This is a genomic window from Actinacidiphila sp. bgisy144, assembly GCF_057708105.1.
In genome coordinates this window covers 1-56,167 of record NZ_JBYIRM010000040.1, presented here as the reverse complement: position 1 = coordinate 56,167, position 56,167 = coordinate 1, and the positions used below count along the sequence as shown (strand labels likewise).

The following is a 56,167-nucleotide window of genomic DNA, read 5'->3' as shown; positions in this document are numbered from 1 at the left end:
GTTTACCAAAGCACTGCTTGGCTGAGGCGAGTGCATTTGACATCTATCAGCGATAGCAGGGAAGCGGTACCTGCGTGAGCAGCCAACCCCCCATCCACACGCGGCAGCACAGCGGTCGACGAGAGGCGGTACCAGCAGGACGGGAGGCCGAGGCGTTCCCCTCGGCGGTCCGGGCACCCGGCAAGCGGGTCGACGGCATCGACGGGCTGCGCACCCTGGCCGTGATGCTCGTGATCATCTACCACTTCCACCCCGACAAGGTGCCCGGCGGTTCCATCGGGGTGGACATCTTCTACACGATCAGCGGGTTCGTGATCACCCGGCTGCTGCTCGCGGAGTTCGCCAGAACCGGCGGCATCGGGCTGTGGCAGTTCTACCGGCGCCGCTGGTGGCGGCTGGTGCCCGCGCTGCTGGTGGTCTGCGTCATGACCGCACTGCTCAGCTTCGCGCCCCTCCAGTCCTTCCGGCACGGCGTCTCGGCGGCGCTGCTGTCCGCCTTCTCCCTGGTCAACCTGGTCCGCGCGGCCCAGGCCGGCGCCTACTCCGGCGTCACCGCGCCGCTCGGCCACACCTGGTCGCTCGGCGTCGAGGAGCAGTTCTACCTGCTGTGGCCGCCGGTGCTGCTCCTGCTGCTGCGCCGGCTGCGGGCCCGTACGGTGCTGATCGCCGCGGCGGTGCTGACCCTGCTGCCCCTGCTGTGGCGCTTCCACCTGTGGGACGCGCAGGCCGCGCACCGCATCTACAACGGCCCCGACACCCGGGCCGACCAGCTGCTGGCGGGCGCGGTACTGGCGATCCTGCTGGCCCGGCTGGCCCCGGACGACCCCTGGCGGGAGAAGCTGCGGACCTGGGCGGCACGACTGTGGGTGCCCGCGTTCGTGCTGCTGGGCCTGATCGTCTGGCAGGTCCAGATCACCGGGCACAGCGCCTGGATCGCGCCGGAGTACACCGTCGGGTTCCTCGTCACCGCCCTGCTCACGGTGGTGCTGCTCACCGCGCTGGAACTGCTGCCCGGCTCACCGCTGGCGAAGGTGCTCTCGATCGCGCCGCTCGCCTGGATCGGCCGCAACCTCAGCTACGGCCTCTACCTGTGGCACTACCCGCTGATGCACCTGCTCAGCGACCTGGGGGTGCGGCGGATGCTCTTCCCGTCGACCCTGCTCGCCACCTTCATCATGGCGCTGGCGTCGTATTTCCTCGTCGAGGAGCCGTGCCGCCGCTTCAAGCAGCGCGGCGGCAAGGGCCGGCGCGGCACCCCCGCCACCGCGGCGGCCCGGGAGCCGGCCGCGACGGCCGCCGCGGGCGGCTGACACCGCAACGCACCGCGCACCCGCACCGCACCCGCACCCGTCACGGGGGTGCGGGTGCGGTGCGTCCGGCAGGGGTGTTCCGCCGGCTCCGGACGCGCTTCCCGCGGCGACCTCCCGTGGCAACCTCCTGCGGCCGGCCCGCGCAAGAGCGCCTTGCGCGGGGGCGGGGGAATTCGGTCAGCTTTGATAGGAGGGAGCGCGGCGGAAGGAGCGGGGATGGCGGAGGGGTTCAAGCGGCGCACGCCCAGCCAGTGGGGGGAAGGCGGTGCGCTGAAGGCGGAGATCCTGGCGGCGGCCGGACGGCTGCTGGCGGCGGCCGGCCGCGAGGACGCGGTGTCGCTGCGCGCGGTCGCCCGGGAGGTCGGGATCTCCGCACCCAGCATCTACCTGCACTTCAAGGACCGCTCCGACCTGGTGGCGGCGGTGACCCAGGAGGCGTACGAGACGCTCGTCGCCGACCTGCGCGCGACCTGGGACCGGGCGGAGGCGGCCGGGCCGCCGGCCGCGCTGCGGGCGATGGCCCAGCGCTACTGCGGCTTCGCGCTGGAGAACCAGACCCGCTACCGGCTGATGTTCGGTCTGGAGCGGGTGGCGGCGCCGCGCGAGCACTCCCCGCAGCACCCGGTGTGGCTGCTGTCCGGGGTGTGGCAGGACGCGGTCGCCGCCTGTCGGAGCGCCGACCCGTGCGGCGAGCGGGACCGCAAGGACGCGCTGCTGCTGTGGTCGGCGCTGCACGGGATCGTCGCCATCTCCATGGCGCTGCCCTTCGAGGCGGACCGGGAGGTCATCGCGCGCCGGGCGGACGACCTGCTCGACCGGGTGATGGCCGGATAGCGACGGTGGTCACTTCGTGGTGTTGATGTGACACACGGGGTCGATATCGTTGCCCATGGCACCTAACGCCGTTAGGGATGTTGGGTGGCCGCTCTGCCGAGGAGGAACCCATGGCCGAGACCTCGACCGCCGTACCGTCGGAACACCTCGCCTACCCCGCGCCCCGCGCGAGCGGGTGCCCGTTCGACCCGCCGCCCTCCCTGCTCGCCCTGCAAGAGGAGGACGCCCCGCTGGCCCGGGCCCGGATATGGGACGGCACCAGCCCCTGGATCGTCACCCGCTACGACCAGCTGCGGGCCCTGCTCGGCGATCCCCGCCTCAGCTCCGACACCACCCACGACGGCTTCCCGTTCCGCAACGCAGCCGGCCAGGTCAGCGACCGGGTCCGCCGCACCTTCATCACCATGGACGACCCGGAGCACGCACGGCTGCGCCGCATGGTCACCGGGCCGTTCGCCATCCGGAACGTCGAGGCGCTCCGCCCGTCGGTGCAGGCCATCGTCGACGACCTCATCGACCGCCTGCTGGCCGGCCCGAAGCCCGCCGACCTGGTCGAGGCGTTCGCCACCCCGGTCCCGAGCCTGGTCATCTGCGAACTGCTCGGCGTGCCCTACACCGACCACGACTTCTTCCAGCGCAACACCCGGGTCGTGGTGCGCCGCACCTCCACCCCGGACGAGGTGGTCGCCGCGCAGACCGCCCTCATCGACTACCTCGACGACCTGCTGGGCGACAAGCTGACCCGCCCCGGCGACGACCTGCTCTCCAAGCTCGCCGGGCAGCGCGTGGACACCGGGCAGATGACGCGGCGCGAGGCCGCGCAGATGGGCGTGCTGCTGCTCAGCGCCGGACACGAGACGACCGCGAACATGATCGCGCTCGGCACCGTCGCGCTGCTGCGCCACCCCGAGCAGCTCGCCCTGCTGCGTGGGACCGACGACCCGAAGGTGGTCGCCGGCGCCGTCGAGGAACTGCTGCGCTACCTCACCATCACCCACTCCGGGCGGCGCAGGGTGGCACTGGAGGACATCGAGCTCGACGGCCAGGTGATCCGCGCCGGGGAGGGCGTCATCCTCGCCGGGGACGTCGCCAACCGCGACCCGCGCGCCTTCCCCGACCCGCACCGCCTGGACCTCACCCGCGACGCCCGGCACCACGTCGCCTTCGGCTTCGGCGTCCACCAGTGCCTCGGCCAGCCGCTGGCCCGCGTCGAGCTCCAGGTCGTCTACAGCACCCTGTACTCCCGCATCCCCACGCTGCGGTTGGCGGTGGACCCCGACCAACTGGAGTACAAGCACGACGGGTTGGTCTACGGCGTCTACGAACTCCCCGTCACCTGGTAGCGGCTGCCCCGCCCGAAAATCCGCCGGCGACCGGCCGGCGACCCGCCGGCAACCCGGCCGCAAGCCCGTCGAGAGCCCTTCCAGAGCCCTTCGAAAGCGAGGTTCCCCATGAGCGCCGACACCAGTGCAGACCTGCGGGTCGAGGTGGACCAGCCCAAGTGCGTCGCGTCCGGCCAGTGCGTCCTGGCCGCGCCCGACGTCTTCGACCAGGACGACGACGGCATCGTCGAGATCCTGACCGACCGGCCCGCCGCCGACCGGTACGGGGACGTCAAGGAGGCGGCCGCGCTGTGCCCGGCCGCCGTGATCCGGCTGGTGAGTGAGTGACGGGCGCCGCCCCGCGCCGCGTGGTGGTCGTCGGGGCGTCGGCCGCCGGTCTGGCGGCGGTCGAGGCCCTGCGCCGCGACGGGTACGACGGCGCCCTGACCCTGGTCGGGGCGGAGCCCCACCTGCCCTACGACCGGCCGCCGCTGTCCAAGCAGGTGCTGGCCGGCGCGTGGCCGGCCGAGCGCACCGCCCTGCGCGCACAGAACGAACTGGACGCGCTGGACGTGGAGTTGCGGCTCGGCGTGGCGGCCGCGGCGCTGTCGGTGGTCGGCCGCACGGTGACCCTGGCGGACGGCGGCGAACTCGGCTATGACGGCCTGGTCATCGCCACCGGGGTGCGTCCGCGGCGGCTGGGCCCGGGCGGGGCCGAGGGCCTGCACGTGCTGCGCTCCCTGGAGGACGCGCTCGCCCTGCGCGAGCGGCTGGCCGCCGGAGGGCGCCTGGTCGTGGTGGGCGGCGGCTTCCTCGGCACCGAAGTGGCCGCAGCCGCCCGCACCCTGGGCGCGGCCGTCACCCTCGTCGAACCGGCCGACGTACCGCTGGCCCACCTGCTCGGGCCGCAGGTGGGAGGGCGCCTGGCGCAGCTGCACCGCGACCGCGGGGTGGACCTGCGCACCGGCGTCGCGGTCACGGCCGTCGAGGAGGCCCGCGGCCGGGTGACGGGGGTGCGGCTGGCCGACGGCGCCCTCCTCCCGGCCGACGACGTGCTGGTGGCGATCGGCTCGCTGCCCAACACCGAGTGGCTGCGCGGCAGCGGGCTGCGCGTGGCCGACGGGATCGAGTGCGACGAGTACAGCGCCGCCGCCCCCGGGGTGTACGCGGCTGGGGACGTCGCGCGCTGGTTCAACCCGCTGTTCGGCACCCCCATGCGCGTCGAGCACCGCACCAACGCCGCCGAGCAGGGCGTGGCCGCCGCCCGGAACCTGCTGCGCCCGCAGGAGCCCAGGCCCTTCGCCCCGGTCCCGTACTTCTGGTCCGACCAGTACGACCTGAAGGTCCAGGCGTACGGCCTGCCGCGCGGCAGCAGCCGGGCCCGGGTGGTCGACGGCGACCTCGCGGCCGGGCGGTTCCTCGTCGCCTACGGCAGCGGGGGCCGGGTCACCGGGGTGCTCGGGGTCGGCATGCCGCCGCGGACCCTGCGGCAGTGGCGGACCGCGGTGGCCGCCCGTACGGCGTGGGAGGAGGCGCTGCCCGTGCCGTGACAGGCGCCCGGGGCGTGCGGCGCCGGTATGTGCCGCCGGCGGCACGGCGGATGCGAACGGCCCTGCCCAGCACGTCAGTCGGTGCCGGGCAGGGCCGTGGGATCGGCGGGGGTTCAGGCGCGGGCTGCTCGCTCAGGCGCCTTCCTGCTCGCGCTCGATCTCCGCGTTCCACTCGCGCTTGGAGGACTGCCAGCCGTCCTCGTCCTTGCCGCGGCGCCAGTACCCGGAGACGGACAGGCCCTCGCGGGGGACACCGCGCTCCAGCCGCAGGTGGCGGCGCAGCTCGCGGACGAAGGTCGCCTCGCCGTGCACGAAGACCTGCACGCTCCCGGCGGGGAACTCCAGCCCGGTGACGGCCTCGACCAGCGCCGCGCCGACGGGCGCGTCCCCGCGGTGCAGCCAGACCACGTCCACGCCCGGCCCGGCGGTGAGCTTCTGCTGCTCCTCGGGCCCGGAGACCTCGACGAAGACCTTCGCGTCCGCGTCGGCCGGCAGCCGCTCCAGCGCGGCGCCGATGGCGGGCAGCGCGCTCTCGTCGCCGGCGAGCAGGTGCCAGTCGGCGGCCGGGTCGGGGGCGTACCCGCCGCCCGGGCCCATGAAGTACAGCACGTCGCCGGGCCGGGCCGAGGCCGCCCACGGTCCGGCGAGGCCCTCGTCGCCGTGGACCACGAAGTCCACGGCCAGCTCGCGGGTCGCCGCGTCATAGGAGCGCACGGTGTACGTACGGGTGCGCGGCCAGCGCTCGCGCGGCAGGTCGCGGCGGAGCGCCTCCATGTCCAGCGGTTCGGGCAGCGTCTCGCCCTCGGCCGGGAAGAGCAGCTTGACGTAGTGGTCGGTGTACTCCCCGACCTCCAGGGGGGCGGCCGGGTCCACGCCGAGCACCACCCGGACCATGTGCGGGGTGATCCGCTCGGCGCGCAGCACGGTCGCGCGCTTCGGGGTGGGGGTCCTGCGTTGCGGTCGGTCCGCCATCGATGCGCCCGCTTCCTCGCGCTGTCGCGCGTTCGGCATGCTCAAGTTACTTAGGCAAGCCTAACTGATGGATCTGCGGGTGCTCCGGGCCCGGTGCGGCTCAGCCTGGCAGGCCCGTGGTGCGCAGGGTGAGGTTGAGGCGGCCGGCGGTCAGACCGGTGGCCGGGTCGCCGGTGCCGGGGTGGACCTTGGGGACGCCGTGGTAGGCGTAGCGGGACGGGCCGCCGAAGACGAAGAGGTCGCCGGACTCCAGCAGGACGTCGGTGTAGGGCCTGGTGCGGGTGTCGGGGTTGCCGAAGCGGAAGACGCAGGTGTCGCCGATGCTCAGGGAGACCACGGGTGCGTTCGCCCGCTCGTCCTTGTCCTGGTGCATGCCCATCGCGGCGGCCCCGTCGTAGAAGTTGACCAGCGCCGTGTCGGGTGCGTACGAGGCGCCGGCCGCCGGGTCCTGGTAGGCGTCGGCGACCGCGGCGCGGCCCAACTCGGCCAGCCAGGACGGGAAGGCGGCGACCCGGGCGCCGTTCACGTCGGGCGCGGTGCGCGAGTAGGCATACGGGCGCCAGTGCCAGCCCACGCAAACCGTGAGAACTGACATCACGCCGCCGCGCGGCAGCCGGGTGTGCCGCATCGGCACCGGGCCGCGCGCCCATTCCCGGCAGGCGGCGACCAGTTCGCGCTGCCGGTCCAGGTCGAGCCAGCCGGGTACGTGGACCGCGCCGGGTGCCGGGCTGCTGCGCGGGCGGGGGAGCAGCGCGTTCACGACGGGGCGTCCGCGCGCTGCTGGTCGCGCAGGTGGGCCTGGGTGAGGGACAGTTCGCCGTGCAGCACGCGCGCGGCGAGGTCGGCGTCGCCCGCGGCGATCGCCTCCACCAGGGCCGCGTGCGCGGCCTCGCCGTGCTCCTCGTCATGGGCGCGGACGTCCATCAGGCCGAGCAGCGCGAGCATGTTCTCCCTGAGCACCGGCGCGAACTCGGCGAACAGGTCGGTCAGGACGGGGTTGTGGGCGGCGGCGACCACCTCGCGGTGCAGGGCGATGTCGGCGTCGATGAAGGCCGCACCCGGACCGTCGGGCGGCGCGCTCCCGCCGGGGCCGGGGTCCGCGCCATGGTCCGCCGAGCCGCGGTGCGCGCCATGGTGTGTCGAGCCGTCGTCGTCCGCCGGCCCGGCTCCCGCCCCGCGCAGGCCCGCCGCCGCGGCCGCCACCGTCCGCGCCGCGAGCGCGGCCCGCAGGGCCGCCACGTCCTCGGGCGTCCGCCGGGCCGCCGCGATCCGGGCCGCCTGGACCTCCAGCAGCACCCGCACCTCGTACACGTCCGACAGGGCCGCGCGCCGCAGCCGGGCCGGCCAGTCCTGGACCGGGCGGTCGGCGATCACGAACACCCCCGCGCCCTGCCGGGTCCGTACCATCCCCGCGCCGGCCAGCGCCCGCAGCGCCTCGCGCACGGTCGAGCGGCCCACGCCCAGCAGGGCGGCGAGCGTGGTCTCGCCGGGCAGCTTCGTGCCCACCGGCCACTGGCCGCCGGTGATCTGCTCCCGCAGCCGCTCCGCCGCCTGCTCCACCAGCGGGCTGGGCCGCAGTGAACCGAGCGTCATCGCCGTCTCCCACCTCTCCGTCCGCCCCTCGTGGCGCCGACTCTATCGGCCGCGCCCACCTCTCAGCTTGTCTGAGGACCTGAGAAGTGGTTACAGTGGCCGCCATGACGCAGCGGAGCCTTCTCCTCGGCCGCCGCGGCGGGGCCTGAGGGACCGGCACCCCGCCGCGGGGTTTCGTGCTGCCGGTCGACCACCGGCGACCACGAAGAGGAACAGCCCCACCATGACCACGTACCCCGCGAACCACCCGCGCGGCGGCGCCCGCCCGGGCGACCCGCACCCCGCGGCCGAGGCCGCCGGCGCCCCCGCGCCCACCCTGCGCACCCCGGCCGGCCCGGTGCCTGCCGGCGCCCCCTGGTGGAACCCGCAGCGCGGCAGCGCCATGCCCTACCACCGCTACCGCCCCGCCCGGGAGCGCGTCGAGGTGCGCACCTCCGGTGGGCGGCACTGGCCCTCCCGCCGGATCGACCGGGCACCGCTGTGGGTGCCGGTGGACCTGCGCGACGGCAACCAGGCGCTCGCCGAACCGATGGACCCCGCCCGCAAGCGCCGGATGTTCGACGTCCAGGTCGCGATGGGCTTCAAGGAGATCGAGGTCGGCTACCCCTCGGCCAGCCGCACCGACTTCGACTTCGTCCGCCACCTCGCCGAGTCCGGCGCGGTGCCGCAGGACGTGACCCCGGTGGTGTTCACCGCCGCCCGCGCCGACCTGATCGAGCGGACCTTCGCCTCGATCGCGGGCCTGCCGCGCGCCGTGGTGCACCTGTACACCGCGACCGCGCCGGTCTGGCGCGAGGTGGTGATCGGCCGGGAGCGGGCCGCGCTGCGGGCGCTGATCGAGCAGGCGGCCGGCCTGATGGCCCGGCTCGCCGACCGGCGGCCCGGCGTGCGCTTCCAGTTCTCACCCGAGGTCTTCAACCTCACCGAGCCCGACTTCGTCCTGGAGGTGTGCGACGGCCTGACCGAGCTGTGGGACGCCTCCCCGGACCGCCCGGTGATCCACAACCTGCCGGCCACCGTGGAGATCGCCACCCCCAACGTCTACGCCGACCAGATCGAGTACATGCACCGCCACCTCGCCCGCCGGGACGCGGTGATCCTGTCGGTGCACCCGCACAACGACCGCGGCACCGGCGTGGCCTGCGCCGAACTCGCCCTGCTGGCAGGCGCGCAGCGCGTCGAGGGCTGCCTGTTCGGCAACGGCGAGCGCACCGGCAACGTGGACCTGGTCACGCTCGCGCTGAACCTGCACACCCAGGGCGTCGACCCGATGCTGGACTTCTCCGACATCGACGCGATCCGCGCCACCGTCGAGCACTGTAACCGCCTGCCGGTGCCCGGCCGCCACCCCTACGTCGGCGACCTGGTGCACACCGCCTACTCCGGCACCCACCAGGACGCGATCAAGAAGGGCCTGGAGCACCACGCCCGCCGCGCCGCCGAGGCCGGCCGGCCCGCCGCGCAGATGCCCTGGGACGTGCCCTACCTGCCGATCGACCCCGCCGACCTCGGCCGGGACTACGAAGCGGTGATCCGCGTCAACAGCCAGTCGGGCAAGGGCGGCATCGCCTACCTGCTCAAGGACCGCCACGGCCTGGACCTGCCGCCCGCGCTGCGCGCCGACTTCTCCCGGATCGTGCAGGCCGCGGCCGACGACAGCGGCGAGGAGATCACCGCGCAGGCGCTGGGGGAGCTGTTCGCGGCCGCCTACCTCGAGCCCGCCGACACCGGGCCGCTCACCCTGACCGGCTGGCACGCCGCCGAAACCACCCCGGGCCGCCACGAGTTCACCGCCGTCCTGCACGACGGGAGCGCGTCGCCCACCGGCTCCGCCGGCCGTACGGTCACCGGCGCCGGCAACGGCCCGCTGTCCGCGCTCACCGACGCGCTCGCCACCGCGGGCGTCCCCGTGCACATCGAGCACTACGCCGAACACGCCACCGGCCCCGGCCCGGACAGCGCCGCGGTCGCCTACGTCCGGATCGGCGCGGGCGGGGAGAGCTGCTGGGGCGCGGGCCGGGACACCTCGGTGCTCACTGCCTCGGTCCGCGCGGTGCTTTCGGCCGTCAACCGCTCCCGCCGCGCCGGCGCGGTGGCGTAAGGCGCCAGGACCGCAGGCCGCTCCCGGGCCGCCGAAGCCCTCGGGCCGCTCAGGTCCAGCCCAGTGCCGCGGACAGCCGGGACAGCGGGGAGCCCAGGCCCCAGCGGTCGGCCAGCGCGCCGAACGCGGCCGGGTCGGCGGGATCGGCGGGGAGCGCCGGGTCGAAGGCGGGCAGCGGGATGTCGGTGGCGACCCGCACCACCTTCGGCGCGACGTCCAGATAGGGCGCGGCCGCCAGGATGTTGCGGCGGCGGGCCGGCGTCAGCTTCGAGAACGGCTCGCCGGCCGCCGCCCGCACCCCCGCCAGGTCGCCGTAGAGGGTGACCAGTTCGGCCGCGGTCTTCTCGCCGATGCCCTTCACCCCGGGCAGCCCGTCACTCGGGTCGCCGCGCAGCGCGGCGAAGTCCGCGTACTGCTCCGCGCGGACGCCGTACCGCTCCTCGATCGCCCCGCCGTCGATCACGTCGCAGTCGCCGACGCCCTTGCGCGGGTAGAGCACGCGCACCCCGCGCGCGTCGTCGACGAGCTGGAACAGGTCGCGGTCGCCGGTGACGATGGCCACCGGCGCCGCCGAGGCGGTGGCTAGGGTGCCGATCACGTCGTCCGCCTCGTAGCCGGGCACGCCGACCCGGGCGATGCCGACCGCGTCGAGCACTGCCTCGATCACCGGGACCTGCGGAGAGAGGGTGTCCGGGACCTCCTCGGTGCCCGCCTCGGGGTCGGCCACGCGGTGCGCCTTGTACGAGGGGATGAGGTCCACCCGCCACTGCGGCCGCCAGTCCGCGTCCATGCACGCCACCAGCGCGGCCGGCGCGTGGTCGGCCACCAGCCGGGCGATGAAGTCGATCAGCCCGCGCACCGCGTTGACCGGGGTGCCGTCGGGCGCCCGCACCGACTCCGGCACCCCGAAGTACGCGCGGAAGTACAGGCTCGCGGTGTCGAGCAGCAGCAGTTCCCCACCGGTACGGCCGCCGCCGCCGGGCTTCACGTTCGTCACGCGGCCAGCATCGCACGCACCACCGACACCCGGCCGTACCCCGGCCCCGGGACCGGACACGAGCCCCCGCGGGGCCGGGCCGAGGGGCGTGACCTGGATGTGACCCCTGTCCTTACAGGATTCTCATCCTGGGGCCATAAGGTGACGCCGTGACGACGACGACCCCGCCCGGCTGGTACCAGGAGCCCGGGCACACAGGCAACGGCCCGGCCATGGAACGCTGGTGGGACGGGACCGCGTGGACGGAGTACACCCGCACGGCACCAGTGGCCCCGACCGCCGGGCAGCAGCCCTACGGCGGCCCGCCCGGATACGCGCCGTACCCCTCGGGCGACGTCATAGGCTCGCCCGGCGGCGGCAACCGGCGCCCGCGGACCGTGGCCATCGCCATCGGGGTCGCGCTCGTCGTCATCGGCGGCATCGTGGCCGCGGTCGTCGCGGTGGGCAACAACAACGGCAGCGACAACAGCGCGAGCAGCAGCAACCGCGGGCCGAACGCGACGATGCCGCAGCGCTCCGGCGGGCCGGGGAACCCCGAGCAGAACCCGCAGTCGCAGAACCCGTCGGACCCGAGCCAGCCGACCGACCCGACCAACCCCTCCGGCGGCGACACCGCCGTCGACGTGCTGGACGGCATCAGCCTGCCGGTGCTCGACGGCTGGACCGGCGGCACCACGCAGGACGGCCTCGCCAGCATCTCCACCGGCAGCTACACCTGCCCGGGCGACACCAGCGGCCAGCAGCAGTGCTCGCTGGGCGGCGCCTACTCCGAGCCGGCCGAGGCGCTGAAGGTCACCGCGACCACCGCCGAGGCCGCCGCCAAGGCGGACATCACCGGCAACGCGGCCGAGGCGTACAGCTCCGACACCTACGGCGCGACGACCTCGCACCAGCAGCTCCAGTCCAAGGCGGTCACGGTCGCCGGGCAGAAGGGCTACCTGGTCCGCTGGAAGGTCAGCACCAAGTCCGGCACCGAGGGCTACGTCGAGTCGCTGGCGTTCCCCGCGCCGAGCAAGAGCAGCCAGATCGTCATCGTCCGCTTCGGCTTCGACGTCAGCAGCAAGGCGCCCGGCCAGGACGTCATGGACGAGATCGCCGCGGGCATCAAGGCCGACAGCAGCGGCGCGTCCAGCGGCAGCACCGGCGGCACCGGCGTCTGACGCCCCGCCCCGCCCCAGCGCCGGCGGCCTCCCACCGCCCGGGAGGCCGCCGGCCCCTCACAGGAACGTCTTGCCCTCGCCCCGGTACGTCGGCACCTCCGCCACCACCCGGTCGCCCTCGACCAGCCGCAACCGGTCGAAGCGCTCGCACAGTTCGCCCGCCTTGGCGTGCCGGAACCACACCGTGTCGCCCACCAGCAGGTCGTCGGCGGCCGAGCCGAGCAGCGGCGTCTGCACCTCGCCCGGCCCCTCCTGCGGGTCGTAGCGCAGCCCCTCCGGCAGATACGGCACCGGCAGCCGGTCCGCGCCCGGCGCGCCCGAGGCCGGATAGCCGCCGCCGAGCACCGTGACCACGCCGACCCCCGGCCGCCGCACCACGGGCATCCCGAACAGCGCCGCCGGACGGCCGTGGAAGGACGTGTAGTTGTCGAACAGCCGCGGCACGTACAGGCCCGAGCCGGCCGCGATCTCGGTGACCGCGCCCTCCGCCGCGGTGGACTGCACACTGCCGGTGCCGCCGCCGTTGACGAACTCCAGGCCCGGCACCACCGCGCGCACCGCCCGCACCGCCTCCGCCCGCCGCGCCGCCAGCTCCCGGCGCGCGGCGGACTGCATCAGCCGCACCGCGAGCGACCGCCCCGGCCGCCCCTTGATCGCGTCGCCGACGCCGGCTATGTGCCCTTCGTACGCCATGATCCCGACCACCCGGAACCCCGGGCGGGCGCCGATCGCCCGCGCGGTGTCGGCGAGCCGCTCGGGCGAGTGCAGCGGCGAGCGCAGCGCGCCGATCCGCAGCCGGCCGCCCAACTTCCGCAGGCTCGTGTCGAGTTCGAGGCAGACCCGGACCGTCTCGATGCCGCCAGCGCCGCGCGCCGCGTCGATCAGGTCGAGTTGGGCGAGGTCGTCGACCATCACCGTGACCGTACGGGCCAGCTTCGGGTCGGACGTCAGCTCCGCGAAGCCGTCCCGGTCCGCGGACGGGTAGGCCAGCAGCACGTCGGTGAAACCGGTGCGCGCCAGCCACAGCGACTCGGCCAGGGTGAAGGACATGACACCCTCGAACCCCTCCCGGGCCAGCACCCGTTCGAGCAGAGCGCGGCAGCGCACCGACTTCGACGCGACCCGGATCGGCTTGCCGCCCGCACGCCGGACCAGGTCCGCGGCGTTCGCGTCGAAGGCGTCCAGGTCGACGATCGCCAGCGGCGCGTCGAGGTGTGCGGTGGCCCGGTCGTAGCGGGCGCGGTCGGCTGAGCGCTGGGGCATGACCGCAGCCTGCCAGAACCCTGCTACCGAGCGGTAGACCCGGCGCCCGTGCTCCGAGTGGCAACTCACCCCGCGGCAACCCCGTAGAGTGACGCGCACAATCGACGGGAACGGTCACGAGGGAGTGCCGGGTGAGCACCGGAGTGGACAGCGGGAGCACCCCGCCGGCTTCCTTCCCCACCCTCCATCCGACATCGGGACGGCCGGTGGGCGGTCCGCAGGCGGGGCCGCCCGCGGCAGCCTCGGCTGGAGGTCCGCCGCCCGCCTCCCCGCCCGAACCGCCGAACCCGCCGCCGCCCCCCGGTCCGCCGCTGCACGGGGGTTCGACTCCCGTGCCCCCGCCGCCTGTTGCACCGCCCGCGGCGCCGCCGACCTCCCCGCCCGCGGCGCCGCCCCTCGCACCGCCCCGGCCCGCCGCGCGGCCGTCCGTGCCGCCGCCTTCGATGCCGCCGACCGCCGCGCAGCCCGTGCGGTCCGTGCCGCAGCCGGCGCCGCAGGCGCCCCCGATGCCGCAGGCCGCACCGCCGACGCCCGCCCCGCGGCCGCCGGTCGACCCGCCGTCGGCGCCCGCGCCCGCGTTCACACCGCCGCCGGTGCCGCCTGCGCCCGCCTACCCGGCCGCTCCCACGTACGCGCCCGAGCCGCCCGCACCGCGCACCTCCACCCGCGGCCGCCGGCTGCTGGCCGCGGCCAGCCTGGTCGTCGGCCTCGGCCTGGTCGGCGGCGCCGTCGCGGGCGCCGCCATCACCCACACCCCGGACCGGCCCGCGCCCGTCGCCGACGGCAGCCCGCAGGCGTTCGCGCAGGCCCGCGACGTGTGGCGCGACACCCCCGTGGACACGCTGTTCCCGCCCACCGTCGACGGCAAGGGCGGCGGGCCCGGCGGCGCCGACCGCTCCTGGACCCGGATCGGCGTGGCCGCCCCCGCCGGCTGCACCGGCGCCTTCGACCCGCTGCTCACGGAAGTGCTGGCCCCGGCCGGCTGCGTCCGCCTGCTGCGCGCCACCTACGTCGACAGCACCTCGACCACCGTCACCACCGTCGGGCTGCTCGTCGGCTCCGGCCAGGCCGCGGCCATGAGCGCGCTGGCCGAGCGGTGGAGCAGCCAGCACCTCGGCGAACGCGCCGACCTGCTGCCCCGCCCCGTCGCCTTCCCCGGCACCCCCGCCGCCGCCTTCGGCGACCGCCAGCGCGGCAGTTGGGACGTCCGGATCGCCGCGGACCTGCCGTTCGTGGTCTACGCCGTCAGCGGCTTCGCCGACGGCCGCACCGTCGCCCAGCCGGACCCGGCGGACAAGGCCGACGCGCAGGGCGCCACCACGCCCCCCGCGCAGGCCGGCCTCGGCTTCGACGCCACCGGGCTCGCCGCCGCCGTCGACGCGCGGGTCCACACCGCCGTCGACGCCCTCCGCCACCCGCAGACCACCACCGGCTCGGAGCACCACGGATGACCCCCGCCGCCGCACCCTGGCAGCGCCCCGCCGCCCGCCGTGCCGCCGACCGCCGGGACCGCCGCCGCCCGCGCGCCCTCGCGCGCGCCCTGGCCGCCCTCGCCGCGGCCGGCACCACCGTCGCGCTGACCGCCGCACCCGCGGCCGCCGACAGCGCGCGGGCCTCCGACTGGGCGCTGTCCGCACTGCACGCGCAGCAGGCGTGGCAGACCACCAAGGGCGCGGGCGTCACCGTGGCCGTGCTCGACACCGGGGTCGACTCCACCCACCCGGACCTGACCGGCCAGGTCCTGGCGGGCAAGGACGAGGTCGGCTTCGGCGCGAAGCCCGGCGACAAGGCGTGGGCCAAGCACGGCACCGGCATGGCGGCGATCATCGCCGGGCACGGCCACGGGCCCGGCGACGGCGACGGCGTGCTCGGCATCGCCCCCCAGGCCCGCATCCTGCCGGTGCGGGTGATCCTGGAGGACAAGGACCCGCAGCGGCAGAAGGCCAGGACCGACCGCGGTGACGCGCTGCCCGCGGGCATCCGCTGGGCCGTCGACCACGGCGCCGACGTCATCAACCTCTCGCTCGGCGACGACAGCGCCACCGCCGCCCCGGTCGCCGCCGAGGACGACGCGATCCGCTACGCGCTCGGCAAGGGCGTCGTGGTCGTCGCGTCCGCGGGCAACGGCGGCGACGCCGCCGACCGCTCCTCCTACCCGGCCGCCTACCCCGGGGTGATCTCCGTGGCGGCCGTCGACCGGCACGGCGAGCACGCCTCCTTCTCCACCCACCGCTGGTACACGTCGGTGTCCGCCCCCGGCGTCGAGGTCGTCATCGCCGACCCGGACCGCACGTACTACAACGGCTGGGGGACGAGCGCGGCCTCCGCGTACGCCTCGGGCGCCGTGGCGCTGATCCGCTCGGCCTACCCCAAGCTCAGCCCGGCGCAGGTCAAGCAGGTCCTGGAGGACACCACCCGGGACAAGCCCGCCGACGGCCGCAACGACGAGGTCGGCACCGGGCTGATCGACCCCGCCGCCGCGCTCGCCGCGGCGAAGAAGCTCCGGCCGGCGCCGGTGCTGCCCACCCCCGCGGCCTACCCGCACGCCTACTTCGCCCCCGGCCCGACCACCCCGGCCAAGGCGGCGTCCTCCTCGCAGCTGCTCGCCAACGGTGCGGCCACCGCCTTCGCGGCGGTCGGCGCCGCGCTGATCGCCCTGGCGGCCCTGCTGTACTTCCGGCTGCGCCGCAGCAGCTGACCGCCCTTTCCGTACCCCCGGAGCACCTTGCCCGCCGAGCGGCCCACCCGGTGACCGCGCACCCGCCGACCGCCCCGCGTCCGGCCGCGGGAGCGGCGGATAGGGTGCCGGGGTGGCGTTGAAGAATATTCCGGACCCAGGGTTCGCGACGGACGACGGCTCGGCGGACCCGGCCCTGGCCCAGGCGCTCGCCGGCTACGCGGCCGACCGCGCGACCGACGCGGACGTGGTCGCCGCGCTGCACGGCGCCCGGCTGCTCGTCCCGGTGGTGGCGGTGCTCGGCGAGGCCGAGACCGGGCCCGACGGGCTGGCCCGGGAGAAGAGCAGCGACATGGCGGTGCCGACCATCCAGGCACCCGACGGGCGCCGGGCTCTGCCCGCCTTCACCTCCACCGCCGCCCTGGCCCGCTGGCGCGCCGACGCCCGGCCGGTCGCGGTGCCCCTGCACCAGGCCCTCCAGGCGCTCGCGCACGAGAAGGCGGACACCCTCCTCATCGACATGGCCGGGCCGGTGGCCTACGAGCTGACCGGTGCCCCCTTGCGCGCCGCCGCGGCCGGTCCGGCCAGGACCGACCCGCTGGCCGACCCCGAGGTCCGCTCGGCGCTGCGCGCCGCGATCGCCGCCGTACCCGGCATCGCCCGCGCCCACCTCACCCCCGGCGGGGCGGCCTCCGACGGCACCCTGGGCCTGGTGCTCGCTCCGGACGCCGACGTGGCCGCCGCCGCCCGCCGCGTGGCGGAGGTCCTGGCCGCCGACGAGACCCTGCGCGCCGCCCTCGTCCAGGGCCTGGACCTCGCCGTCCTCCCGCCGACCGCGAACCCCCCGGGGGAGCCGCTCTTCACCCGCTGAGCGCGCCGAGCCCGCCGCTCGTCACCGGGCGCCGGAGACGCCTCGCCCGGATCTCGCCGCATATGCCCCGAGATGTGGGGTTCGCCCATTGCGGTGACAATGCAAAGGGCAGTGGTCCTCTCGTTCGAGGAGGCACGATGGACCGGCGACGTCTCACCGCGGCGGACGTGACGAACTACCGGCTCAGCGACCCCCGGGCCGTCGGCTGCGAGTTCGTCGGCACCCTCGCGCTCGTCTTCTTCGCGGTCGGCGCGGCGGTGGTGTCGGGGGCGTACATCGGCACCCTGGGCATCGCGCTGGCCTTCGGGTTCGTGCTGCTGGCCATCGCCTACGCGATCGGGCCGATCTCCGGCAGCCACGTCAACCCCGCGGTGACGCTCGGGATGCTGCTCGCCGGGCGGATCGAGCTGCGCCGGGCGGTCGAGTACTGGGTGGCGCAGTTCCTCGGCGCGATCGTCGGCGCCGCGCTCCTGCTGCTCGTCGCCGACCAGGTGCCCGGCTTCAGGCGGCACGGCGCCTTCGGCACCAACGGCTACGGCACGCGCTCGGCGGTCGGCATCAGCATCTTCGGCGCGTTCGTCGCCGAGGTGATCCTCACGTTCCTGCTGGTCTACGTGGTGCTCTCCGTGACGCACCGGATCGCGGTGGTCGGCTTCGACGGGCTGGCGATCGGCCTGGCCCTGGCCGTGGTGCACCTGGTGGGCATCCCGCTCACCGGCACCGGCGTCAACCCCGCCCGCAGCCTCGCGCCCGCGCTGTTCGCCGGCAGCCCGGCACTCACCCAGGTGTGGCTCTTCCTGGTCGCCCCGCTGGTCGGCGCGGCGATCGCGGCGCTCGTGCACCAGGCGACGCACCCGGCGATGGCCGCGGTGAAGGCCGCCCGCGCCGCCGCGGTGGAGGAGGAGGCCGCCGCCCGCACCACGGAGGAGGGTCCCTGAGGCGGCAGGCCGATCCCCGCCCGCGGTCAGCCGTAGACCGGACCGGTGAACTTCTCGCCGGGGCCCTGGCCGGGCTCGTCCGGCACCACGGACGCCTCGCGGAAGGCGAGCTGGAGGGACTTCAGGCCGTCCCGCAGCGGGGCGGCGTGGAAGGAGCTGATCTCCGTGGCGCTGGCGGTGACCAGCCCGGCCAGCGCCTGGATGAGCTTGCGGGCCTCGTCGAGGTCCTTGTGCTGCGCGCCCTCCTCGGCCAGCCCCAGGTTCACCGCGGCCGCGCTCATCAGGTGGACGGCCACCGTGGTGATCACCTCCACCGCGGGGACGTCCGCGATGTCGCGGGTCAGGTCGTCGAAGCCGGGCCCCGTGGCGGGGGTGTCGGCCGCGGGGGAGGCGGCCGGGCGGGAGGCTGGTGCGTCGCTCATGGCCGCCACGATATGCCCCGTCCGGCCGATTACGGCCCTCGGGCCCGCGCTGCTATGCTTGGACAACGACCGGTCGGACATCAGCGTGTCCGGCCACCAAGTGGAGGCTCCGAACTCCCACCTGCTCGGCCTGTCGGCCGAGGGGTCCCCGGTCAGACGGCTTCGGTCGGTGCGTCGCGCGCCCGGCCTTCGCCGTCCGATGCGCCCCGCGGAATAACGCGGCGGTGCTCCCGGTTGTGAGGAGCCCGCCTGTGTGCCGTACGGGGCGTTTCTGACGTTCGGGCACGGTGCACAGGGTAGAAGCAGAAGAAGACCCGAAGCGCGGCTGTCGGCCAGTCAGTCGCGTCGTGCAACCGAGGAGGCCCCATCAGCGCCGAGCCCCGCATCAACGACCGGATTCGCGTTCCCGAGGTGCGACTTGTCGGTCCCAGTGGCGAGCAGGTCGGCATTGTGCCGCTTGCCAAGGCCCTGGAGCTTGCGCAGGAGTACGACCTCGACCTGGTCGAGGTCGCGGCGAACGCCCGTCCGCCCGTGTGCAAGCTCATGGACTACGGGAAGTTCAAGTACGAGTCGGCCATGAAGGCCCGTGAGGCGCGCAAGAACCAGGCGCACACGGTCATCAAGGAGATGAAGCTCCGGCCGAAGATCGACCCGCACGACTATGACACCAAGAAGGGTCACGTCGTCCGGTTCCTCAAGCAGGGCGACAAGGTCAAGATCACGATCATGTTCCGCGGTCGTGAGCAGTCCCGCCCGGAGCTGGGCTACCGCCTGCTCCAGCGGCTCGCGGAGGACGTCCAGGACCTCGGGTTCATCGAGTCGAACCCGAAGCAGGACGGCCGCAACATGATCATGGTCCTCGGTCCGCACAAGAAGAAGACCGAGGCCATGGCCGAGGCCCGCGAGGCCCAGGCCGCCCGCAAGGCGGGCCGCCAGGGTGACGACGGCGACACCGCCGACGAGCAGTCGCAGGTCGAGGCTCCGGCCGACGCCGGCTGACACCGCGGTTCGAGAAGGACCCCGCAGGCCGCCCGCCCGGGCGGCTTCGGGTGGTAAGAGCAGAACTGACGCTCCCCGTACGCCCTCCACCGGGCGCCCGGGAGGGCCAGCGACGAGGAGACCACGGCGCCATGCCGAAGAACAAGACCCACAGTGGTGCGAGCAAGCGCTTCAAGATCACCGGCTCCGGCAAGGTGCTTCGCGAGCGTGCCGGCAAGCGCCACCTGCTCGAGCACAAGCCGTCCAGCAAGACGCGCGCCCTGACCGGCACCGTCGAGGTTGCCCCGGCCGACGCCAAGAAGATCAAGAAGCTTCTCGGCAAGTGAGCCGCGCGCCCCCGACCGGGGCGCGCGGTCCGATCCGGGACCCCCATCGCTTTCGGACCGCGTGACGAATACCGCGGTCCCGCAGAAGGAGTTATCAAGTGGCACGCGTCAAGCGGGCAGTCAACGCCCAGAAGAAGCGCCGGGCGATTCTTGAGCAGGCCAGCGGTTACCGCGGTCAGCGTTCGCGCCTGTACCGCAAGGCCAAGGAGCAGGTCACCCACTCCCTGGTCTACAACTACAACGACCGCAAGAAGCGCAAGGGCGACTTCCGGCAGCTGTGGATTCAGCGGATCAACGCCGCTGCCCGTGCGAACGGCATCACCTACAACCGCTTCATCCAGGGTCTGAAGGCCGCCAGCATCGAGGTGGACCGCAAGATCCTGGCCGAGCTGGCGGTCAACGACGCGCCCGCGTTCGCCGCGCTGGTCGAGGTCGCGCAGAAGGCGCTGCCGTCGGACGTCAACGCGCCGAAGGCCGCGTGACGCTGCGCTGGGCTCAGCCGGAGTGACGGTGCGCGGGCCCGCAGGCGGTTTGCCGTCTGCGGGCCCGCGGTGCGTTTCCCTCCGGGGTGGGTTGTGCTGTCGCTTGCGGGACCTTCCTTGGGTTGGTGGCCGGTCGCGCAGTTCCCCGCGCCCCCTGAGTACCGCCGCCCGTGGCTTCCCGCGCAGTTCCCCGCGCCCCCGGACAACCCCGCCCGTTGATGGAAAGAGAGCAGCCCGCGTGAGTACGCCCCCGACGGAGCTGAGTTCGTTGCGGTCCACGCGGGTGGTCGCGGCCCGCAGGCTCGGGAAGCGGTCGTTCCGGGCCAAGGAGCGGCGGTTCCTCGCGGAGGGGCCGCAGGCGGTTCGGGAGGCGGCCGCGCATCCGGGCGGGCCGGACGGCAGGACACTGGTCGAGCTGTACGCCACCGCGGAGGCGGCCGAGCGGCACCCCGACATCGTGGCGGCGGCCCGTGCCGCGGGAGCGCCCGTGCTGACCGCGACCCCCGAGGTGGTCGCCGACATCTCCGACACCGTCACCCCGCAGGGCCTGGTCGGGGTCTGCCGGTTCCTGGACACCCCGTTCGAGCAGGTGCTCGCCGCCCGCCCGCGGCTGGTCGCGGTGCTCGCGCACGTCCGCGACCCCGGCAACGCCGGCACCGTCCTGCGCTGCGCCGACGCCGCCGGCGCGGACGCCGTGGTGCTCACCGACGCCTCCGTGGACCTGTACAACCCGAAGGCCGTACGGGCCTCGGCGGGCAGCCTCTTCCACCTGCCGGTCGCGGTGGGCGTACCGGTGGAGACGGCCGTGGCGGGCCTGCGGGCCCAGGGCGTACGCGTGCTGGCCGCCGACGGCGCGGGGGAGCGGGACCTGGACACCGAGCTCGACGAGGGCCGGATGTTCGGGCCGACCGCCTGGGTCTTCGGCAACGAGGCGTGGGGGCTGCCCGAGGAGACCAGGGAGCTCACCGACGAGGTGGTGCGGGTGCCGATCCACGGCCGGGCCGAGAGCCTCAACCTGGCGACGGCCGCCGCGGTCTGCCTCTACGCCTCGGCGCGGTCACAGCGCACATCCGCGGGGTGCCGCGGCGTCACCTCCAGCTAGTAGGGTGGCCGGTCCGGGTCCGGAGAGGGGGGTGGCTGCGTTGGACGTGATGCCGCAGCACGGCGTACGCGGCGGATCGGCCGCGCTGCCCGACGGCGCGTCCCCGTACGCCCTGGGCATCGACCCCGACGACCTGCCCGACGGGCTGGTGGTCGCCGACGAGCACGGGCGGGTGGTCTGCTTCAACGCCGCCGCCGCCCGGATCACCGCGCTGAGCCCCGCCGACGTACTCGGCCGCCCGGTGGAGCAGGCGCTCCCGCTGGAGGACCTGGACGGGCGCCGCTGGTGGCAGCTGACCGACCCGTACGGCGGGCTCGCCATCCGCTCCGCGCAGCCCGAGCGGAACCTGCTGCTGCCCGGCGGCCGCGAGGTGCTGGTCTGCGCGCGGTACGTCCGGCAGGTGCCGGGCGGGCCGGTGCGGCGGCTGGTGGTGACGCTGCGCGGCACCGAGGCGCGGCGCCGTACCGAGCGTTCGCACGCCGAGCTGATCGCGACCGTCGCCCACGAGCTGCGCTCCCCGCTCACCTCGGTCAAGGGCTTCACCAAGACGCTGCTGGCGAAGTGGGAGCGGTTCACCGACGACCAGAAGAAGCTGATGCTGGAGACCGTCGACGCCGACGCCAACCGGGTCACCCGGCTGATCGCGGAGCTGCTCGACATCTCCCGGATCGACTCCGGCCGGCTGGAGGTGCGCCGCCAGCCGGTGGACATGGCCGCGGCCGTACGGCACCACGTGGACGCGCACGTCGCGGCCGGGCAGAGCGCGGAGCGGTTCGCGGTCAAGGTGCCCGGGCCGCTGCCGGCGCTGTGGGCCGACCCGGACAAGGTCGACCAGATCCTGGGCAACCTGCTGGAAAACGCGGTGCGGCACGGCGAGGGGACTGTCACCATCGAGGTGACCCGCGCCGCCGGCCCGACCGGCGACGAGCGTACGACGGAGGGCACGGCGGTCACGGTGAGCGACGAAGGCCCCGGCATCCCCGAGGAGTCGATGAGCCGCGTCTTCACCCGTTTCTGGCGGGGCAGCAAGCGCGGCGGCACCGGTCTGGGGCTGTACATCGTCAAGGGCATCGTCGAGGCGCACGGCGGCACCATCAGCGTCGGGCGGGCGCCCGGCGGCGGCGCCGAGTTCCGATTTACCCTGCCCGTCGGGGCCCCCGCCTACCTGGCCTGAGCGGCCGCCGGCACCAGCCGGCACCCAACGGACCGGGAACAGCGCGCGGAAGCCGCCCCGACGGGCGCCGCCGTCACCGCCCGCCGGCCGCCACCACCCGAGCGGCCCACGGCCGCCACCACGGCCGTAGCAGGGCGCGACCGCCACGGCCGATAGACTCGTCCTTCGGCACGGGTCCGGTCGGGCAAGATCCTCCCCCGGAGGCACCGCCTCGGGGTCACCGCCACAGCATCCGCATTCGGAACGGGAAGAGATGTCGGCACCGAACAAGTCGTACGACCCAGTCGAAGTCGAGGCGTTGCAGCCGGAGCAGATCGAGCGGATGCGCGACGAAGCGCTCGCCGCGATCGCGGCCGCCGCCGATCTGGACGCCCTCACCCATGTCAGGACCGCGCACGCGGGCGGCGGTTCGCCGCTCGCGCTGGCCAACCGCGAGATCGGCGCGCTGCCCCCGCAGGCCAAGGCCGAGGCCGGCAAGCGGGTCGGCCAGGCCCGCGGCCAGGTGAACAAGGCGCTCACCGCCCGCCAGGCCGAGCTGGAGGCCGAGCGCGACGCGCGGGTCCTGGTCGAGGAGGCGGTCGACGTCACGCTGCCCTACGGCCGGGTCCCGGCGGGCGCCCGCCACCCGCTGACCACCCTCAGCGACCGGATCGAGGACATCTTCGTCGCCATGGGCTACGAGGTCGCCGAGGGCCCCGAGGTCGAGGCCGAGTGGTTCAACTTCGACGCGCTGAACTTCCCGCCGGACCACCCGGCGCGCGACGCCCAGGACACCTTCTTCGTCGCCGGCCCCGACGGCTCCGAGGCGTCCGGGATGGTGCTGCGCACCCACACCTCCCCGGTGCAGATCCGCGCGCTGCTCGCCCGCGAGCTGCCGGTCTACGTGATCGCGCCCGGCCGCGTCTACCGCTCCGACGAGCTGGACGCCACCCACACCCCGGTGTTCGCCCAGGTCGAGCTGCTGGCCGTGGACGAGGGCCTGACCATGGCGGACCTGAAGGGCACCCTCGACCACATGGTGGTCGCGCTCTTCGGCGAGGGGATGACCACCCGGCTGCGGCCGAACTTCTTCCCCTTCACCGAGCCGTCCGCCGAGATGGACATGCTCTGCTACGTCTGCCGCGGCGCGTCCGTCGGCAACCCCGACCGCCCCTGCCGCACCTGCTCCTCCGAGGGCTGGATCGAGTTGGGCGGCTGCGGCATGGTCAACCCGAAGGTGCTCGTGGCCTGCGGTGTCGACCCCCAGAAGTACAGCGGCTTCGCTTTCGGCTTCGGCATCGAGCGGATGATGATGTTCCGCCACAACGTCGAGGACATGCGAGACATCGTCGAGGGTGACGTGCGCTTCACCCTTCCGTTCGGGATGGAGATCTGATGCGGGTCCCGCTTTCTTGGCTGCGGGAGTACGTCGACCTGCCGGCCGGCACCACCGGCCGCGACGTCCAGGCCAAGCTCATTTCCGCCGGTCTCGAGGTCGAGACCGTCGAGCGCGTGGGCGCCGGGCTGCAAGGGCCGCTCGTGGTCGGCCAGGTGCTGACCATCGAGGAACTGGAGGGCTTCAAGAAGCCGATCCGGTTCTGCACTGTGGACGTCGGCAAGGCCAACGGCACCGGCGAGCCGCAGGAGATCGTCTGCGGCGCCCGCAACTTCGCGGTCGGCGACAAGGTCGTGGTGATCCTGCCCGGCGGTGTGCTGCCCGGCGACTTCCACATCTCCGCCCGCAAGACCTACGGCAAGGTCTCGCACGGCATGATCTGCTCCGCCCGCGAGCTGGGCATGGGCGACGACCACGACGGCATCGTGGTGCTCCCGCCCGAGCACGAGGCCGGTACCGACGCGATCAGCCTGCTCGAACTCGTCGACGACGTGCTGGACATCGCGGTCACCCCCGACCGCGGCTACTGCCTGTCGCTGCGCGGGGTGGCCCGCGAGACCGCGACCGCGTTCGGGCTGCCGCTGAGCGACCCCGCGCTGATCGACGTGCCCGCGCCCAAGGAGGGCGGCTACCCGGTGCAGGTCGCCGATCCGGCCGGCTGCGACCGCTTCACCGCCCGCACCGTCACCGGCGTCAACCACGAGGCCCGCTCGCCGATCTGGCTCCAGCGCCGGCTGCAGAAGGTCGGCATGCGGCCGATCTCGCTCGCCGTGGACATCACCAACTACGTGATGTTCGAGGTCGGCCAGCCGCTGCACGCCTACGACCGGACCCGGCTGACCGGCCCGATCGGGGTGCGCCGCGCCGAGGCCGGCGAGAAGCTGACCACCCTCGACGGCGTCGAACGCGTCCTGGACGCCGAGGACCTGGTGATCACCGACGGGTCCGGGCCGATCGGCCTGGCCGGCGTCATGGGCGGCGCGCACACCGAGATCGCCGACTCCGGGATCGACTCCGGCACCAGCGAGATCGTCATCGAGGCCGCGCACTTCGACCCGGTGTCGATCGCCCGCACCGCCCGCCGCCACAAGCTCGGCTCCGAGGCGGCCCGCCGCTTCGAGCGCGGCACCGACCCGCAGGCCACCGCGGCCGCCGCACAGCGCGCCGTGGACCTGCTGGTGCTGCTCGCCGGCGGCACCGCGGAGCCCGGCGTCACCGACGTCGCCGTGCCGGTGCAGCCGCGCACCGTCGCGATGGCCGCCGACCACCCCGACCGGGTGGCCGGCACCGCGTACGGCCGCGAGACGGTGGTGCGCCGCCTCCAGCAGATCGGCTGCCACGTCACCGGCTCCGACGAACTGGTCGTCGCCGTGCCGAGCTGGCGCCCCGACCTCGCCTTCCCCAACGACCTCGCCGAGGAGGTCATCCGGCTGGAGGGCTACGAGAACCTGCCCTCCACCCTGCCCAAGGTGCCCTCGCAGCGCGGCCTGACCGACTCCCAGCTGCTGCGCCGCCGGATCGGCCGCGCCCTGGCCGGCACCGGCTACGTGGAGGCGCCGAACTACCCCTTCGTCGGCGCCGACGTCTTCGACGCGCTCGGCCTCGACGCGGACGACGCGCGCCGCCGCACCGTACTGCTGGCCAACCCGCTCTCCGACAACGAACCGGCGCTGCGCACCACCCTGCTGCCCGGGCTGCTCGGCGCACTGCGCCGCAACCACGGGCGCGGCAGCCACGACCTCGCGCTCTTCGAGACCGGGCTGGTCTTCCACCCCAAGGACGGCGCCGGCACCCCGCCGCGGCTGCCGGCCGACCGCCGGCCCACACCCGAGGAGATCGCCGCGCTGGAGGCCGCGCTGCCGGAGCAGCCGCGGCACGCCGCGGTGGTGCTCGCCGGGTCCCGTGAGCTCGCCGGCTGGTGGGGCCCGGGGCACCAGGCCGGCTGGGCCGACGCGATCGAGGCGGCCCGCACGGTCGCCCGCGAGGCAGGGGTCGAGCTGATCCTGCGGCAGGACCAGCACGCGCCCTACCACCCCGGGCGGTGCGCGGCCTTCTACGCCGTCGCCCCCGACGGCACGGAGGTCCTGGTCGGCCACGGCGGTGAGCTGCACCCGCGCGTCACCAAGGCGCTCGGCGTGCCCGAGCGCACCTCCGCGATGGAGGTCGACCTCGACCTGGTCGAGTTCGCCGGGGCCGGCCGCCGGCCGACCGGGCCGCGCGTGTCCACCTTCCCCGTCGCCACGCAGGACGTCGCGCTCGTCGTCGCCGCCGACGTGCCCGCCGCCGAGGTCGAGGCCGCCCTGCGCGAAGGCGCCGGTGAACTCCTGGAGTCGCTGCGGCTCTTCGACGTCTTCACCGGGCCGCAGATCGGGGAGGGGCGCAAGTCCCTGGCGTATGCGCTGCGCTTCCGTGCGGCTGATCGGACCCTCACCGCCGAGGAGGCGTCCGCCGCCCGCGAAGCGGCGGTCGCCCGCGCCGCGGAGCGTACGGAGGCGGTGCTGCGGGGCTAGCTAGCTGGACCCTCCGGGGTGGGTGGTTCTGCCGGTTGCGGGACCGCCCCCCGGTAGGGGGCTTGTCGCGCAGTTCCCCGCGCCCCTGGTTGGCTCGGCTCTTCCCGCGAAAGAAGCTCGCGCCCGAAAGCCCTTGGTGGACCCGCCCCGGTGGGTTTCGCGCGCAGTTCCCCGCGCCCCTTTGGGGCGCCCTCCTTCCGCGGGAGGACCCGCATCCACCGTCCACCCGGGTGGGATGGGGGCGGGGAGGGTGTGGAGGGGGGCGGTGGGGGACATGGTGGGGTGGTGGACGAGGGTGCGGAGAAGGGCCGGGCGGCGCCGACGGTCGTGGTGGACGACCTGCATGTGGTGTACCGCATCCATACGGCCTCCGCGGGGCGCGGCAGCGCGGCGACGGCGCTGGCCCGGATGCTGCTGCGCCGGGGTTCGCCGAACGTCCATCTGGTGCACGCGGTGCGGGGGGTGTCGTTCGTGGCGTACCGGGGGGAGGCCATCGGGATCATCGGCTCGAACGGGTCGGGGAAGTCCACCCTGCTCAAGGCGATCGCCGGGCTGCTCCCGGCCGAGCGCGGCCGGGTCTACACCGAGGGCCAGCCGTCGCTGCTGGGGGTGAACGCCGCGCTGATGAACGACCTGACCGGCGGCGTCAACGTGGTCCTGGGCGCGCTGGCGATGGGCATGGACCAGGAGGAGGTCGAGGCCCGCTACCAGGAGATCGTCGACTTCTCCGGGATCAACGACAAGGGCGACTTCATCTCGCTGCCGATGCGGACGTACTCCTCCGGGATGTCGGCCCGGCTGCGGTTCTCGATCGCGGCGGCGAAGAACCACGACGTGCTGATGATCGACGAGGCGCTGGCCACCGGCGACCGGGCGTTCCAGAAGCGCTCGGAGGAACGCATCCGGGAGCTGCGCGAGGAGGCCGGGACGGTCTTCCTGGTGTCGCACAACAACAGGTCCATCCGTGAGACGTGCGGCCGGACCCTGTGGATCGAGCAGGGCGAACTGCTCATGGACGGCCCCACGGACGAGGTCGTGGACGCGTACGAGAAGGGCTGAGACCCCCTCCGTCGACGTATTCGGACGGGCGTACGGCGGGTGAATTGCGCGGGATCGCGGTGTGTCGGGGCCCGGCCGGCGGGACCCTGCTGAGTGCCGGACCGCCGGTCGGCGGCGACTGCGCGACAGTGGGGGAGCACAGGTGACGCTCGACGGGCGGGACGTGCCGCGGCACGTCGCCTGCGTGATGGACGGCAACGGCCGGTGGGCCCAGCAGCGGTCCCTGCCGCGGACGTCGGGGCACCGGGCCGCGGAGGCACCGGTGATCGACGTGATCGAGGCGGCGCGCTCGGCGGGCGTGCGGTGGCTGAGCCTGTACGCGTTCTCCACGGAGAACTGGCGCCGCCCGGCCGGCGAGGTCGACTTCCTGATGGGGCTGGTGCGGCGGGTGGTCCGCAAGCACGCGGCGCTGCTGCACGTGCGCGGCATCCGCTGCCGCTTCCTCGGCGTCAGCGACCCGAGGATTCCCGCGCCGCTGGCCCGCGACCTCGCGGACCTGATGACGCTGACCGAGGCGAACCGGGGGATGACGCTGACCGTGGCGTTCGACCACGGCGGGCGCCGGGACATCGTGGAGGCGGCCCGCTCGCTGATCCGCAGCGCGGTGCCGGCCGACGCGGTCGACGAACGCCACTTCGCCGCGCACCTGCCCTTCCCCGACACCCCGGACGTGGACCTGGTCATCCGCACCTCCGGTGAGCAGCGCATCTCCAACTTCATGCTCTGGCAGGTCGCTTACGCCGAGTGGGTCTTCCCCCCGGTGCTGTGGCCCGACTTCCGCGCGCCGCACTTCCTGGAGTGCGTCCGCGCCTACCAGCAGCGCGACCGCCGCTTCGGCGGTGTCGCCCCGTCCCCGAACGGAGAGGTCCACCTGTGACCGAAGCAGGCAGCAGCGGCGCGGGGAGCACCGGCCCCCGCGCCCATCCGCAGGACGGCGGCGGCCGTTCGCTGTTCGGGCCGGACGCGCAGTTCCACCGGTTCTTCAACGACCCGCGCTGGGCGCTGGCCGTGGTCCGGGCCACGGTGCTGGAGGCGGCACACCCGCAGGTCGGCGCGGCCCTGATCGACAACTCGACGTTCGTGGCGCACCCGTGGCGGCGGCTGCGCAACACCCTCGTCAGCCTCCAGCGGATGTTCGGCGCCGACGACCGTACCCGGCAGCGGGAGGCGGCCCGCCTGAACCGGCTGCACGCCAGGCTGTCCGGCACCGACGCGCAGAACCGCGCGTACGACGCGATGGACCCGGCGGTCCGCGCGTGGGTGGTCGCGACGCTCTTCGAGAGCTCCGTGACCATGTGCCGGCTCAGCGGGCAGCCGCTCGACCAGGCCACGATGGAGCAGCTGTACGCGGAGTTCCGCGCGTACCTGGCCGCTCTGGGGGACCGGGCCGGGCACCTGCCGCCCACGCTGCCGGAGTTCTGGCGGTACTACGACCGCGTGGTCGAGGAGGAACTGGAGAACACGGACGCGGTGCGCCTGATCCTCTACAAGCTCTTCGACCACCTTCCGGCGCCGCCGCTGCTGGAGGGCCTGCCCACCGCGTGGGCCGCCGGACGGACGGTCGCCGGGCCGGTGATCGGCGCGATCACCGTGGCCTCGCTCCCCGAGGCGTTCCGCCGCCGCGCGGGGCTGCCGGAGACGCCGGGCGCGCAGACGCTGATGCAGGGCGCGTACCTCGCGGCGGGGCTGGCGCGGTTCCTGCCCGAGGGCTGGGTGCGGACCGAGGCCGTCACCGACCTGCTGTCGCTGACCCCGGGCGGCGACGACCCCCGGGCGGCGGCGCTGGACGCGCTGCGCGGCCAGGTGAAGCGGGCCGGCGCGCTGTTCCGGCTGGTCGCGCCGCTGCCCGCGCAGCGGACCGCGGAACAGGCCGGGCAGCGGCCCGGGACGCGCGGTGCGGAGCGGGCGCCGGACTCCCGGGAGGCGGCGGCCCGGGTGCGCGGCTCCGGCGAGTTCTTCACCGCGGTCCTCGACCAGACCGGCGACGGCTACCTCGACTGGCCCGACCTCGCCGCCATGGCCCGGGAGCTGTCCTTCCGCCTGGATCTGGACGAGCCGCAGGAGACCCGGCTCTACAACGCCTTCGCCGCCTGGTGGAAGGAGCTCCAGGCGGACCTCGACGTCAACGGCGACGGCCGGATCAGCGCGCAGGAGTACGCCGACGCTGTCCCCTCCCTGGCCGGTCCGGCGCTGATCAGGGTCGCCGAGGTGCTCTTCGACGTCACCGACGCCGACGGCAACCAGTACATCGACGCCGAGGAGTACCGGGCGCTGTTCCGCACCGGTTTCCACCGCAGCGTGGCGGGCGGCGAAGTCCGCTACTCCCGGGCGGCGTTCGTGAAGGACTTCCTGTCCTTCATGTCGGGCCGCGCGGCCTCCACCGCCTACGACCCGCTGTTCACGCAGGCGTAGGTGTCCGTCCGGGTTCCTCCGGCGCGGATGCCGGTACGGCGTCCGGTATCTCTTCCGGCACGGGCGGGCCGCCGCCGCGGGCAGCGATGAGTTTCCGCGGCGGCGGCGGTCTCATGTCCGTCACCGACCGCACAGGAGGAACCCGTGGCGCAGTTGCTGCGTGTACAGAACTTCACCGTGTCCAGCGACGGCGTCGGCGCCGGCGAGGAGCAGACGCTCGAGCGGCCGTTCGGGCATGTCGACCCCGGGCAGCTGTTCGCGTGGGCCGGGGCCACCGCGAGCTGGCCGATGCGCACCGACGGCGGCGGCAGCCGCGGGCTGGACGACTACATGACCCGCGACTTCGCGCACAACATCGGCGCCGAGATCATGGGCCGGCACAAGTTCGGGCCCCAGCGCGGTCCCTGGCAGGACGAGGAGTGGCGCGGATGGTGGGGCGACGAACCGCCCTTCCACACCCCGGTGTTCGTGCTCACCCACCACGAGCGGCCGTCCTTCACCCTGGGCGAGACCACCTTCCACTTCGTCGACGCGGGCCCGGCCGAGGCCCTCGCGCAGGCGCGGGAGGCGGCGCAGGGCAAGGACGTGCGGCTCGGCGGCGGGGTGAGCACCATCCGGGAGTTCCTGGACGCCGACCTGGTCGACACCCTCCACATCGTGGTCGCCCCGGTCCGGGTCGGCTCCGGGCTGCGGCTGTGGGACTCGCCGGACGACCTGCGCGACCGCTTCCACGTGGACGTCGTCCCCAGCCCGAGCGGGGTGACCCACCACCTGTTCTGGCGCAAGTAGCCGCGGTATCGGCAGGCGCGGGCCGCCGCCGGGTGGCCCGCGCCCGGCGCGGCGCGGAATGCGAGCCGGGCGCCGCGCGTTGGCGACGAGGAGATCATCACGAGGAGATCATGACGAGGAACGAGGAGCGATGAAGCACATCAAGCTGCGCGACCTGGACGTCTCCCGGATCGGGCTCGGCGCCATGGGCATGTCCCACGCGTACGCCGGGGCGGGGAGCGATGACGCGGAGTCGATCCGTACGATCCACCGCGCCCTGGAGCTGGGCCTCACGTTCGTCGACACCGCCGAGGTCTACGGGCCGTACGTCAACGAGGAGCTGGTCGGCCGCGCGCTCAAGGGCCGCTGGGACCAGGTGGTGCTGGCGACGAAGTTCGGGCTGATCTCGCACACCGGGCGGGAGGGCGGCGCCGACAGCAGCCCGGCCAGTATCCGCACCGCGGTCGAGGGTTCGCTGAAGCGGCTGGGTACGGACCGGATCGATCTGTACTACCAGCACCGCGTCGACCCGGGCACGCCGATCGAGGAGACCGTCGGCGCCCTCGCCGAGCTGGTCGCCGAGGGCAAGATCCGGTACATCGGGCTGTCCGAGGCCGGTCCCGACACCATCCGGCGCGCGCACGCGGTGCACCCGGTGACCGCGCTCCAGTCGGAGTACTCGCTGTTCACCCGTGATCCGGAGCAGCGGGTGCTGCCGGTGCTGCGCGAGCTGAACATCGGGTTCGTGCCCTTCTCGCCGCTGGGCCGCGGCTTCCTGACCGGGTCGATCCGTTCGGCCGACCAGATCGACCCGAAGGACTTCCGCGCCGACAACCCCCGCTTCACCCAGGAGAACTTCGCGCACAACCTCCGGCTGGCCGACGAGGTCGCGGCCGTCGCCGCGGAGATCGGCGCCACCCCGGCGCAGGTCGCGCTCGCCTGGCTGCTCGCGCAGGGCGACGACATCGCCCCGATCCCCGGCACCCGCCGGGTCGCCCGCGTCGAGGAGAACATCGGCGCCGACGCGGTCCGCCTGACGGACGCGCAGCTGGCGAAGCTCAGCAGCCTTCCCCCGGCCGCCGGCGAGACCCACAACGCGGCGCAGATGCGCCTGCTGGAGCGCTGACGCCCCACATCCTTCCGTCCAGTACCCCTACCCGCGGTCATGTCGCTTTACGATGGAATAAAAGTCACATTTTCTCCTGTAGTGGAATGAGGTGACCCGATCATGGCCGCACCGACGGAGACACCTGTCCTGGACACCCTTGCCGCCATGACGGTCGACTCCCTGGAGCGCTGCGGTCTGGACGACCGGACGCTGCTGCTGACCCGGGTCGCGGCTCTGGCTTCGATGGACGCTCCCGCGCTGTCCTATGCCGCGCACCTGGGTCCCGCCGCTGAGGCGGGCCTGACCGCCGAGCGGGTGCAGGACGTACTGGTGGCGATCGCCCCGGTCGTGGGCACCGCGCGGGTGATGGCCGCCGCGGCCAACATCACCAAGGCCCTGGGCATCGCGATCACGGTGGCCGAGGACGAAGGACCGGCCTGACGCGGAAGGGAGAAGACCATGGCAGGGACCGTGACCCTGGCCTACGACTATCCGATCCTCGGGGCGTTCTGGACGGTCTTCCTGCTCGCGCTGGCCGTTCTGTGGTTCGTCCTGCTCTTCCGGGTCATCGTGGACGTCTTCCGCGATGACGACCTGGGCGGGGCGGCAAAGACAGGATGGCTGCTGTTCGTGATCCTGCTGCCGTTCCTCGGCGTGTTCGTCTACGTCGTCGCCCGCGGCCGGCACATGGGCGCGCGCGAGCAGGCCCACGCCCGAGCAAGGCAGGAGGAGTTCGAGAGCTACGTCCGTACCACGGCCGGGGCGAACGCGCCCGAAGTCGAACAGCTCACCAAGCTCGCCGACATGCACGACAAGGGTGCCATTTCCGACCGCGAGTACGAACGGGCGAAAGAGAAGGTGCTGCACTGACGGAACTCACCGGCGTGTGCGCGCCACGGCGGGCAGGGTGCCGTAGCCGCGCAGGATGCGGGTCGGGCGGCGGCGCGCCCCGGCCCGCAGCTCAATGGTGGGGAAGCGTTCGAAGAGCGTGCGCAGCCCCACCTCGCCTTCCATCCGCGCCAGTGACGCCCCGAGGCAGTAGTGGCGTCCGGCGCCGAACGACAGGTGGTCGCGGGCGTTCTCCCGGGTGACGTCGAAGGTGTGCGGGTCGGCGAAGACCTCCGGGTCGCGGTTGGCCCCGGCCAGCACCACGCTGACCAGCCGCCCGGCCGGCACCGCGGTGCCCGCGATGGTGGTCGGCCGCACCGTCATGCGGCCGGTGAGCAGCACGGGCGGGTCGTAGCGGAGGATCTCGTTGACCGCGTTGCCCCAGGCGTCGGGCCGCTCGCGGAGCAGGGCGAGCTGGTCGCGGTCGGCCGAGAGCAGCGCGATGCCGTTGCCGAGCAGGTTGACGGTGGTTTCGAAGCCGGCCGCGAGCACCAGCCCGGCGGTGGACTTCAGCTCCTTGTCGGTCAGGCCCGTGCCGTCCTCCTGGGCGGTGACGAGCTGGCTGAGCAGGTCCTCGCCGGGGTCGGCGCGCAGCCGGTCCAGGTGGCCGCTGAGCCACTGGTCGAAGGTGCCGAGCGCGGACTCCACCCGGCGGAACTCGCCCCAGGGCAGGCCGACATCGAGGCTCGGCGCGGCCGCCTCGCCGAGTTCCAGCACGCGGTGCCGCTCGGCGGGCGGGATGCCCAGGATCTCGCAGATCACCGTGACGGGCAGTAGCGCGCAGTAGCGCGCGATCAGGTCGGCGGGCTCGTCGGCCGGTATGGTCCCGACCAGTTCGTCCGCTATCTGCTGGGTCCGCTCCTGGAGTTGGGCCACCGCTCGCGCGGTGAAGACCTTCGTGACGAGCTTGCGGTAGCGGGTGTGCTGCGGCGGCTCGACCGCGAGCAGCGACGGCGGCCGGACCGGGTGCAGCACCTCGATCTCCGACCAGGCACCGACCTTGGCGAGCAGGGTGTCCGCGGCCACGAAGCGGCCCGCCTCGACATCGGGGTTGGCCAGCGCCTCCCGGACGGCCTCGTGGGAGGTCACGACCCTCCCGAACCTGGAGGTGAGCACAGGTCCTTGGGCGCGGATGTCGTCGAGCAGGGCGAACAGTTCGGCGCTGGTGCCGCCGGCCATCGTCGCGACGAGCCGCCCTTGGAGGTCGCCGCGCCGCGCACCGAGGGCGACCGCGGTGCGGGGGAGGGCATGGTTGGCGCCCCAGCGCACCACCTGCTTGACCTGGCGGGTCGGAGGAAATTGCATCGGCGCTCCTCATCCTCATTACCCACACCGTGGGTAATCCGCGGGCCATTCAATACCCACGTTGTGGGTTTGTGCAAGGCAGGGCACAATGAGCTGCTATGACGCGACTCCCGGAGACCGGCACGACCTGCGCGGAGCCCGGCCCGGCGCGCCGCGGCCGACCGCCCAAGGGCACCGCCCAGCTCTCCCGGGACGGGATCGTCGAGGCCACGCTGAAGGTGATAGACGCCGACGGGACCGCCGCGGTCTCGATGCGCTCGGTCGCCCGCACCCTCGGGGTCGACGCCAAGAGCCTCTACAACCACGTCGACGGCAAGGACGGGCTGCTGGACGCCGTCGCCGAGCACCTCCTCGGCGGGATCGCGCTGCCCGAGCTGACCGGGGACTTCGCCACCGACCTGCGCGCGGTCGCCGACGCCTTCCGCGCGCGGGCGCTGCTGCACCCCGAGGCGGCCGCGCTGGTGCTGACCCGTCAGGTCACCTCGCTCGCGGCCCTCGCCCCCGTCGAGGCGATGCTCGCGGTGCTGCGCGGCGCCGGCTGCCCGGTCGGCGAGGCCGTCCAACTGCTGCGGCTGCTGGTGGCCGCCCTCGTCGGCATCCTGCTGCGCGAGGTCAGGACCGGGCCGACCTACGGCGTCGTCGAGGCGGGCGGCCTCGCCCAGCGCCGCGCCCTGCTGGCCGGCTCGGGCCTGCCCCACGTGGCGGAGGCGGTCGCCGAACTCGCGCACTTCGACCGTGAGGAGGGCTACGAGTACGCCATCGACGCGGCGATCGACGTCGTCGTCCGCCGCGTCGCCGCGGTCACCTCCGCCGCCGAAGGCCACTGAGCGTCAATCGGTGAGCGCGCACCGCTGAGCGCGGGTCCGTGGGGCCACATCCGCCCGGGCGTTCGTGGCACAGCCGTCCGGAAAAGCACACCGGGGGCGGGGTTTGAAAAGCCCGGGACCGTAAAGGCGGTGGCTATCACGATTTCGCGTCTCGGAGGGAAGAGCGGGTCATGGGAATTCTCGCGTGGATCATCATCGGACTGCTGGCGGGGGCCATCGCCAAGGCGCTCATGCCCGGCCGCGACCCGGGCGGAATCATCATCACCATGGTGATCGGAATTCTCGGCGGTCTGCTCGGCGGTTGGCTGGGGAAGGTCATCTTCCACGTCCACTCGATCAACGGGTTCTTCCACCTGTCGACCTGGATCGCGGCGATCGTCGGCTCGATGATCCTCCTGGCGCTCTACCGGGCGGTCACCCACGGCCGGCGCTCCTGACGCGGACATCCGCCCACCCTTCCGGCCGCGCCCGGGAGTTGTCCCACCGACCGGCCATGGGCAACGGCGCCAGGGTGGAGAAATTCCCAGAATTCCGTTTCCCGGAAATCGCCGTTCGATCCAGGAGATTCCCGGACCGACCGACAGAGAGGATCGACGACATGAGTGACCACGGCAAGACGCAGGCGAAGCTCGACGAAGCCAAGGGCAAGGTGAAGGAAAACGTCGGCCACGCCGTCGGCAACGAGCGCATGGAGGCGGAGGGCCGGACCGACCAGGCCGGGGCCGACATCCGCCAGGCCGGCCACAAGGCCAAGGACTCCGCCGAGGCCGTCTTCCACAGCGACGACTGACGCCCCTCGACGATCGACGTCGTGGCGGATCAGGGGTGTGCCCGCCCGGAGGACCAGGACCCTCCGGGCGGGCACACCCGTGTGCGCTGCGGTGTGGTGCGGCGCGTCGACGGCGCCGCCGTCCACGGTCCCGGCCCGGGGCCGGGCCGGCCGCCGAGGCGGCGTCAGGAACCGGGTGAGCGGCGCGCGACCGGGGCAGACGACGGGCATGGACACCGCCGACACGCCTCCGCAGCCCGACCGGCCGCCCGTACCCCCGACGTCTCCCGCGTCTCCCGCGTCTTCCGCGCGCCGCGCGGCTCCGTACGCCGGGAGCGGCGAGGCGCCGCCGGTGCCGGCCCAGCCGCCCGGGCAACCGCCCCGCGGCGACGCCGGCGGTTCCCGGGAACCGGGCCCGCGACGTCTCCGCGGGCCGGTGCTGCTCTCGATGCTCGCCGCCGCGGTGGCCGTCGTCCTCGTGCTGGTGCTGACCGGTAACGGCAGTCGCCACCAGGACGGTTCGCCCGCCGGCGGTGGGGGCGGACCGGTGGGGGCGGACGACTTCCATGCCGGCGACACCGCCCTGGTCGTCCTCGACGGTGTGTCCGGCCGTATCCAGCTGACCGCCGATCCGCACGCCCGCGCCGTCACCGGCAGCTTCCACCGCACCGACGGCACCGCCGACCGACTGCGCGGACGGACCGTCCACGACGCCTCCGCCGACCGTGACGCGCTTGAGGTCGGGTGCGAGGACCAGGCCGGGGTCCGCGTGCCGTGCGCCGGTGACCTGGTCCTGACCCTGCCCGCCCACACCGGGCTGCGCCTGCGCCAGACCTCGGGCCAGGCCGTGCTGAGCGGGCTGGGCGGCGACGTCACCGTCGACGCCTCCTCGATCCAGCTCACCACGGCCGGCCTGCGGTCCCGGCTGGCGCACTTCACCGTCACCTCGGGCAGCGCCGACCTGTCCTTCGCGGGCGTGCCCGACGACTTCGACCTGCACGAGACGTCCGCGTCCGTCACCGCGCACCTGCCGCACTCCCCGGACGGCTACGCCGTCGCCACCGCGGCGTCGTCCGCGAGCACCCAGGTGACGGTGCCGCGCAATCCCGCCTCCCCACACCGGCTCTCCCTGGCCGTCACCTCCGGCTCGCTGTCCGTCGCCTCCGCGGGATAAAGCGACCCCGCGCCGCACCCGGCGCGGCCGTTCACGCCCCCAGATCCGCCAGGACCTCCCTGGCGGCGCGGGCCCCCGACGCGAGGGCGCCCTGGACCGAGCCGGTCGCCCGGTGGTCCCCGCACAGGTAGCGGCGTGCGCCGCCCGCGTCGCTCATGGCCGACCCGTCGCCCGCGGGCCGGCGCGTGCTGCGGGTGAGCGGCCAGGGCGGCGGCATCGCGGGCAGCGCCTCCGGTACGCGGTACTCCGCCACCGGCTCCCACCCGTCGGTGTCCGTGTCGTACAACTCCGCCAGGGTGCGGCGCACTTCGGCCTCGTCCGGGGTGCCGGTCACGCCGAGGACGGAGGTGGAGACGAGGGCTCGACCCGGAGGAGCGTAGGTCGGTCCGATCGCGCTCAGCACCACCGTGTTCAGCACGCGCCGGGCGGAGTCGGTGACCAGCACCGGCTCGGTGAGCGGCGGTTCGGGGGCGGCGTGGTAGTACGTCGTGACCGCGCGGGTCGGCACCGGCGCGAGCCCGGGCAGCAGCCGGACCGCGGCGCCGGGCCCGGTCGCGACCACCACGGCGGTGGCGGTCGCCTCCCGCCCGTCGGTGAGCAGCACGCCGTCGTCCGTCAGCGCCTCGACCGGGGACTCCAGACGCACAGTGCCCGGCGGCAACGCCGCGGCGAGTTGCGCCGGGACCGCGCCGATCCCCTCGGCCGGCAGGCACAGGGTGCCGCGCAGCATGGACCGCCACACCAGGTGGAAGAAGCGGCTGGAGGTCTCCAGTTCGTCCTCCAGGAAGACCCCGGACAGGAACGGCCGCAGTACCCGGTCCACGAACTCCTCGGAGAGTCCGGCCGCCGACAGGGCAGTTCTCGTGGTGCGGTCGGCGCCGTGCTTCAGCACGTGCGGCGGTGCGAGCAGGTCGCGGCCGCTGAGCACGCCGAGCGCGGTGAGGTCGCGGGCGGAGCCGAGCCGCCCGGGCACGAGGTCGGCCAGCCGGCCGAGCCGGACGGGCCCGCGGGTGGGGTCCGCCACCCGCAGTCGCCCCTCGCCGGTGTGCACCAGCAGGTCCGGGGCGAACGACCGCAGCCGCAGCCTGCGCAGCTCAAGTCGCCGCTTAACCTGCGGATACGACGTGTTGAACACCTGGAAGCCGCGGTCGAGGCGGAACCCGCCCCGGACGTCGGTGCGCATCCGCCCGCCCACACCGTCGGAACCCTCGAACACCCGCACCGTCAGGCCCGCGGCGGCCAGATCGCCGGCGCACGCCAGCCCTGCCGCACCTGCGCCCACGACCAGCACGTCCACGGGTTCCACCCCAGCCGCCACGACCGCCACCACCCTCTCCTCAGCGGTGGACTACCCGGCCCGCCCCAAAATCCACGGCTCCGTCCGGGTGATTCGCGCTGCCGGGGGCCCGCAGTCCCGTCGTGAGGGGCGACGGCGTGACCGCCGCGGCACGGTCCGGAACGGTCCGGCCCGTCCGCCGGGAGCCGTCAGTAGGCGTAGAAGCCCGCGCCGGACTTGCGGCCCAGGCGGCCCGCGTCGACCATGCGCTGGAGGATGGGCGGGGCCGCGTAGAGGGGCTCCTTGTACTCGGAGTACATCGAGTCGGCGATGGCGGCCACCGTGTCCAGGCCGATCAGGTCGGAGAGCTTGAGCGGGCCCATCGGGTGGGCGCAGCCCAGCTCCATGCCGTTGTCGATGTCCTCGCGGGTGGCGATGCCGGACTCGAACATGCGGATCGCGGAGAGCAGGTAGGGCACCAGGAGGGCGTTGACGACGAAGCCGGAGCGGTCCTGGGCGCGGATGGGGTGCTTGCCGAGGACGTCGGTGACCAGGGCCTCGGCGCGCTTGACCGTCTCGCTGCCGGTGGTGAGCGCCGGGATGATCTCGACCAGGCGCTGGACGGGGGCCGGGTTGAAGAAGTGGATGCCCACCACCTGGTCGGGGCGCGAGGTGGCCACCGCGAGCCGGACCAGCGGGATGGAGGAGGTGTTGGAGGCGAGGATGGCGTCGGGGCGGGTGACGACCTGGTCGAGTGTCTTGAAGATGCCGAGCTTGACCTGCTCGTCCTCCACCACCGCCTCGATCACCAGGTCCCGGTCGGCGAACTCGGCCAGGTCCGTGGTGTAAGTGAGCCGGTCCAGCGCCGCGTCCCGCTCCTGTTCGGTGAGCTTGCCGCGCTCCGCGGCCTTGGCGAGCGAGTTCGCCAGCCGGGCGCGGCCCAACTCCAGCGCCTCGCCGGAGGTCTCGGCGACCCGGACGTCGAGTCCGGCCTTCGCGCACACCTCGGCGATGCCCGAACCCATCTGGCCCGCGCCCACCACTCCGACGCGCTGGATGTCACTCACTCGTCCGCCTCCCGATCGCCGGCCGTGTCCGGCCCCGTCGCTGCCTGCCGTGCGCTGGCTCGTACCTCTGATCACCGGCCCCTGATCACTGCCCCGATCGGGTACCGGACAGACGTTACCGCCCAGGAGGATCGGCGGGGCCGCCGCCCTGCCGCTCCAGTGGACTGGACCAGTCGGTGCTTGCCGCCATCGGCCCGGGCCACCATCATCGGCGGATCTGGACGGTGGATCAGGCAGATCAGCTCGATCAGGAGGACCGTATGGACCCGCTGCACCCGCTTTCCCGGAGGACGTTGACCGTCGCCGCCGCCGGAGCGCTGGCCTCGGCCGCGGCGGTCGGCACCGCACAGGCCGCGACCGCCGCCCGTACCGCAGACGCCGCCCGTACCGCCGACCCGGCCCGTCCTGCCGGCCCCGCCGCGGCCCCGGGCACTGCCCGCCGCGAGCTGCGCGGCATGTGGATCGCCACCGTCGCCAACACCGACTGGCCCTCCGCGCCCGGCCTGTCCCCGCAAGCGCAGCGCGCCGAACTGACCGGCCTGCTGGACCTCGCGGTCGAACGGCGGCTGAACGCCGTGATGGTGCAGGTCCGCCCGACCGCCGACGCGTTCTGGCCGTCGCCGTACGAGCCCTGGTCGCAGTACCTCACCGGCACCCAGGGCCGCGACCCCGGCTGGGACCCGCTGGGCACCGCCGTCCATGAGGCGCACCGCCGCGGGCTGGAGGTGCACGCCTGGTTCAACCCGTACCGCGTCGCGATGACCGACGACCCCGGCACCCTCGCCCCCACCCACCCGGCCCGGCTGCACCCGGAGTGGGTGCTGCCCTACGGCGGCAAGCTCTACTACGACCCCGGACAGCCGCAGGTCCGCCGCTTCGTCGAGGACGCCATGCTCGACGCGGTGCGCCGCTACCCGGTCGACGCCGTGCACTTCGACGACTACTTCTACCCGTACCCGGTGGCCGGCCAGACCTTCGCCGACGACGCGAGCTATGCCCGCTACGGCGCCGGCTTCCCCGACCGCGACGCGTGGCGCCGCCACAACACCGACCTGCTGGTGCGCGAGATGGCCGCCCGCATCAAGCAGGTCCGGCCCGGCACGCAGTACGGCATCAGCCCGTTCGGCGTGTGGCGCAACGCCGCCACCGACCCGCGCGGCTCGGCCACCGCGGCCGGGGTGCAGACCTACGACGACCTGCACGCCGACACCCGCGGCTGGGTCGAGCGCGGCTGGCTGGACTACATCGCCCCGCAGGTCTACTGGAACATCGGCTTCGCGGCCGCCGACTACGCGGTGCTGGTGCCCTGGTGGTCCGATGTGGTGGCCGGCACCCGCGCCAGGCTCTACGTGGGGGAGGCCCTGTACAAGGCCGGCGCCGCGGGCCAGCCGGCGGCCTGGCAGGACCCGGCCGAGCTCTCCCGCCACCTCGCCTTCGACGCGGGCTACCCGCAGGTGCGCGGCAACATCTACTTCTCCGCGACGCAGGTGGGCGCCGACCCGCTGGGCGCGATGAGCGAGGTGGTCGCCGAGCACTACCCGACGAGGGTGCGCACGCCGTGAGGTGACGGGCAGTCAATTTTCCTCTGTCCGCGGCCGGTTGTGAGCACCTCACGGCCCGGCCGCGGGCGGATAAACGTTCGTGTGCCGATCGCCCGCGCTGCTACGTTCTCCGCGTGGCGAAACTCAATCAGATCATCGCAGTCGAGAAGGGCGCCAAGTCCAAGGCCCACCACGAGCTGGCGTCCGCCCAGCGCGACCTGCTCAAGCCCGCGCTGCTGTCCGGCATCGCCCGGACCTACCAGCCCAAGGACGAGGAGGGCGAGCAGCTGCCGCCGGAGTCCACCCGGGTGCAGGTCCAGGCCGAGCAGGTGCTGCGGTCCGCGACGACCGCGCTGAGCCGGCTCTTCGACGTGACCGCCACCAAGGACTGGGCGAACTGCGAGGCGCGCGCCGACATCACGGTGGACGGCCGCGAGCTGGTCCGCGATGTGCCGGTGACCTACCTGCTCTTCCTGGAGAAGCAGCTCGTGGAGCTGGGGCAGTTCATCCGGAAGCTGCCGGTGCTCGACGCCGCCGAGGCGTGGAACCTCGACGCCTCCACCGATGCCTGGAAGACCGAGCCGGTGCGCACCATCCGCACCCGCAAGGTGCCGCGCAACCACGTGAAGGCCGAGGCGACCGAGCAGCACCCGGCGCAGGTCGAGGTCTACTACGAGGACATCGCGGTCGGGTACTGGACGACGGTGAAGTTCTCCGGCGCGCTGCCGGCCCGCCGGGTCAACGAGCTGCTGGAGCGGGTGGACAAGCTCCACCAGGCCGTGCAGTTCGCCCGTGAGGAGGCCAACGGCGCCGAGGTCGCCGACCGGCGGGTCGGGGACGCCGTCTTCGGCTACCTGCTCGGGGCCTGACCCCACAAGTTCCCTCCGCCGCGTGCGGAGGGGCTTCCCCGCGCGAGTGCGGGGGAGTGCGCGGGAGCGCAAAGCTGAAACTGAAGCTCGTCGTGAGGCGGCGGCCGCGCACAGCGGCGCCGCGGCCAGACTCAGACTCTCGCTCCAGACTCAGCACGGGCCGCCGATCGCCGGCCCGCCGCTTCGGGCCAAGGGATCGCGAAATGCCGGTTCGACTCCGGCCCGCCGCTCTCGTGCGGCGGTAGTGAAAAGGCATCACGCGCGAGGTGACGCTCACCCGGGCGGTGACAGGGGCCGGCGGCAGCACAGGGCGGCACCAGCGGGGCCCGGGGCCAGGACAAGGCCCCGGGCCCCACCTTCGTGGCTGCCCTCACCTTCGTGGCTGCCCGCCCGCGGGCGATTTCAGGCGAGCCAGTCGGTGTAGCGGGTCGGCGCGAGCCGCGCGTTCCGGTCGGTGAGCACGTCGCCCTTGACCGCGCCGAACATGCCCGCGGCCGGGTCGGTGACGACCGTGCGCGCGTCCGCGCGGTGCCGCAGGGTGAGCCGGCCCAGCTCGTCCAGCGCGAAGACCTCCGGTCCGGCGACGTCGAGGACGCCGCCCAGCGGGGCGCCCGCGGCCACCTCGGCCACCGCGGCGGCCACGTCCGCGGCGGCGATGGGCTGGATGGGCGTGGCCGGCAGCCGTACGGTGTCGCCGTCGGTGGTCCAGGACAGGATCGCGTCGACGAACTCCATGAACTGGGTGGCCCGCACGATCGAGTACGGCACGGGCCCGGCCTTGAGGATGTCCTCCTGGAGCACCTTGGCCCGGTAGTAGTCCAGTTCCGGCACCTGGTCGACCCCGACGATCGAGAGGATCACGAAGTGCCGGACGCCGTTGCGTCCGGCGGCGGCGACGAGGTTGTCCATCGAGGTCCGGAAGAAGCCGGCGGACGCCTCGTCGAAGGTCGGTGAGTTCGTCAGGTTGACGACGGTGCCGGCGCCGGCCAGGGCCTCGTCCAGTCCTTTTCCGCTGATGATGTCCGTACCGGTGGACTGCGAGTGCGGGGTCGCGTCGTGCCCGGCGGCCTTGAGCCGTGTGACGACCTGGGAGCCGATCAGCCCGGTGCCGCCGATGACCGCGATCTTCATGACATGCCTTCCGTCGGGTGCCGTTCCGTCCGTGCCGAGGCGTGCGTGCCCGGCGGGCCAGGTGCCGCCGTAAACTCGGACACCTTCTGTCCGAGACTATACGCGGATGGGACTTGTCCGAGTCAAGATGGGGGGCGGGCGTGGCGCGGACGTGGTGCGTACCGAACCGAGTGGGCCCGCGAGCGGGCTGGTTAGAGTGATCAGGTGAAGATGTCCGGCGGAGTCGAGTGGGCCCTGCACTGCTGCGTGGTGCTCACGTCAGTGGAGGAACCGGTGCCGGCGACCCGGCTGGCCGAACTGCACGACGTCTCGGCGAGCTATCTGGCCAAGCAGTTGCAGGCGCTGTCCCGCGCCGGCCTGGTGCGGTCGGTCCAGGGCAAGGCGGGCGGCTACGTTCTCACCCGCGAACCGGCCTCGATCACCGTGCTCGACGTGGTCGAGGCGGTCGACGGCCCCGAGCGCGCCTTCGTCTGCACGGAGATCCGGCAGCGCGGCCCGCTGGCCACCCCGCCCGAGTCCTGCACCGTGCCCTGCGCCATCTCCCGCGCGATGTCCGCGGCGGACACGGCCTGGCGGGAGTCCCTGCGCGGCGTCTCGATCGCCGACCTCGTCGCGGGCATGAACGCCGACTACGGGCCGGGCGCGCTGCCGGTCTTCGGCGCCTGGCTCACCGGCTCGCCCCCCGCCTGACGCCCCCGCGCGAGGGAGCCCGCGGCCGCGGCCGGAGCGGTCCCGTACCGGCGATACGCTGGGCGCACGATGCACCGATTCAGCTCGCCGTGGGGCGACCTCGACCTGACCCGCTACCCGGCCGAGCCGCGCGAGCAGCTGCGGGCCTGGGACGCCGCCGACGCGTACGCCCTCCAGCACCTCGCCGACACCGGGAGAGCGGCCGAAGGCGGCCGCACCGTCGTCGTCGGTGACCGCTGGGGCGCCCTCACCACCGCGCTCGCCGCGGGCGGCACCCCCCGCCCCACCCTGGTCACGGACTCCTACCTCGGCCGCCAGGCCGCGGAGGCGAACCTGCGGCGCGCCATCCCCGGGGCCCCGGCAGGCGCACCCGCAAGCGCCCCGGCCGAACTGCGCACCACCCGCGACGAACCGCCCGCGCGGATCGACCTGCTGATCGTCCGGGTGCCCAAGAGCCTCGCCCTGCTGGAGGACCAGCTGCACCGGCTCGCGCCCGCCGTCCACCCCGGCACCACCGTGCTCGGCACCGGCATGGTCAGCGAGATCCACACCTCCACGCTCCGCCTCTTCGAGCGGATCATCGGCCCCACCACCACCTCGCTCGCGGTGCGCAAGGCCCGGCTGGTCTTCTGCACGCCCGAGCCCGGCCTCGCCCGCGGCGCCAACCCCTGGCCGCTGCGCTACGCCCTGCCCGACGGCATCGGCCCGATGTCCGGGCGCACCGTCGTCAACCACGCCGGGGTGTTCTGCGCCGACCGGCTCGACCTCGGCACCCGCCTGCTGCTGGCGCACCTGCCGGACCGCACCGGCCCGGACCGGGTGGTGGACCTCGGCTGCGGCAACGGCGTCCTCGGTACGGCCGCCGCCCTCGCCAACCCCGACGCCGAGGTGCTCTTCACCGACGAGTCCTACCAGGCCGTCGCCTCCGCCGAGGAGACCTTCCACGCCAACGCCGCGCCCGGCAGCAAGGCCCGCTTCGCTGTCGGGGACGCCCTCACCGCGGTGCCGCCCGGCAGCGCCGACCTGGTGCTGCTCAACCCGCCCTTCCACTCCCACCGCGCCACCACCGACGCCGCCGCCCGCCGCATGTTCACCACGGCGCACGCGGCGCTGGCCGCGGGCGGCGAGCTGCGGGTCGTCGCCAACCGCCACCTCGCCTACCTGCCGCGGCTGCGCCGCCTGTTCGGCAACGGCGAGGTGGCCGCGGCGAACCCGAAGTACGTGGTGCTGCGCAGCACCAGGTAGCTGCGCTCCGGGGCACGTACGCACCCGCTCCCGGCACGAAGCGCTCCCTGGCGGACGCCTTCACAGCGGGGAGGCCGCACGGCGGGGGCCCACACGGCGGGACCCGCACGGCGGGGCGCCCTCGTACAGGAGGGCGCCCCGTCCGCCGATCAACCCAGCGACGCCACCGCGGCGTTGAAGATCGCCGACGGCCGCATGACCGCCGTCGCCTTCGCCGGGTCGGGCTGGTAGTACCCGCCGATGTCCGCCGGCGAGCCCTGGACGGCGATGAGTTCGGCGACGATCGCCTCCTCCTGCTCCGCGAGGGTCTTCGCCAGCGGCGCGAACGCCTCCGCGAGCTGCGTGTCGTCGGACTGCGCGGCCAGCTCCTGCGCCCAGTACACCGCCAGGTAGAAGTGGCTGCCGCGGTTGTCGATCCCGCCGACCCGCCGGGACGGCGACTTGTCCTCGTTGAGGAACGTGCCGGTGGCACGGTCGAGGGTGTCGGCCAGGATCTGCGCCCGCGTGTTCCCGGTGGTCTGCGCGAGGTGCTCGAAGCTCACCGCGAGCGCCAGGAACTCGCCGAGGCTGTCCCAGCGCAGGTAGTCCTCCTTGACCAGCTGCTGCACGTGCTTGGGCGCGGAGCCGCCGGCGCCGGTCTCGAACAGCCCGCCGCCGTTGATCAGCGGCACCACCGACAGCATCTTGGCGCTGGTGCCCAGCTCCAGGATCGGGAAGAGGTCGGTCAGGTAGTCGCGCAGCACGTTGCCGGTGACGGAGATGGTGTTCTCGCCGCGGCGGATGCGCTCCAGGGACAGCTTCGTCGCCTCGATCGGGGAGAGCACCCGGATGTCCAGGCCCTCGGTGTCGTGCTCCGGCAGGTACGCCTCGACCTTGGCGATCAGCGCCGCGTCGTGGGCGCGCTCGGCGTCCAGCCAGAAGACAGCCGGGTCGCCGGTGGCGCGGGCGCGGGTGACGGCGAGCTTGACCCAGTCGCGGATCGGCAGGTCCTTGGTCTGGCACATCCGGAAGATGTCGCCGGCCGAGACGGCCTGCTCCAGCACGACCGCACCGCTGCCGTCGACCACCCGGACGGTGCCGGTGGCGGCGATCTCGAAGGTCTTGTCGTGGCTGCCGTACTCCTCGGCCTTCTGGGCCATCAGGCCGACGTTCGGCACCGAGCCCATGGTGGCCGGGTCGAAGGCGCCGTGCGCCCGGCAGTCGTCGAGCACGACCTGGTAGACGCCCGCGTAGCTGCTGTCGGGCAGCACCGCCAGGGTGTCGGCCTCCTTGCCGTCCGGACCCCACATGTGGCCCGAGGTGCGGATCATCGCGGGCATCGAGGCGTCCACGATGACGTCGCTGGGCACGTGCAGGTTGGTGATGCCGCGATCGGAGTCGACCATCGCCAGCGCCGGGCCGGCGGCCAGCTCCGCGGCGAAGGACGCCTTGATCGCCTCGCCCTCCGGCAGCTTCTCCGCGCCGGCCAGGATCGCGCCGAGGCCGTCGTTCGGCGTCAGGCCGGCGGCGGCGAACACCGCGCCGTACTCCGCGAAGGTGTTCGGGAAGAACGCGCGCACCGCGTGGCCGAAGATGATCGGGTCGGAGACCTTCATCATGGTCGCCTTCAGGTGCACCGAGAACAGCACGCCCTCGGCCTTGGCCCGGGCGACCTGCGCGGTGAGGAACTCGCGCAGCGCGCCGACCCGCAGCACCGACGCGTCCACGACCTCGCCGGCCAGCACCGGCACCGACTCGCGCAGCACGCTGGTGCTGCCGTCGTCGCCGTGCAGCTCGATGCGCAGGCTGCCGTCGGCGGCGATGACCGCGGACTTCTCGGTGGAGCGGAAGTCGTCGGCGCCCATCGTGGCCACGTTCGTCTTCGAGTCCGCCGACCAGGCGCCCATGCGGTGCGGGTGGGCCTTGGCGTAGTTCTTCACCGCGGCGGCCGCGCGGCGGTCGGAGTTGCCCTCGCGCAGCACCGGGTTGACCGCGCTGCCCTTGACCTTGTCGTACCGGGCGCGGATGTCGCGCTCCTCGTCGGTTTTCGGGTCGTCCGGGTAGTCCGGCAGTGCGTAGCCCTGCTCGCGCAGCTCGGCGACGGCCGCCTTGAGCTGCGGGATCGACGCGGAGATGTTCGGCAGCTTGATGATGTTCGCCTCGGGCCGCTGCGCCAGCTCACCCAGCTCGGCCAGCGCGTCGTCGATCCGCTGGTCCTCCTCCAGGTACTCCGGGAAGCCGGCGATGATCCGGCCCGCCAGCGAGATGTCCCGGCTCTCGACCGTGACCCCGGCGGTCGAGGCGTACGCCTGGATCACGGGCAGGAACGAGTACGTGGCCAGGGCCGGGGCCTCGTCGGTGTGCGTGTAGATGATGGTCGAGTCAGCCACCGCTTGCTCTCCGTCCAGTCTCCAACATTGCTTGATATCAAGATATCCCGTCGCCGTCCTCTCCTCGAACAAGCCCCCGGATTCCTGTGGACAACCGGACACCGCCCGGCCCCGGCCCCGTCCGTCCCGCCCTGCCCCGCCCCTGCCTCAGACCAGGGCGGCGGCCAGCGCCGCGAAGGCCGCGACGATCACGGCGACGCGGACGTAGTGGAAGCGGTCCCAGCGGTCCATCTGCTCCCGCCAGTCCGCGGGCCGATTCTCGGGGGTCCACGCCTTGGTGCGGTTGTTGATCGGGACGAGCAGCAGCAGCGACATGACCACGCTGGTGACCAGCAGCGCGCCGGCGGTGACGACGAGCCCGGCCCCCTGGTGGTGCCGGCCAGCCGCCGCCCAGAGCGCGACGAGGACGAGCGAGCCGATGTACCAGAACGGCATCACCGCGCCGAGCATCCGGCCCCCGTGGGCGCGGCCGAGCTGGTAGCTGTCGACGGGCAGCGCCCCGAGGATCGGGTTGACGACGAAGGCGACCGAGAACTCCACCCCCACCATCACGCCGACGACCACGGTGGTGACGACCTCGAGTGCGTTGAGCATGGGTGACCCCTTCTGGAATCTAGCGTTGCTAGGACTAGGGCCAACGCTAGACCTGCTGCCGCTCGATTGTCTAGCGATGCTAGGATCGAGTCATGTCGGTACAGGAACGCAAGGAGCGCGAGCGGGCGGACCGCGAGCGGCTGATCGTGGCGACGGCCCGCGAGATCGCCGAGCGGCAGGGCTGGGACGCGGTCACCACCCGCCGGCTCGCCGAGCGGATCGAGTACAGCCAGCCCGTCCTCTACAGCCACTTCCGGGGCAAGCGCGAGATCATCGGCGCCGTGGCCGTCGAAGGGGCCGCCGAGCTGGCCGCCGCGCTGCGCTCCGCGGTCTCGGCCGTGCCCGGGCCGCGCGACCGGGTCGCGGCACTCGCCCGGGCCTACCTCGACTTCGCGGCGCGCAACCCGGCGGTCTACGACGCGCTGTTCCGGCTCGACGGCGGTCTGGCGTTCGCGCGCGAGGACACCCCGGCGTCGCTCAAGGACGCCTTCGCCGCCCTGCTCGAAACCCTCGGCCCGGTCGCCGGGGACGCCGACCCCGGACTGTTCACCGAGCTGTTCTGGGCGGCCCTGCACGGCCTGGCCACCCTCACCCGCGAGGGGCGCCTGCCTGCGACCGAGGCCGACCGCCGCGTCGGCCTGCTGGTGGCCCGCCTCGCCGCCGGCTGACCCCGCCCCGGGGTGCGCCCGCGGGTGACCCCCGTTCGGCTCATTGCATAAAAGTGCACCCGCCCGTATAGTCATGCCGTCGAAGGAGGAGCCATGACGGTACGGGTGGCGGTGGCCGGGGCCAGCGGATACGCCGGCGGAGAGGTGCTCAGACTGCTCGTCGGGCACCCCGAGGTCGAGATCGGGGCGCTGACCGGCAACAGCAACGCCGGGCAGCGGCTGGGCGCGCTCCAGCCGCACCTGGTGCCGCTGGCCGACCGGGTGCTCGCGGAGACCTCCGCGCAGGTGCTCGCCGGCCACGACGTGGTCTTCCTCGCGCTGCCGCACGGCCAGTCCGCGGCGGTCGCCGAGCAGCTGGGCGAGGATGTGCTCGTGATCGACATGGGCGCCGACTTCCGGCTCCGGGACGCCGCCGACTGGGAGCGGTTCTACGGGTCGGAGCACGCGGGCAGCTGGCCGTACGGGCTGCCCGAACTGCCGGGTGGCCGCGCCGCGCTGGAGGGGTCCAAGCGCGTCGCGGTGCCCGGCTGCTATCCGACGGCCGTCTCGCTCGCCCTCTTCCCGGCCTACGTGGCCGGCCTGGTGGCGCCCGAGGCGGTGGTCGTCGCCGCGTCCGGCACGTCCGGCGCGGGCAAGGCGCCCAAGCCGCACCTGCTCGGCTCCGAGGTGATGGGGTCCATGACGCCCTACGGCGTCGGCGGCGGCCACCGGCACACCCCCGAGATGATCCAGAACCTCAGCGCGGTCGCCGGGCAGCGGGTGAGCGTGTCCTTCACGCCCACCCTCGCGCCCATGCCCCGCGGCATCCTCGCGACCTGCTCCGCGGCGGCGCTCCCGGGCGTCGGCGCGGCCGACGTGCGCGCCGCGTACGAGAAGGCGTACGCCGACGAGCCGTTCGTCCACCTGCTGCCCGAGGGCCAGTGGCCGGCGACCGCCTCGGTCTACGGCTCCAACGCCGCACACGTCCAGGTCGCCCACGACCCGGACGCCGGGCGCGTCATCGCGATCAGCGCGATCGACAACCTCGCGAAGGGCACCGCGGGCGGCGCCGTACAGAGCATGAACATCGCCCTCGGGCTCCCGGAGGCGACGGGACTTTCCACGATCGGAGTGGCGCCTTGAGCGTGACGGCAGCTAAGGGGTTCACGGCGGCGGGGGTTGCCGCCGGGATCAAGGAGAACGGCAACCCGGACCTGGCCCTGGTGGTCAACGCCGGGCCGCGCCGGGCCGCCGCGGGCGTCTTCACGTCGAACCGGGTGAAGGCCGCACCGGTGCTGTGGTCGGAGCAGGTGCTCAAGGGCGGCGAGGTGACCGCCGTGGTGCTCAACTCCGGCGGCGCCAACGCCTGCACCGGCCCCAAGGGCTTCCAGGACACGCACGCGACCGCCGAGCGGGTCGCGGAGGTGCTGGGCCACAGCGCGGGCGAGGTCGCGGTCGCCTCGACCGGCCTGATCGGCTTGCGGCTGCCGATGGACAAGCTGCTGGCGGGCATCGGCACGGCCGCCGCCGCGCTGTCCGAGCACGGCGGCGAGAAGGCCGCCATCGCCATCAAGACCACCGACAGCGTGCACAAGACCGCCGTGGCCACCGGCCCGTCCGGCTTCACCGTCGGCGGCATGGCCAAGGGCGCGGGCATGCTCGCCCCGGGCCTGGCCACCATGCTCGTGGTCCTCACCACCGACGCCGACGCCGACCCGGGCACCTTGGACAAGGCGCTGCGGGACGCCACCCGGCTGACCTTCGACCGGATCGACTCCGACGGCTGCATGTCCACCAACGACACGGTGCTGCTGCTCGCCTCGGGCGCCTCCGGCGTCACCCCGGAGTACGAGGAGCTCGCCGAGACCGTCCGCGCGGTCTGCGCCGACCTCGCCCGGCAGCTCATCGGCGACGCCGAGGGCGCGAGCAAGGACATCCGGATCGAGGTGGTGCACGCCGCGACCGAGGACGACGCCGTCGAGGTGGGCCGCTCCATCGCCCGCAACAACCTCCTGAAGTGCGCCGTGCACGGCGAGGACCCCAACTGGGGCCGGGTGCTGTCCGCGATCGGCACCACCTCCGCCGCCTTCGACCCCGACGCGCTCGACGTGGCGATCAACGGCGTGTGGGTCTGCCGGGCCGGCTCGGTCGGCGAGGACCGCGACCTGGTCGACATGCGCTTCCGCGAGGTCGTCATCACCGCCGACCTCGGCGCCGGCGACGCGTCCGCCGTGATCTGGACCAACGACCTCACCGCCGACTACGTCCACGAGAACAGCGCGTACAGCTCATGACCACCACCGACCCCCGCCCCGGGGGAACCCCGCGCAAGCACACCGCGCTGCCCAAGGCGCAGGTCCTGATCGAGGCGCTGCCCTGGCTGACCCGGCACCACGGCCGGACCGTGGTGGTGAAGTTCGGCGGCAACGCCATGGTCGACGACGCGCTGAAGGCCGCGTTCGCGCAGGACGTGGTGTTCCTGCGGCACGCCGGGCTCAAGCCGGTCGTCGTGCACGGCGGCGGCCCGCAGATCAGCGCCCAGCTCGACCGGCACGGCCTGGTCAGCGAGTTCAAGGCGGGCCTGCGGGTCACCACGCCCGAGGCGATGGACGTGGTCCGGATGGTGCTCGCCGGCCAGGTGCAGCGCGAACTGGTCGGCCTGCTCAACCGGCACGGCCCGCTCGCGGTCGGCCTGACCGGCGAGGACGCCCACACCATCAGCGCCGTCAAGCACCGCCCGACGATCGACGGCGAGACGGTGGACATCGGCCGGGTCGGCGAGATCACCGCGATCGACACCGGCGCCATCGAGGCGCTGCTCGCCGACGGCCGTATCCCGGTGGTCTCCTCGATCGCCCGCTCCGCCGACGACGGCCACATCTACAACGTCAACGCCGACACCGCCGCCGCCGCGCTGGCCGCGGCCCTCGGCGCCGAGACGCTGATGGTGCTCACCGACGTCGAGGGCCTGTACGAGGACTGGCCGCACAGCGACGACGTGATCAGCCGGCTGACCGCCAGCGAGCTGGAGATGCTGCTGCCGGACCTGTCCAGCGGGATGGTGCCCAAGATGGAGGGCTGCCTGCACGCCGTACGCCACGGGGTGAGCACCGCCCGCGTCATCGACGGCCGGGTGCCGCACTCGATCCTGCTGGAGATCTTCACCGACGAGGGCATCGGCACGATGGTCGTGCCCGACCCGGACCCGGCGCAGGACCCGGCGCCGCCCGGCGCCCTTGTCGCCGACCACACGACGACCGCGGACCCGTCCGCAGAAGGGGGAGCACGGTGACCGCCAACGAGGAGCTGGCCCAGCGCTGGCAGGGCGCGATGATGAACAGCTACGGCGTCCCCCGGCTGCCGCTGGCCCGCGGCGAGGGCGCCCGCTTCTGGGACGCCGAGGGCAACGAGTACCTCGACTTCGTCGGCGGCATCGCCACCAACGCCCTGGGCACCGCCCACCCGGCCGTCGTCGAGGCCGTCACCCGGCAGATCGGGTCGCTCGGCCACATCTCCAACCTCTTCCTCGCCGAGCCGACCGTCGCGCTCGCCGAGCGGCTGATCGAGCTGGCCGGCCGCCCGGGCCGGGTCTTCTTCGCCAACTCCGGCGCCGAGGCCAACGAGGCGGCCTTCAAGATCGGCCGGCTCACCGGCCGCACCCATGTCGTCGCCGCCCAGGGCGCCTTCCACGGCCGCACCATGGGCTCCCTGGCGCTCACCGGCCAGCCCGCCAAGCGCACCGCGTTCGAGCCGCTGCCCGGCGACGTCACCCACGTCCCGTACGGCGACGAGGCCGCGCTGCGCGCCGCGGTCACCACCGACACCGCGATGGTGATCCTGGAGCCGATCCTCGGCGAGTACGGCGTCGTGGTGCCCCCGGCCGGTTATCTGCGGGCGGCCCGGGAGATCACCGCGGCCACCGGCACCCTCCTGGTCCTCGACGAGGTGCAGACCGGCGTCGGCCGGACCGGCCACTGGTTCGAGTGCCAGGCACAGGGCGTCGAGCCCGACGTGATGACCCTGGCCAAGGGCCTGGGCGGCGGGCTGCCGCTCGGTGCGGCGATCGCGTTCGGCGAGGCCGCGGAGCTGATCACCCCCGGCAGCCACGGCACCACCTTCGGCGGCAACCCGGTCGCCTGCGCCGCCGCGCTGGCCGTCCTGGAGACCATCGCGGCCGAGGACCTGCTCGACAACGTCAAGCGGCAGGGCGAGAAACTGCGGCAGGGCGTGGCCGCGCTGAACCACCCGCTCGTCGATCACGTGCGCGGTTCCGGGCTGTTGATCGGTATCGTGCTCACCGAGCCGCTGGCCGCCAAGGTCGAGCGCGCGGCGCAGCAGGCCGGGCTCCTGGTGAACGCGGCCGTCCCCGGGGTGGTGCGCCTCGCCCCGCCGCTGGTCGTGGGCGACGCGGAGACCGACGCGTTCCTCCGGGTGCTGCCCGGTGTGCTCGACGAGGTGCACCAGGCCGCTCAGGCGGGCCGATCAGGAGAATGACGGAGATCCGTACACGATGACCGAGCAGCATGCGCATGGCGCGGGACAGGCCGTCCCGCAGACCCGTACCGCCCGCCACCGCAGGATCGTCGACCTGCTGGGGCGGCAGCCGGTGCGCTCCCAGAGCCAACTGGCGAAGCTGCTCGCCGACGACGGGCTGAGCGTCACCCAGGCGACGCTCAGCCGGGACCTCGACGAACTCGGCGCGGTCAAGATCCGTACGAACGACGGGGAGTTGATCTACGCGGTGCCCTCCGAAGGGGGGTTCCGCACGCCGCAGGCGCCGCTGGGGGAGTCGGTCAAGGAGGAGCGGATGCGGCGGCTCGCCGCGGAGCTGCTGATCTCCGCGGAGGCTTCGGCGAACCTCGTGGTGGTGCGGACGCCGCCGGGGGCGGCGCAGTTCCTCGCGTCGGCGATGGACCAGGCCGAGGTGTACGACATCCTCGGGACGATCGCCGGGGATGACACGGTGGTGCTGATCTCTCGGGACCCTGCCGGGGGGCAGAAGCTGGCGGATCACTTGCTGAGGCTTGCGCAGGGGGAGGCGTAGCGCCGTCGTGGTTGCGGTCTCGTAGCCGGCTGCCACCCGGTGGCCGGTTGCTCGCGCAGTTCCTCGCGCCCCTTTATTGCTTCTGGTCCTCCGGTCGAGCCGCCTTGAGCTTGGTGAATCATGCGGGGGAGTGCATAATTATGCTCATGAGTGCTGAGAAGAACGCGGCCGGCGGCCAGGATCTGAAGCTGTGGGGCGGGCGGTTCGCCGACGGGCCGTCCGCCGCGTTGGAGAAGCTGTCGGCGTCCGTGCACTTCGACTTCCGGCTCGCGCCGTACGACATCGCGGGGTCCCGCGCGCACGCGCGGGTGCTGTACCGGGCCGAGCTGCTGACCGCGGACGAGCTGGACCGGATGATCGCCGGGCTGGACGCGCTGGAGGCGGACGTGGCCGCGGGCACGTTCCGCGGGACGATCGCCGACGAGGACGTGCACACCGCGCTGGAGCGGGGCCTGTTGGAGCGGGTCGGCCCGGACCTCGGCGGGAAGCTGCGGGCCGGGCGGTCGCGGAACGACCAGGTCGCCACGCTCTTCCGGATGTACCTGCGCGACCACGCCCGGATCATGGGCGGTCTGGTCGCCGACCTCCAGGACGCGCTGGTCGGCCTCGCGGAGGCGCACCCGGACGCGGCGATGCCCGGCCGCACCCACCTCCAGCACGCGCAGCCGGTGCTCTTCGCCCACCATGTGCTCGCCCACGCGCAGGCGCTGTCCCGGGACGCGGAGCGGCTGCGGCAGTGGGACGAGCGCACCGCGGTCTCGCCGTACGGCTCCGGCGCGCTCGCCGGGTCCTCGCTCGGCCTGGACCCGGAGGCGGTCGCCCGTGACCTCGGCTTCGAGCACGGCAGCGCCGGCAACTCCATCGACGGCACCGCCTCGCGGGACTTCGTCGCGGAGTTCGCGTTCATCACCGCGATGATCGGGATCAACGTCTCCCGGATCGCCGAGGAGATCATCATCTGGAACACGAAGGAGTTCTCCTTCGTCACCCTGCACGACGCCTTCTCCACCGGCTCCTCGATCATGCCGCAGAAGAAGAACCCGGACATCGCCGAGCTGGCCCGCGGCAAGTCCGGCCGGCTGATCGGCAACCTCACCGGGCTGATGGCCACCCTCAAGGCGCTGCCGCTGGCCTACAACCGGGACCTCCAGGAGGACAAGGAGCCGGTCTTCGACTCCTGCGACCAACTGGAGGTGCTGCTCCCGGCGTTCACCGGCATGATGGCCACCCTCACGGTGCACGAGGAGCGGATGGCGGCGCTGGCCCCGGCCGGTTTCTCGCTGGCCACCGACATCGCCGAGTGGCTGGTCCGGCAGGGCGTGCCGTTCCGGGTCGCGCACGAGGTGGCCGGGGAGTGCGTCAAGGTGTGCGAGGCCGAGGGCATCGAGCTCGACCAGCTCACCGACGAGCAGTTCGCGAAGATCTCCCCGCACCTGGCCCCCCAGGTGCGTGAGGTGCTCAACGTGCCCGGCGCCCTCGCCGCACGCAACGGCCGCGGCGGCACCGCGCCGTCCGCCGTCGCCGTCCAACTCGCCGAGGTCAAGGCGGACCTCGCCACCCAGCACGCCTGGGCGACGGCCAAGCAGAGCGCCGCCGCCGGGCCCTCCGCGTAAGCCGGGCCGCCGCACGAACGGCTGGGGGCGGGCACGAAGACCGTGCCCGCCCCCAGCCGTTTCAGCCTGTTCCTACGCCGCCTTCGCCTTGGTCGCGTAGATGTCGACGTACTCCTGGCCGCCGAGGTGCATCACCTCGGACATCACCTCGTCGGTGACGGCGCGCAGCACGTAGCGGTCGCGGTCCATGCCGTCGTAGCGGGAGAAGTCCAGCGGGGTGCCGAAGCGGACCTTCACCGGGGCGATGCGGGGCATCCCGGTGCCGCCGGGCTGCACCTTGTCGGTGCCGATCATCGCGAACGGGACCACGGGGGCGCCGGTCATCAGCGCCAGCCGGGCGATGCCGGTGCGGCCGCGGTAGAGCCGGCCGTCGGGGGAGCGGGTGCCCTCGGGGTAGATCCCGAAGATCTTGCCCTCCTCCAGTACCCGGCGCCCGGTCATCAGCGCCGCCACCCCGCCGTGGCCGCCGTCGCGGTCCACCGGGATCATGCCGCAGGTGGTGAAGAACCAGGCCATCAGGCGGCCCTTGAGCCCCTTGCCGGTGACGTACTCGTCCTTGCCGATGAAGTAGACCTGCCGGTCGACCACCAGCGACAGGAACAGGGAGTCGATGAAGGTGACGTGGTTGCCCGCCAGGATCACCGCGCCCCCGGACGGGATGTGCTCCACGCCCTCCACGACCGGGCGGTACAGCACACGCATCAGCACCAGCAGGATCGCCTTCAGCACGCTGCGGGACATGCGGGACAACGGACCCCTCCGGGCTCGTACGGACGTCAACCTGCGGACCGACCCTACCGGCCCGTAGGCCCCCGACGATACTTGCGCGGCCCCCGCCCGCGCACGCCGGGTTCACCCACCGGGGAACGGACGTCCGCGCAGGCCGCACCGGGTGCCGGGGACGGCGCCGCCGCACGGCCGACCGGCCCCGCGCGGCAGGGGAGTTGGGAATATCACAGGCCGGTGCCGCCCAGGTCGCCCGCACGGGGCGCCAACTCGCCCGTTCCGGTCGTGAATCGGAGGGTTGAATCCCCGGTGGGACGGGGTAATGCACGGTAAACAGCCGACGTCCGGACGTGCTCGCGGCACGCCTCGGCGGCGCTGTGCCGGAGACCGCGGCAGCGGTACCCGACCGGTTCACCTGTGCGATCATCGGCGCCAGCGGAGGCGACATCGAGCGCACATTCGTATCAACTCCGCACAGGCACACGTTCCGGGCGTGCACCACACCCTCAATCCCGCCCGGACGGATTTCGAAGGGGAGGCCCGCGCGACATGGGCATGAGCGTGACCATCTCTACGGCGAACAGCGGCGACGCCGAGAAGATCCTGAAACTCCAGTACCTGTGCTATCAGGGCGAAGCAGAGCTGTACGGCGACTACACGATCGAGCCGCTCACCCAGACCCTCGAGGAACTGCGCGCCGAACTCGCCGGGAGCACCGTCCTCGTGGCGCGGCTCGGCGAGGAGGTCGTCGGTTCCGTCCGCGGCGCCGTCGACGACGACGGCACCGCCCGTATCGGCAAGCTGATCGTCCACCCGCGCCTGCAACGGCACGGGCTCGGCGGGCGCCTGCTCGCCGCACTCGAAGACCGCCTCGCCGCCGAAGCCGAGGCCAAGCGCTACCGCCTCTTCACCGGGCACCGCAGCCAGGTCCAGCAGCGGATGTACCGCAAGCTCGGCTACGAGCAGGTGGGCGCCGCGGAGCCGGTCAACCGCCGGCTCAGCCTGGTGCACATGGAGAAGTCCGCGGCCCGCCCGCCGGCCCCCGCCGGGAGCTACGCGGCCACGGC

Annotated in this window: 54 protein-coding genes; 41 read left to right on the top strand and 13 right to left on the bottom strand. The window is 73.7% G+C overall.

Annotated features, from left to right (window positions below; all coding sequences use genetic code 11):
- The first annotated feature begins 74 nt into the window (after positions 1–74).
- The 5 genes from AC3EVP_RS32425 (at position 75) to AC3EVP_RS32405 (ending at position 5,016) form a co-directional block, all read left to right on the top strand.
- Positions 75–1,310 (top strand): acyltransferase family protein, encoded by a 1,236-nt coding sequence (locus AC3EVP_RS32425; protein ID WP_435136128.1) that lies wholly within the window; start codon positions 75–77, stop codon positions 1,308–1,310.
- A gap of 216 nt (positions 1,311–1,526) precedes the next feature.
- Entirely contained in the window at positions 1,527–2,144 is a 618-nt protein-coding gene (locus AC3EVP_RS32420; RefSeq protein ID WP_435136125.1) for a TetR/AcrR family transcriptional regulator, read from the top strand.
- A gap of 110 nt (positions 2,145–2,254) precedes the next feature.
- Positions 2,255–3,487 carry a cytochrome P450 gene (locus tag AC3EVP_RS32415; protein ID WP_435136122.1) on the top strand — a complete coding sequence of 411 codons (1,233 nt, stop codon included), beginning with the start codon at positions 2,255–2,257 and terminating at the stop codon, positions 3,485–3,487.
- 132 nt (positions 3,488–3,619) lie between these two features.
- Entirely contained in the window at positions 3,620–3,814 is a 195-nt protein-coding gene (locus AC3EVP_RS32410; protein WP_335976251.1) for a ferredoxin, read from the top strand.
- A complete protein-coding gene (locus tag AC3EVP_RS32405; RefSeq protein WP_435136119.1) occupies positions 3,811–5,016 on the top strand; it encodes an NAD(P)/FAD-dependent oxidoreductase in 1,206 nt (401 codons plus the stop codon). The genes AC3EVP_RS32410 and AC3EVP_RS32405 overlap by 4 nt, the downstream gene beginning before the upstream one ends.
- Before the next feature lie 132 nt (positions 5,017–5,148).
- On the opposite strand, the gene AC3EVP_RS32400 is transcribed toward AC3EVP_RS32405, so the two are convergent.
- From AC3EVP_RS32400 to AC3EVP_RS32390, 3 genes are all read right to left on the bottom strand, one after another.
- Positions 5,149–5,988 carry a siderophore-interacting protein gene (locus tag AC3EVP_RS32400; RefSeq protein ID WP_335975424.1) on the bottom strand — a complete coding sequence of 280 codons (840 nt, stop codon included), beginning with the start codon at positions 5,986–5,988 and terminating at the stop codon, positions 5,149–5,151.
- Positions 5,989–6,088: 100 nt separating this feature from the next.
- Positions 6,089–6,748, bottom strand: coding sequence for an alpha-ketoglutarate-dependent dioxygenase AlkB family protein (locus AC3EVP_RS32395; protein WP_335975427.1), 660 nt, complete (start codon positions 6,746–6,748; stop codon positions 6,089–6,091).
- Positions 6,745–7,581 (bottom strand): FadR/GntR family transcriptional regulator, encoded by an 837-nt coding sequence (locus tag AC3EVP_RS32390; protein WP_435136114.1) that lies wholly within the window; start codon positions 7,579–7,581, stop codon positions 6,745–6,747. The genes AC3EVP_RS32395 and AC3EVP_RS32390 overlap by 4 nt, the downstream gene beginning before the upstream one ends.
- Positions 7,582–7,804: 223 nt before the next feature.
- Between AC3EVP_RS32390 and AC3EVP_RS32385 the strand changes: the two genes are divergently transcribed.
- The gene (locus AC3EVP_RS32385) at positions 7,805–9,682 is read left to right on the top strand and encodes a 2-isopropylmalate synthase (RefSeq protein ID WP_435136111.1); all 1,878 of its coding nucleotides are present in this window, start codon (positions 7,805–7,807) and stop codon (positions 9,680–9,682) included.
- A gap of 49 nt (positions 9,683–9,731) precedes the next feature.
- Here AC3EVP_RS32385 and AC3EVP_RS32380 read toward each other — a convergent pair whose 3' ends face one another.
- On the bottom strand, positions 9,732–10,631 hold the full coding sequence (locus AC3EVP_RS32380; protein ID WP_435136176.1) for a 5'-3' exonuclease: 900 nt from the start codon (positions 10,629–10,631) through the stop codon (positions 9,732–9,734).
- A 197-nt stretch (positions 10,632–10,828) separates the two neighbouring features.
- Between AC3EVP_RS32380 and AC3EVP_RS32375 the strand changes: the two genes are divergently transcribed.
- Entirely contained in the window at positions 10,829–11,839 is a 1,011-nt protein-coding gene (locus AC3EVP_RS32375) for a DUF2510 domain-containing protein (RefSeq protein WP_435136108.1), read from the top strand.
- Positions 11,840–11,896: 57 nt separating this feature from the next.
- Here AC3EVP_RS32375 and AC3EVP_RS32370 read toward each other — a convergent pair whose 3' ends face one another.
- Complete coding sequence (locus tag AC3EVP_RS32370) at positions 11,897–13,102, bottom strand: amino acid deaminase/aldolase (RefSeq protein WP_435136105.1); 1,206 nt, start codon at positions 13,100–13,102, stop codon at positions 11,897–11,899.
- Between the two features lie 506 nt (positions 13,103–13,608).
- On the opposite strand from AC3EVP_RS32370, the gene AC3EVP_RS32365 reads away from it, so the two are divergent.
- The 4 genes from AC3EVP_RS32365 (at position 13,609) to AC3EVP_RS32350 (ending at position 17,588) form a co-directional block, all read left to right on the top strand.
- A complete protein-coding gene (locus AC3EVP_RS32365; RefSeq protein WP_435136102.1) occupies positions 13,609–14,553 on the top strand; it encodes a hypothetical protein in 945 nt (314 codons plus the stop codon).
- Entirely contained in the window at positions 14,550–15,800 is a 1,251-nt protein-coding gene (mycP, locus tag AC3EVP_RS32360) for a type VII secretion-associated serine protease mycosin (RefSeq protein ID WP_435136099.1), read from the top strand. Before AC3EVP_RS32365 ends, mycP begins: the two co-directional genes overlap by 4 nt.
- Positions 15,801–15,912: 112 nt before the next feature.
- A complete protein-coding gene (locus AC3EVP_RS32355; RefSeq protein WP_435136096.1) occupies positions 15,913–16,650 on the top strand; it encodes an SseB family protein in 738 nt (245 codons plus the stop codon).
- A 137-nt stretch (positions 16,651–16,787) separates the two neighbouring features.
- Positions 16,788–17,588: an MIP family channel protein gene (locus AC3EVP_RS32350; RefSeq protein WP_435136093.1), complete on the top strand. Its 801-nt coding sequence runs from the start codon at positions 16,788–16,790 to the stop codon at positions 17,586–17,588.
- A 26-nt stretch (positions 17,589–17,614) separates the two neighbouring features.
- Here the strand turns inward: AC3EVP_RS32350 and AC3EVP_RS32345 are convergent, their stop codons facing one another.
- A complete protein-coding gene (locus AC3EVP_RS32345) occupies positions 17,615–18,010 on the bottom strand; it encodes a DUF1844 domain-containing protein (protein ID WP_435136090.1) in 396 nt (131 codons plus the stop codon).
- A 366-nt stretch (positions 18,011–18,376) separates the two neighbouring features.
- Between AC3EVP_RS32345 and infC the strand changes: the two genes are divergently transcribed.
- The 14 genes from infC to AC3EVP_RS32275 all read left to right on the top strand — a co-directional run bounded on the left by infC (position 18,377) and on the right by AC3EVP_RS32275 (position 32,195).
- Entirely contained in the window at positions 18,377–19,009 is a 633-nt protein-coding gene (infC, locus tag AC3EVP_RS32340; protein ID WP_335976254.1) for a translation initiation factor IF-3, read from the top strand.
- 131 nt (positions 19,010–19,140) lie between these two features.
- Positions 19,141–19,335, top strand: a complete 195-nt coding sequence (rpmI, locus tag AC3EVP_RS32335) for a 50S ribosomal protein L35 (protein WP_103886374.1) — start codon at positions 19,141–19,143, stop codon at positions 19,333–19,335.
- Between the two features lie 98 nt (positions 19,336–19,433).
- Positions 19,434–19,817, top strand: coding sequence for a 50S ribosomal protein L20 (rplT, locus tag AC3EVP_RS32330; RefSeq protein WP_335975471.1), 384 nt, complete (start codon positions 19,434–19,436; stop codon positions 19,815–19,817).
- A gap of 238 nt (positions 19,818–20,055) precedes the next feature.
- Positions 20,056–20,919, top strand: coding sequence for a TrmH family RNA methyltransferase (locus tag AC3EVP_RS32325; RefSeq protein ID WP_435136085.1), 864 nt, complete (start codon positions 20,056–20,058; stop codon positions 20,917–20,919).
- Positions 20,920–20,968: 49 nt separating this feature from the next.
- Positions 20,969–22,093 carry a sensor histidine kinase gene (locus AC3EVP_RS32320; RefSeq protein WP_435136172.1) on the top strand — a complete coding sequence of 375 codons (1,125 nt, stop codon included), beginning with the start codon at positions 20,969–20,971 and terminating at the stop codon, positions 22,091–22,093.
- A gap of 253 nt (positions 22,094–22,346) precedes the next feature.
- Entirely contained in the window at positions 22,347–23,468 is a 1,122-nt protein-coding gene (pheS, locus tag AC3EVP_RS32315; RefSeq protein ID WP_435136082.1) for a phenylalanine--tRNA ligase subunit alpha, read from the top strand.
- Positions 23,468–25,978 carry a phenylalanine--tRNA ligase subunit beta gene (gene pheT, locus AC3EVP_RS32310; protein WP_335975481.1) on the top strand — a complete coding sequence of 837 codons (2,511 nt, stop codon included), beginning with the start codon at positions 23,468–23,470 and terminating at the stop codon, positions 25,976–25,978. Before pheS ends, pheT begins: the two co-directional genes overlap by 1 nt.
- Positions 25,979–26,263: 285 nt before the next feature.
- Positions 26,264–27,037 (top strand): ABC transporter ATP-binding protein, encoded by a 774-nt coding sequence (locus tag AC3EVP_RS32305; RefSeq protein WP_335975485.1) that lies wholly within the window; start codon positions 26,264–26,266, stop codon positions 27,035–27,037.
- Between the two features lie 142 nt (positions 27,038–27,179).
- Positions 27,180–27,914 (top strand): polyprenyl diphosphate synthase, encoded by a 735-nt coding sequence (uppS, locus tag AC3EVP_RS32300; protein ID WP_335975489.1) that lies wholly within the window; start codon positions 27,180–27,182, stop codon positions 27,912–27,914.
- Positions 27,911–29,449 carry an oxygenase MpaB family protein gene (locus AC3EVP_RS32295; protein ID WP_435136077.1) on the top strand — a complete coding sequence of 513 codons (1,539 nt, stop codon included), beginning with the start codon at positions 27,911–27,913 and terminating at the stop codon, positions 29,447–29,449. Before uppS ends, AC3EVP_RS32295 begins: the two co-directional genes overlap by 4 nt.
- Positions 29,450–29,593: 144 nt before the next feature.
- On the top strand, positions 29,594–30,238 hold the full coding sequence (locus tag AC3EVP_RS32290; RefSeq protein WP_435136074.1) for a dihydrofolate reductase family protein: 645 nt from the start codon (positions 29,594–29,596) through the stop codon (positions 30,236–30,238).
- A 130-nt stretch (positions 30,239–30,368) separates the two neighbouring features.
- Positions 30,369–31,343 (top strand): aldo/keto reductase, encoded by a 975-nt coding sequence (locus tag AC3EVP_RS32285; RefSeq protein ID WP_435136071.1) that lies wholly within the window; start codon positions 30,369–30,371, stop codon positions 31,341–31,343.
- A 102-nt stretch (positions 31,344–31,445) separates the two neighbouring features.
- On the top strand, positions 31,446–31,766 hold the full coding sequence (locus tag AC3EVP_RS32280; protein ID WP_435136068.1) for a carboxymuconolactone decarboxylase family protein: 321 nt from the start codon (positions 31,446–31,448) through the stop codon (positions 31,764–31,766).
- An 18-nt stretch (positions 31,767–31,784) separates the two neighbouring features.
- Positions 31,785–32,195 carry an SHOCT domain-containing protein gene (locus tag AC3EVP_RS32275; RefSeq protein ID WP_435136065.1) on the top strand — a complete coding sequence of 137 codons (411 nt, stop codon included), beginning with the start codon at positions 31,785–31,787 and terminating at the stop codon, positions 32,193–32,195.
- 6 nt (positions 32,196–32,201) lie between these two features.
- On the opposite strand, the gene AC3EVP_RS32270 is transcribed toward AC3EVP_RS32275, so the two are convergent.
- Complete coding sequence (locus AC3EVP_RS32270) at positions 32,202–33,518, bottom strand: cytochrome P450 (RefSeq protein WP_435136062.1); 1,317 nt, start codon at positions 33,516–33,518, stop codon at positions 32,202–32,204.
- Positions 33,519–33,616: 98 nt separating this feature from the next.
- Between AC3EVP_RS32270 and AC3EVP_RS32265 the strand changes: the two genes are divergently transcribed.
- The 4 genes from AC3EVP_RS32265 to AC3EVP_RS32250 all read left to right on the top strand — a co-directional run bounded on the left by AC3EVP_RS32265 (position 33,617) and on the right by AC3EVP_RS32250 (position 36,288).
- Positions 33,617–34,345 (top strand): TetR/AcrR family transcriptional regulator, encoded by a 729-nt coding sequence (locus AC3EVP_RS32265; protein WP_435136059.1) that lies wholly within the window; start codon positions 33,617–33,619, stop codon positions 34,343–34,345.
- 170 nt (positions 34,346–34,515) lie between these two features.
- Positions 34,516–34,782 (top strand): GlsB/YeaQ/YmgE family stress response membrane protein, encoded by a 267-nt coding sequence (locus AC3EVP_RS32260; protein WP_335975504.1) that lies wholly within the window; start codon positions 34,516–34,518, stop codon positions 34,780–34,782.
- 161 nt (positions 34,783–34,943) lie between these two features.
- Positions 34,944–35,135, top strand: coding sequence for a CsbD family protein (locus tag AC3EVP_RS32255; protein ID WP_335975507.1), 192 nt, complete (start codon positions 34,944–34,946; stop codon positions 35,133–35,135).
- A 415-nt stretch (positions 35,136–35,550) separates the two neighbouring features.
- Positions 35,551–36,288, top strand: coding sequence for a hypothetical protein (locus tag AC3EVP_RS32250; protein ID WP_435136055.1), 738 nt, complete (start codon positions 35,551–35,553; stop codon positions 36,286–36,288).
- Positions 36,289–36,319: 31 nt separating this feature from the next.
- On the opposite strand, the gene AC3EVP_RS32245 is transcribed toward AC3EVP_RS32250, so the two are convergent.
- Positions 36,320–37,606: an NAD(P)/FAD-dependent oxidoreductase gene (locus AC3EVP_RS32245; RefSeq protein ID WP_435136169.1), complete on the bottom strand. Its 1,287-nt coding sequence runs from the start codon at positions 37,604–37,606 to the stop codon at positions 36,320–36,322.
- Positions 37,607–37,773: 167 nt separating this feature from the next.
- Positions 37,774–38,631 carry a 3-hydroxybutyryl-CoA dehydrogenase gene (locus AC3EVP_RS32240; protein WP_335975518.1) on the bottom strand — a complete coding sequence of 286 codons (858 nt, stop codon included), beginning with the start codon at positions 38,629–38,631 and terminating at the stop codon, positions 37,774–37,776.
- Between the two features lie 269 nt (positions 38,632–38,900).
- On the opposite strand from AC3EVP_RS32240, the gene AC3EVP_RS32235 reads away from it, so the two are divergent.
- Positions 38,901–40,193 carry a glycoside hydrolase family 10-like protein gene (locus tag AC3EVP_RS32235; RefSeq protein WP_488179838.1) on the top strand — a complete coding sequence of 431 codons (1,293 nt, stop codon included), beginning with the start codon at positions 38,901–38,903 and terminating at the stop codon, positions 40,191–40,193.
- Positions 40,194–40,306: 113 nt separating this feature from the next.
- The gene (locus AC3EVP_RS32230; RefSeq protein WP_335975522.1) at positions 40,307–41,041 is read left to right on the top strand and encodes a DUF7873 family protein; all 735 of its coding nucleotides are present in this window, start codon (positions 40,307–40,309) and stop codon (positions 41,039–41,041) included.
- Between the two features lie 402 nt (positions 41,042–41,443).
- Here the strand turns inward: AC3EVP_RS32230 and AC3EVP_RS32225 are convergent, their stop codons facing one another.
- Entirely contained in the window at positions 41,444–42,172 is a 729-nt protein-coding gene (locus AC3EVP_RS32225) for an SDR family oxidoreductase (protein WP_435136050.1), read from the bottom strand.
- A 210-nt stretch (positions 42,173–42,382) separates the two neighbouring features.
- On the opposite strand from AC3EVP_RS32225, the gene AC3EVP_RS32220 reads away from it, so the two are divergent.
- The gene (locus tag AC3EVP_RS32220) at positions 42,383–42,862 is read left to right on the top strand and encodes an RrF2 family transcriptional regulator (protein ID WP_435136166.1); all 480 of its coding nucleotides are present in this window, start codon (positions 42,383–42,385) and stop codon (positions 42,860–42,862) included.
- Between the two features lie 69 nt (positions 42,863–42,931).
- Positions 42,932–44,107 (top strand): methyltransferase, encoded by a 1,176-nt coding sequence (locus tag AC3EVP_RS32215; RefSeq protein ID WP_435136048.1) that lies wholly within the window; start codon positions 42,932–42,934, stop codon positions 44,105–44,107.
- 149 nt (positions 44,108–44,256) lie between these two features.
- Here the strand turns inward: AC3EVP_RS32215 and AC3EVP_RS32210 are convergent, their stop codons facing one another.
- Both AC3EVP_RS32210 and AC3EVP_RS32205 read right to left on the bottom strand, forming a co-directional pair.
- On the bottom strand, positions 44,257–46,476 hold the full coding sequence (locus AC3EVP_RS32210) for an NADP-dependent isocitrate dehydrogenase (RefSeq protein WP_435136046.1): 2,220 nt from the start codon (positions 46,474–46,476) through the stop codon (positions 44,257–44,259).
- 147 nt (positions 46,477–46,623) lie between these two features.
- A complete protein-coding gene (locus tag AC3EVP_RS32205; RefSeq protein WP_435136044.1) occupies positions 46,624–47,070 on the bottom strand; it encodes an anthrone oxygenase family protein in 447 nt (148 codons plus the stop codon).
- A 92-nt stretch (positions 47,071–47,162) separates the two neighbouring features.
- Between AC3EVP_RS32205 and AC3EVP_RS32200 the strand changes: the two genes are divergently transcribed.
- From AC3EVP_RS32200 to argH, 7 genes are all read left to right on the top strand, one after another.
- The gene (locus AC3EVP_RS32200) at positions 47,163–47,738 is read left to right on the top strand and encodes a TetR/AcrR family transcriptional regulator (RefSeq protein WP_435136042.1); all 576 of its coding nucleotides are present in this window, start codon (positions 47,163–47,165) and stop codon (positions 47,736–47,738) included.
- A 93-nt stretch (positions 47,739–47,831) separates the two neighbouring features.
- On the top strand, positions 47,832–48,860 hold the full coding sequence (argC, locus tag AC3EVP_RS32195) for an N-acetyl-gamma-glutamyl-phosphate reductase (RefSeq protein ID WP_435136040.1): 1,029 nt from the start codon (positions 47,832–47,834) through the stop codon (positions 48,858–48,860).
- The gene (gene argJ, locus AC3EVP_RS32190; protein WP_435136038.1) at positions 48,857–50,011 is read left to right on the top strand and encodes a bifunctional glutamate N-acetyltransferase/amino-acid acetyltransferase ArgJ; all 1,155 of its coding nucleotides are present in this window, start codon (positions 48,857–48,859) and stop codon (positions 50,009–50,011) included. The genes argC and argJ overlap by 4 nt, the downstream gene beginning before the upstream one ends.
- Positions 50,008–51,009 carry an acetylglutamate kinase gene (argB, locus tag AC3EVP_RS32185; protein WP_335975547.1) on the top strand — a complete coding sequence of 334 codons (1,002 nt, stop codon included), beginning with the start codon at positions 50,008–50,010 and terminating at the stop codon, positions 51,007–51,009. The genes argJ and argB overlap by 4 nt, the downstream gene beginning before the upstream one ends.
- A gap of 38 nt (positions 51,010–51,047) precedes the next feature.
- Positions 51,048–52,211: an acetylornithine transaminase gene (locus AC3EVP_RS32180; RefSeq protein WP_435136163.1), complete on the top strand. Its 1,164-nt coding sequence runs from the start codon at positions 51,048–51,050 to the stop codon at positions 52,209–52,211.
- Positions 52,212–52,227: 16 nt separating this feature from the next.
- Positions 52,228–52,761: an arginine repressor gene (locus tag AC3EVP_RS32175; protein ID WP_435136036.1), complete on the top strand. Its 534-nt coding sequence runs from the start codon at positions 52,228–52,230 to the stop codon at positions 52,759–52,761.
- Positions 52,762–52,907: 146 nt separating this feature from the next.
- A complete protein-coding gene (gene argH, locus AC3EVP_RS32170; protein WP_435136034.1) occupies positions 52,908–54,374 on the top strand; it encodes an argininosuccinate lyase in 1,467 nt (488 codons plus the stop codon).
- A 72-nt stretch (positions 54,375–54,446) separates the two neighbouring features.
- Here argH and AC3EVP_RS32165 read toward each other — a convergent pair whose 3' ends face one another.
- On the bottom strand, positions 54,447–55,115 hold the full coding sequence (locus AC3EVP_RS32165; protein ID WP_435136032.1) for a lysophospholipid acyltransferase family protein: 669 nt from the start codon (positions 55,113–55,115) through the stop codon (positions 54,447–54,449).
- A 534-nt stretch (positions 55,116–55,649) separates the two neighbouring features.
- Between AC3EVP_RS32165 and AC3EVP_RS32160 the strand changes: the two genes are divergently transcribed.
- The coding region (locus AC3EVP_RS32160; protein ID WP_335975565.1) for a GNAT family N-acetyltransferase at positions 55,650–56,167 on the top strand (518 nt) is incomplete at its 3' end.

What these genes read in the sequence shown, in the direction of transcription:
- AC3EVP_RS32415 (WP_435136122.1), top strand. Translation starts at nt 2,255, where the DNA reads ATGGCCGAGACCTCGACCGCCGTACCGTCGGAACACCTCGCCTACCCC.
- AC3EVP_RS32370 (WP_435136105.1), bottom strand. Translation starts at nt 13,102, where the DNA reads ATGCCCCAGCGCTCAGCCGACCGCGCCCGCTACGACCGGGCCACCGCA.
- AC3EVP_RS32270 (WP_435136062.1), bottom strand. Translation starts at nt 33,518, where the DNA reads ATGCAATTTCCTCCGACCCGCCAGGTCAAGCAGGTGGTGCGCTGGGGC.
- rpmI (WP_103886374.1), top strand. Translation starts at nt 19,141, where the DNA reads ATGCCGAAGAACAAGACCCACAGTGGTGCGAGCAAGCGCTTCAAGATC.
- argC (WP_435136040.1), top strand. Translation starts at nt 47,832, where the DNA reads ATGACGGTACGGGTGGCGGTGGCCGGGGCCAGCGGATACGCCGGCGGA.
- pheT (WP_335975481.1), top strand. Translation starts at nt 23,468, where the DNA reads ATGCGGGTCCCGCTTTCTTGGCTGCGGGAGTACGTCGACCTGCCGGCC.
- AC3EVP_RS32280 (WP_435136068.1), top strand. Translation starts at nt 31,446, where the DNA reads ATGGCCGCACCGACGGAGACACCTGTCCTGGACACCCTTGCCGCCATG.
- AC3EVP_RS32220 (WP_435136166.1), top strand. Translation starts at nt 42,383, where the DNA reads ATGTCCGGCGGAGTCGAGTGGGCCCTGCACTGCTGCGTGGTGCTCACG.
- AC3EVP_RS32390 (WP_435136114.1), bottom strand. Translation starts at nt 7,581, where the DNA reads ATGACGCTCGGTTCACTGCGGCCCAGCCCGCTGGTGGAGCAGGCGGCG.
- AC3EVP_RS32215 (WP_435136048.1), top strand. Translation starts at nt 42,932, where the DNA reads ATGCACCGATTCAGCTCGCCGTGGGGCGACCTCGACCTGACCCGCTAC.
- AC3EVP_RS32205 (WP_435136044.1), bottom strand. Translation starts at nt 47,070, where the DNA reads ATGCTCAACGCACTCGAGGTCGTCACCACCGTGGTCGTCGGCGTGATG.
- mycP (WP_435136099.1), top strand. Translation starts at nt 14,550, where the DNA reads ATGACCCCCGCCGCCGCACCCTGGCAGCGCCCCGCCGCCCGCCGTGCC.
- AC3EVP_RS32165 (WP_435136032.1), bottom strand. Translation starts at nt 55,115, where the DNA reads ATGTCCCGCAGCGTGCTGAAGGCGATCCTGCTGGTGCTGATGCGTGTG.
- AC3EVP_RS32265 (WP_435136059.1), top strand. Translation starts at nt 33,617, where the DNA reads ATGACGCGACTCCCGGAGACCGGCACGACCTGCGCGGAGCCCGGCCCG.
- pheS (WP_435136082.1), top strand. Translation starts at nt 22,347, where the DNA reads ATGTCGGCACCGAACAAGTCGTACGACCCAGTCGAAGTCGAGGCGTTG.
- AC3EVP_RS32255 (WP_335975507.1), top strand. Translation starts at nt 34,944, where the DNA reads ATGAGTGACCACGGCAAGACGCAGGCGAAGCTCGACGAAGCCAAGGGC.
- AC3EVP_RS32345 (WP_435136090.1), bottom strand. Translation starts at nt 18,010, where the DNA reads ATGAGCGACGCACCAGCCTCCCGCCCGGCCGCCTCCCCCGCGGCCGAC.
- argH (WP_435136034.1), top strand. Translation starts at nt 52,908, where the DNA reads ATGAGTGCTGAGAAGAACGCGGCCGGCGGCCAGGATCTGAAGCTGTGG.
- AC3EVP_RS32400 (WP_335975424.1), bottom strand. Translation starts at nt 5,988, where the DNA reads ATGGCGGACCGACCGCAACGCAGGACCCCCACCCCGAAGCGCGCGACC.
- AC3EVP_RS32285 (WP_435136071.1), top strand. Translation starts at nt 30,369, where the DNA reads ATGAAGCACATCAAGCTGCGCGACCTGGACGTCTCCCGGATCGGGCTC.
- AC3EVP_RS32225 (WP_435136050.1), bottom strand. Translation starts at nt 42,172, where the DNA reads ATGAAGATCGCGGTCATCGGCGGCACCGGGCTGATCGGCTCCCAGGTC.
- argB (WP_335975547.1), top strand. Translation starts at nt 50,008, where the DNA reads ATGACCACCACCGACCCCCGCCCCGGGGGAACCCCGCGCAAGCACACC.
- AC3EVP_RS32260 (WP_335975504.1), top strand. Translation starts at nt 34,516, where the DNA reads ATGGGAATTCTCGCGTGGATCATCATCGGACTGCTGGCGGGGGCCATC.
- AC3EVP_RS32350 (WP_435136093.1), top strand. Translation starts at nt 16,788, where the DNA reads ATGGACCGGCGACGTCTCACCGCGGCGGACGTGACGAACTACCGGCTC.
- AC3EVP_RS32200 (WP_435136042.1), top strand. Translation starts at nt 47,163, where the DNA reads ATGTCGGTACAGGAACGCAAGGAGCGCGAGCGGGCGGACCGCGAGCGG.
- AC3EVP_RS32180 (WP_435136163.1), top strand. Translation starts at nt 51,048, where the DNA reads ATGATGAACAGCTACGGCGTCCCCCGGCTGCCGCTGGCCCGCGGCGAG.
- AC3EVP_RS32320 (WP_435136172.1), top strand. Translation starts at nt 20,969, where the DNA reads ATGCCGCAGCACGGCGTACGCGGCGGATCGGCCGCGCTGCCCGACGGC.
- AC3EVP_RS32385 (WP_435136111.1), top strand. Translation starts at nt 7,805, where the DNA reads ATGACCACGTACCCCGCGAACCACCCGCGCGGCGGCGCCCGCCCGGGC.
- AC3EVP_RS32175 (WP_435136036.1), top strand. Translation starts at nt 52,228, where the DNA reads ATGACCGAGCAGCATGCGCATGGCGCGGGACAGGCCGTCCCGCAGACC.
- AC3EVP_RS32365 (WP_435136102.1), top strand. Translation starts at nt 13,609, where the DNA reads ATGCCGCAGGCCGCACCGCCGACGCCCGCCCCGCGGCCGCCGGTCGAC.
- AC3EVP_RS32275 (WP_435136065.1), top strand. Translation starts at nt 31,785, where the DNA reads ATGGCAGGGACCGTGACCCTGGCCTACGACTATCCGATCCTCGGGGCG.
- AC3EVP_RS32420 (WP_435136125.1), top strand. Translation starts at nt 1,527, where the DNA reads ATGGCGGAGGGGTTCAAGCGGCGCACGCCCAGCCAGTGGGGGGAAGGC.